The following is a 57,671-nucleotide window of genomic DNA, read 5'->3' on the forward strand; positions in this document are numbered from 1 at the left end:
TAGTCCGGATCCCGTTTCAGCGCGATGTCGGTCGTCAGCATCATCACGTCGTCTTTCTCCGACGGATCCTCGACGCCCGGTGCGGCGTCGTCCAGCTCGCCGTTCTGTGTGGTCCACTGCCAGGCACCGCCGGGTCCCTTTTCGGGCCACCAATTGTGGTCGAGGAGGGTGTCGATGTAGCCCATGTCCCACTGGGTCGGCGTAGTGTTCCATGGGCCCTCGATCCCGCTAGTGATCGTGTCGGCTCCCTTCCCGGAACCGTACTCGTTCTTCCAGCCCAGACCCTGCTCCTCGATCGGGGCGGCTTCGGGCTCGGGACCGAGGTTGTCACTGGAGTCGGCACCGTGGACTTTCCCAAACGTGTGTCCGCCGGCGATGAGCGCGACGGTTTCCTCGTCGTTCATCGCCATCCGGCCGAACGACTCTCGAACGTTCTCAGCCGACGCGACCGGATCCGGTTCACCATCCGGACCCTCCGGATTCACGTAGATAAGGCCCATCACGGTCGCGCCGAGCGGTTCCTCGAGTTCTCCGTCGTCGCTGAAGCGCTCGGATGCTTCCATCTCGTTCTCGGGACCCCAGTAGACGGATTTGTCGGGTGCCAAGGCGTCCTCACGCCCGCCGGCGAAGCCGAACGTCTCGAATCCCATCGACTCTAGGGCGCAGTTCCCGGCCAGGATCAGCAGGTCAGCCCACGAGAGTTTGCGGCCGTACTTCTGCTTGACCGGCCAGAGCAGCCGGCGCGCCTTGTCGAGGTTCGCATTGTCGGGCCAGCTGTTGAGGGGCGCAAAGCGTTGTCTACCGGCGGCCGCACCGCCGCGGCCATCGGTGGTGCGGTACGTGCCGGCGCTATGCCACGCCATCCGAATGAAAAGCGGTCCGTAGTGGCCGTAGTCGGCCGGCCACCAGTCTTGCGACGTCGTCATCACCTCTTCGATGTCCGCCTTCACGGCCCCGAGGTCGAGTGTCTTGAACTCCTCGGCGTAATCGAACTCCTCGCCCATTGGATCGATCTGACGAGCGTTCTGATCGAGAATCTCCAAGTTCAACTGATTCGGCCACCAGTCGTGGTCAGGCCCTTGCATCATCGGACGGATGTTGCTTTCACGTATTAAAATTATCCATCCAGTAAGTATATCTCCGTTCTAGTCCAATCCTTCTATCCAATTCACGAACTAATGTCAGTGATGGATTCGCATTGTGTATTCAGCACAACCGCTGTGGCCTGTTTCTAATCGATGATTTCGACAAGGACAGAATACCGGTTTCACTGATTGTAATTTCAGTTTACAGCTCACCGAGTATCGTTCTCGGCACTGCAAAGAAAGCTTCCGTTCTCTCTCACAGAGTGCGAATCGAGCGAAAACGACCGAGAACCCTGCTGAAGTGGGGTTCTCGACCACCGAGTCGAGCGGGAGCGGGACGACTCGACCCCGGCTGATTCACTCCTCTTCTTCGGGCGTGTCGGCCGCTTCGCCGTCGATCCGGCGGCTGACGTCGACCTGGTAGTTCTCGAGGATGTCCCGGCCGAGCAGGACGGGGTAGTCCATGTGGCTGCGGTCTTCGACGCTCGCCGTGACGGTGTGCTGGTTGCCGCCGACGCCGACGACGACGTCAACGACGGGACGGCTCTTGGCACTCTTGGAACTCCCGGATCGGATCCGCGTGATGGATTTGATCGGGCCGGCACCGATGTCCGCGGCGAGACCAGTGTCGATGCTCGTTCGAGTCGCACCGGTGTCGGACTTTGCCAGCACGGATTTCGAGCCACTGGTCCCTGAGAGAACCACTTCTTCCGTGTATCCGATCACGGCCGGTTCCGAGTCCTGTGACACCATCTCTGACGGTTGGGCCGTCGGTCGGGAATCGTCGAGGATGCTCGTGAGTTCCCCAACGCGTTCCTCGTCGACTTCACCGCCGGCGCGTTCGATCGCCATCTGAGCGATGTGCGGTGCCGGACTCACCTGCGTCGCCTGATAGAGTCCTTTGAACCCGGCCGTCGGGTTGACCTCGAGGACGAACCAGCCCTCGTCACCCTCGACGAGGTCGACGCCGGCGTAATCGAGTCCGACGACAGTTGCCGCGCGGCGGGCCATCTCGCCTGCTTCCTCTGGGAGGTCGTCGGTCACGTCCTCCACCGACCCGCCGAGGGCGACGTTGGTTCGCCAGTCGTTGTCCGGTGCGTAGCGGTACATCGCGCCCACGATATCGTCGCCGACGATGTAGACGCGCAAGTCGCGATTGGGGACTCCTTCCTGATCGACGAGTTCCTGCAAGAAGGCGTATCGGTTGCCGACCTTCGCATTGATCGGATCGTCGGGCCCGACCTTCCACGTGCCCCCTCCGTGTGTCCCGATCGCGGTCTTGTACACTGCTTCCTCTCCATAGCGCTCCCGCGCGGCGGTCAACTGCTCCGCGCTGAGCGCCAGCGTGACATCTGGCGTTCGGACGTCGTTCGACGCGAGCGCTGTGGCAGTCGAGAGCTTGTGCATCGCTGTCATCACCGCACTGGGCTCGTTGAGCGTCGGCACCAGACGTGAGAACGCGTTCGCGAGCCCGAGTTCCTCCGCGGGCTGTTCAGTGTTCGATAACAGCATCCGATTCGCGATCACGTCGACCGATGGCTCGAGGACCGGGCTTCCGTCCACGACGCTGATGGACGTGTTCTCGCTTCGGAGCCACTCGGTGTCGTGTCCGAGGTCCTCGACGGCGTTGAGAATCGCTTTCGTTTCCTTGCTCGTGTGAAGACTCAATACCCCGACAGTAACGGGATCGGCGACGGCCATACAAACTCAACGCCGAGCCGTCGGATAAGCATTGATAGTTTAGTCGATCCGTGCTGGCTCTCAGAGCGGAGTACGGTCACCGGGTCGACAGCTCAACCGATAACAGACCGAACTCGCCTCGAGTCGGTACTTTAGCTAATGACCGACCGAACTTGTCCGGGGTCGACGAGCCCACTCAGTACCGCGAGCACGGCCCAGGTGACCGCACCGACGGTGACCGCTCCGAACAACATGAGTAGGCTCGAGACCATCGGTGTGACGAGTAATACCGCCACCCCCATCACGCCCGTAATTCCGCAAATGAGTCCGGTCGTTCGGGCGAGTCGCGCGACGTTCAGCGAGAGTTCAGTGTGGACGACGTAGAGGTTCACCGCCACGTACACGGAGTGCGTTGCGACCGTCGCAATTGCGGCGCCGACGACCCCGATCGTCGGAATCAACAGGATGTTCAATCCGAAGTTTGACAGCGCCGTCACACCCTTCGCGATGGCGCGCGCTCGAGCGCGTCCCAGGTAATCCAGGCTATCGCTGGTCAAGTTCGTGATCGCTTGCAACACGACGAACCCGGTGAGGACCTGTAAAACGGGGACTGCCGCCGCGTAGTCGTTTCCAAAGATTATGGTCAGGAACGGCCGTGCAACGATCGCGAGACCGACCGCAGCCGGAATGTAGAGCAACAGAACGTTCGTCAGCGACGTCTCGTATATCCGTCTGGCCTCCGCGAGTTCGTCGGCGGCCTTCTGTTCGCCGAAGTTCGGCGAAATCGTGAACCCAAGCGACGCCGCGGGTGCGAGTACGAAGTCCGTAACTTGCTTTGCAAGGGTATAGAACGCGACTGCAGCGGGGTTGAGGAACAGTCCAACCAGGACGATGTCGATCTGCTTGTCGATGACGTTCGCGCTTTGGGTCGCCGTCAGGGGGACGCTGTACTCGAGCAGCCGCCGTGAGAGTCCCTCTTCGTACTCGTCGGCTGCCTCGTACTGCCTGTAGAACCCGTAGTAGAGGATACCGATCCCGATGACGGCGGACGCGGCGTAGCCGACGATGTACCCGAAGAACGCGCCGAGCGCGCCGAGACCGGCGAGAACGAAGGCGACCGAGAAGAGCAGCCGTCCTGCGCCGCTGACCGCCTGCACGATGGCGCTGTAGCCGAGATGGTTGAATCCCTGGAACGCAACCTGCGCGAACGTGCTCCCGGAGGTGACGACGAGATACAGCACGCCAGCAGCGAGAAACGGAGTGGCTCCGGGTTCGCCGAGCGCGTTCGCGATCCACTCGTGAAAGAGCAACAGGACGTACGCCGCGAACGTGATCAAGACGAGTTTGGCCGTGATCGCCGTCTTGAGGAGATACGGAATCTGTCCCGGATCTGTCTCCCGGTATTCCGAAAGATATCGGGCGACGGACCGCGAGAGACCGAGATCCGCGAATAGCTGGATGATAGTCAGTACACCGATCGCCCAGTACAAGGCGCCGTAGCCGTCCGGATCGAGCAGAAATCTCGCCAGTACGAACATTAGCAGCGCGCTCGAGATCATGAAAATCGCGCGCGCTACGAGCGTTGCCTTGAAGCCGTGAACGATGTGATCCTCTCTGTTCATTCCAGTGAACTCGTGCGATGGGGTACTCGTAACCGACCGACGCCGTGGCCGATGGCGACCAATGTACTCGTCGCCTCGAGGGTTCGACCAATTGTAATGCGGTGACAAAAGACGGATCGTCGCACTGCCTGACGGGTGACAGTGATCGTTTCGGCACAGCGGACCGTTTTGATAGCCGTCCGGGCTGTTCGATCCCCGATCAGCGGTATGGGGGTTCAAACGGGTACCAGTACAGCGGTATGTGGGACCAAACGGTGGGAAAGGGATCGGTACGCGTGATCGGAGGGCTCCTGACACACACCCACCGTGGATTCGAAACGGCTGGCCACGGGTGAGCGGAACGGGAACACGACTGGTCGCGAGTGAACGCGGTATCCGACGAACGCGATACCGAACGGACGAACGGAGGGAAGCGCCTCGGAATCACACCCCGTGGCATCCACTTTGACCACCTATAAACGGACCAGCGGGCGGTCGCTCGGTCAACGAGCCCGAGTTTGTGAGACCGCGTCATCGAACCGCATGTTGGATCGAAACGCCGGCAGAATACGGATTGCAGGTGACACGACCGTTCCGGATCGTGGATGGCGATACCGTTCGGCGGGTGGGAGATCGACTCGAGACGAGTTAGAGATACGAGGCGTCCCACCGAGTCGCTTTCCGGCGATTGCCGCAGTTGTTACACTCGATTCGCCCCATCGCGTCCATCGCGTTGTCGATCGAGTCGCAGTTCCCGCACAACCAGGCGTAGCGATCATGTCGGTCCGTCGATCGGTAGACCGTGTAAAACGGTGATTTCGTTCCACGAGCGGCCTCGCCGTAACTCACGTAAATCGTCTCGTCGTCGACCGTCATTTCGTCGATTGCGCCCCAGCTGCCGTCGTCCTCGTGGTCGCTTTCGACGTAGATGTTCTCGGTAAACGTCTCGTCGCCGATCTCGACCTCGCGCTGACCGGCCTGCTCGAAGCCGTGGTCCCGGTAGAACTGGTTGCCTCCCTCGTTGTCCGCAAGCACGAAACACTGGATCTCCGATGCTCCTTCCTCGAGTAACGCTTCACGGGTTCGAACGAGCAGTCTGACGCCGGTTCCGGCGTCGCGGTGATCCGGATGGATGTGTAGCCACAGGAGGTGGCCAGTGGTAGCTTGCTGGCCCACCAGTTCGCTCTGGGAGAAGCCGCCGATCTCGCCGTCCCGTTCGACGACCAGAAAGAGGACGCGATCGTCCGCGAGGTCGTCGGCGAACGAATCGCCGTACCACTGGTCGACCGCGTCGTCGATGGTGTCCTCGTCGAGGAATGCGGTGTAGGTCGAGTTGAGTGACTCGTGTGCGATCGATCGAATCGCGTCGGCGTCGGAGTCGGTTGCCTCGCGAATTTCCATGGGTGCCCGTACTCGGGCCAGATACAAAACGTATGCCCACAGTCACAGATTCTGCCTGACGTTGTTCGAGGGAATCTGGTTTTATCCGGAAAGAACGACACGGAACGCTGTCGAAGCGGATGAAGGGGGAAGATTCACGTTACTACCCCCGGAGAACGTCATATGAGCGACGACGCTGCGGCGACCGAACCTCCCGACGAACCACGGGGTACCGATCAGATGGAGGACGCGTTCACGTACAACGGCGGCCGGGTCGACCCAGGCGAATCGGCGAACATTCGCTACGGTATCAGCGAGACGTATCTCGGGGACCCGGTCAGGATTCCCGTTACGGTTATCAACGGCGAACAGCCCGGCCCGACGGTCTTTCTCTCGGCGGCGGCCCACGGCGACGAACTCAACGGAATCGAAGTCGTTCGCGAGGTGGCTCACGACTGGGATCATTCCGTTCTCCACGGAACGTTAGTCTGTCTACCCGTGATGAACGTTCCCGGGTTCATCGCCCAGGAACGGTATCTGCCAATCTACGACCGTGACCTGAACCGATCGTTTCCCGGTCGGGAAGGATCGACGAGCGCCAGACGGATGGCAAACCAGATATACACGAATTTCATCGAGCCGTGCGATATCGGAGTCGATTTCCATACGTCCACGCGCGGCCGGACGAACATGCTTCACGTCCGAGCGAACATGGAACGCCCGGACGTCGCCAGACTCGCCAATGCGTTCAGCTCGAACGTAATTATCGCGGGAGAGGGCCCATCGGGAACGCTTCGACGTGAGGCGACGGAGGCCGACATCCCGACGATTACCGTCGAGATGGGCGAAGCACATCGGTTCCAGCGGCGATTGATCGACCGCGCACTCACCGGCGTCGCCAGCGTCCTCGCCGAGTTCGGCCTCCACCGGGACTCGTCGGTTCACTGGCCTGGTTGGCGAACCGTCATCGACACCGACGACGAGAAAACCTGGCTTCGTGCGGACGCGGGCGGCATCGTCGACATGAAACGTGGCCGCGGCGCGCTCGTCGAAGAGGGCGAAGTTATCTGTGCCATTACCAATCCGTTCAAAGAAGAAGAGGACATCGTCACCGTCGAGGCTCCCTTCACCGGCCTCATCGTTGGCGTCCTCGAGAATCCGGTCGTCTACCCGGGGAACCCGCTCTGTCACCTCGTCGGCCTCTCGCCGGACACGCTCACCGCTCTCGAGCGCGAGCGCACGACGAAGACGTCCCGTTCCAATCTTCGGCGCCAAGAGGCTGAAGACTGAACAGACGGACCGTGGTACGGTCACACGTCCGACAGGACGTTCTGGAATCCTTCAGGCGGACGGTCTCGAATCGTCCGATGGGAAGGTTCCGGTTCGGGCCAGAAGATCTATGACAAAACGTACTCGTTTCTGTAGTTAGTTTCACCGACGCGACGCGGATACGGGGCGATAAAAGTAACTTCTATACCTCCACGGTCAAACGGTCCACATGAGCGTATGAGTCAGTCTTACAATCGCGGTCTCATCGAGGATTTCGGCCGCTGGAAGGAGTTCTCGGCCGGCATGTGGGCGTGGATTTTCCACAAGTTCACCGGGTGGGTGTTGATCGGCTACCTGTTTACCCATATCGCCGTGCTGAGTACGTCTCTCGGCGCAGCGGGGAGCGCATCGGCAATTCAAGCAGAAACGGACGTGTACACCACGACCCTCCAGGGCCTCGAGGGGCTGTTTCTCGTCCGTCTCCTCGAGGTCGGCCTGCTCGCGGTGGCCGTCTTCCACATTTTGAACGGTCTCCGCCTGCTGATGGTCGACCTCGGCGTCGGACTCGACGCACAGGACAAGAGCTTCTACGCCTCGCTGGTGTTGACGGGTGCGATTACCGTTGCGAGCGTGCCGACGTTCCTCTCGGGGGTGAGCCTCTGATGGCGGAACGGTATTCCTCGTTCACGCCAGGCGGTACCGGCTGGTTCCTCCAGCGGATCACCGCGGCATTTCTGGTCGTCGTCCTCGCCTTTCACTTCTTCTTGCTTCACTTCGTCAACCACGCGTACGAAGTAACCTTCATGGGGACGCAGGCCCGAATGGATAACGTCGGTTACTTCCTCACGATGGTGCTGTTCCTGATCACCGCCGCGTTCCACGGCGTCAACGGCGTCTACAACGCGCTGGTCAATCAGGGGCTCCAGGGGACTCAAAAGAAAGTTGTGCTGGCGGTGCTGGTCGTCGCGGCCCTCGCACTCGTCGCACAGGGAACCTACGTCGCACTCACGATGGCGGGGATGATCTAATATGAGTACGCAACAAGTCGAACCGGAAAGTCAGGAAGCACCGGAAGACCCGGCGATGAAAGGCGCTGAGTCGCCGGCCGCAGAAAAACAGAAAGAAGATGAGGCGATCGACCAGACGACGGCCGACGCCTCCGAACTCGAGGGGGAGACGGCACACATCAAGGTGTTCCGATACGATCCCGAAGTCGAAGCGAAACAGGAACCTCGCTTCGACGACTTCCACGTCCCCTTCGAGAAGGGGATGACCGTCCTCGACGCAGTCATGTACGCCCGCGACGAGTACGATTCGTCGCTGACGTTCCGTCACTCCTGTCGACAGGCAGTCTGTGGCTCCGACGCGTTCTTTGTTAACGGGACGCAGCGACTGGGCTGTAAGACCCAGATCGCCGACCTGGAGCAGCCGATTCGCATCGAGCCGCTCCCACATCAGGAGGTCGTCAAGGACCTGGTCGTCGACATGGACCACTTCTACGACCAGATGCACACCGTCGAACCGTATTTCCAGCAGGAAGACCTCCCAGAGGGCGAACTCGAGGAACAGCGACAGTCCCGCGAGAACCGCGAGAAGGTCAAGATGTCCACGCGCTGTATCTGGTGTGGCGCGTGTATGTCCTCGTGTAACATCGCTGCCGGGGACAACGAGTATCTGGGCCCCGCGGCGATTAACAAGGCCTACCGGTTCGCGATGGATGAACGCGAAGACGAGGAGATCAAAGAGCACCGACTCCGCATTCTCGAGCAGGAACACGGCGTCTGGCGGTGTCAGACCCAGTTCTCCTGTACCGAGGTATGTCCGAAAGACATTCCGCTCACCGAGCATATTCAGGAGCTCAAGCGGGAGGCAGTCAAGAAAAACCTGAAGTTCTGGTAATCATGTACGAACACGACGTTATCGTAGTCGGCGCAGGCGGCGCTGGCCTCCGGGCCGCGATCGCAGCACACGAAGCCGGAGCGGACGTGGCACTCGTCACGAAACTCCACCCGGTCCGCAGCCACACCGGCGCGGCAGAAGGCGGAATCAACGCCGCACTTCAGGAGGGCGACGACTGGGAACTCCACGCCTACGACACGATGAAAGGGTCGGACTACCTCGGCGACGCGCCGGCGGTCGAGACCCTCGCCAAGAACTCTCCCGAGGAGACCATCAACCTCGAGCACTGGGGGATGCCGTTCTCCCGCGAGGACGACGGTCGGGTCTCACAGCGTCCATTCGGCGGGCTTTCATACCCGCGGACCACCTACGCCGGTGCCGAAACGGGCCATCACCTGCTGCACGTCATGTACGAGCAGGTCGTCAAGCGCGGCATTCAGGTCTACGACGAGTGGTACGTCATGAACCTCGCGACGACCGACGAACCCGATCCGAACGACCGCACGTGTCACGGCGTCGTCGCCTACGACATCCAGTCCGGCAACATCGAGGGCTTCAAGGCGACCGGCGGGGTCGTCCTCGCGAGCGGCGGTCCCGGTCAGGCGTTCGATCACACCACCAATGCCGTCTCATGTACTGGCGACGGCCACGCGATGGCGTATCGTGTAGGCGTACCACTCGAGGACATGGAATTCATTCAGTTCCATCCCACATCGTTGCCGTCGACCGGCGTCCTCATCTCCGAGGGTGTCCGCGGGGAAGGCGGCATCCTCTACAACAACGAGGGCGAGCGGTTCATGTTCGAGCACGGCTACGCCAACAACTCCGGCGAACTCGCCTCTCGTGACGTCGTCGCCCGCGCCGAACTCACCGAAGTCAACGAAGGGCGCGGCGTCAACGACGAGTACGTCCATCTCGACATGCGCCACCTCGGCGAGGAGCGAATCATAGACCGTCTCGAAAACATTCTCCACCTCGCGGAGGACTTCGAGGGTGTCGACGGCCTCGTCGAGCCGATGCCAGTCAAACCCGGTCAGCACTACGCGATGGGCGGCATCGAGGTCGACGAGAACGGGCAGACTTGTGTCGGCGGACTCTACGCTGCCGGCGAGTGTGCCTGCGTCTCAGTCCACGGCGGGAACCGCCTCGGCGGGAACGCCTTGCCGGAACTCATCGTCTTCGGGAAGCGTGCGGGCCGTCACGCCGCCGGCGACGAACTGGGCGAGCCTACAATCAAAACCGGTTACGGTGACGACGTCGAGGACGAAACCGACACCGAACTGCCGGTCGCCCCCGGCGAAGCGGGACTGGACACGACCGGCGGTGTCGCCGCGGACGGCGGGGTTACCGCCGACGCAGAGAGTATCCTCGAACGCACCGTCGAATCGACTCGCGAGCGAGTCGAGTACCTGATGGACAAAGACGACGGCGTTCAGCACGCGGAGATCCGCGCGAAACTCCAGCGAGCGATGACCGACTACGTGAACGTCTTCCGCACCGGCGACGGAGTCAGGAAGGCGCTGCGGATCATCCGCGAGTGCCGCGAGGAGTACCAGGACGTGTACGTCGACGATCCGTCGCGAACGTTCAACACCGACCTCCAGCAGACGTTCGAGACGCGCAACCTGATCGACGTCGCCGAGACGATTGCGCTCGGCGCACTCGTTCGCAACGAATTCCGTGGGGCCCATTGGCGTCAAGAGAACCAGGTCCGCGACGACGAGAACTGGCTCAAACACACACTCATCTCGTGGGACGACGGCGCTCCCTCGATTTTCTACCGTCCGGTCATCCTCGAGGGCGAGAACAAGACCTACGAACCGAAAGAGCGTAGTTACTGACGGGTCGGCCGCGGCGTCGGCATTTTCGGATTCGTCTTCACCTACTTGCCACGCGTCGCTCACGCCCAATTAGTTTCCACGTCTCACTCACTGGTATATACGGACGAAACTGCATTGGACGGCGGTTCGACTTCATCATCGCTCTTCTACAGTAGTACAGCGAAAGTGCCTCGGGGCGTGCCCCGTGGTACTTCACATCGAACACGGCCACTACGACAATCGCCTATACCTGAAATCCCCGCTCGGATGATTCTCTTCCGCCGTCGACGTCCGTCTGGTGACCGACGACTCGAATCTCGACAATCGAGAAAGTCGATCTATTCACGATATTTCGACAATTGTTGAAGAAGACATTTATTATTGTCGAAACAGATGGGATCGAGTATGGTCTCGACAACGACGGGTCTTGACGTATCACTTCCAACGGAACTCGATTCCGCTCGAGCGAAACTGGTGTACCTGTATCTCGCGGCCAGTGATGGTGCGACCGCTGAAGACCTCTGTACCGACCTCGCTGTCACGAAAGGTGCGGTCCTCTCGATCACGGGCACGCTACGGGAACGGGGATACCTCGAGCGGACGGACGGACGATACGAACTCGTCTGATCACCGAACGCGCTCGAGACGGATTCCAAGGGGAACGCCCGTCTTGGATCGGTCTACGGCATCGCGAACGTGATCGGCGATGGACCGATTAGAAACGAGTCGCGACAGCCGGCGGACGGAGCGATGGACCCCCCGTTACTTCGGAAGCAGCATGATGACGGACGTGGTGTTGTGGTAGCCACTCATCTGGCCACGCTCCATGCAGAGTTCCCCGTAGGTCTCGAATCCGCTGAAGGGGACTCCCAGCTCGTCATCGATCGCACTGACGGCATCGTCGAACTCGTCGCCGAGGATGATCGAACGACACGCGCAGTCGTAGACGAACCCACCGGCCACGTCACCGGCGGCGTTTCGAATCGCGGCCCGTGCCGTGTCACGAGCAGACACGATCTGATCGTCTGGCGGACTGTGCATCACCCGCAACACGATTCCTTCGGGGACGCCGACGGGGAAGTCGAGCGGTCCCGCTTTCGAGAGTGTCAGGCCGGGCCAGCGTATCTTGTACCCGTCGTTGATCGCCCCGTACCCTTCTTCGATACCGAATTCGAACTCAGTCAATAGCCTGAGCAGTTCCTGACTGTCCTCTTCGACGGCTTCGAAGTCGATGGTTCGGCCCGTCTCGGCGAGGTACGATTCGACCGCTTCGCGCCAGGCTTCGAACGCGGGTTTTCCATCGATTTCGATGACTTGGCCACCATCGGATTTCGTGACCGTCATCGGTTCGGAAATCGGCGAGTGACCGTGATCGACGGTGATCGTCATCGGCTCTTTGGAGGCCATGAGTGCGATGACGACGGAATCGGTCGCAATCGTGTCGTCGTGAAAGACGTGCGTCGCGTTCATCGCCAGGTCGTCACCCGCCGACCCGCCAACGAAGCTGACATCGTGACCGAGGTTTCGCTGTGTAACGAGTGCGATTTGATCGCTGACGCCGGCCAACCCGTCGTGGAGGTTGATCGCCGATAGATGTGGATAGCCCTCGACCGACGACGGGAGATCCGTTACCGCCTGATTGATCGCATCTGCAGCCCCCTCGGAGACGTCGGTTCCGAGTCCCGTAAAAAATTTGATCGTGTCGCTGGCGACGAGCGAAACCGCGACGCTCCCTTCTAACACTGCCTGCTCGGTGAACTCTCCTGCGGACGACGCACCGATTAGCTCTGGGGTGTCTCCAATCACGTCGCGGATTCCGGCCAGAACGGCCTCGTATTCGTATTCTGGCGAACAAAAGACCTGACAGAAGTCGACACGATCCGTCCCCAACGCCTCGTGCGCCTTCGCTGCCGCTCGATAGCCCGCATCGAAACTATCGTCGTCGACCGCCATGCCGGTCTGAAACTGCGTCGGAAGTGCCCCGGCGTCGTCCGTGCTATCGAACGAGAACCCTTCGGATTTCGTCATCGACGGTGACGGCGTTTCGGGCGTTGGCTCGGGTTCCAGCTCCCGCGTCGAGGACTCCCACTCGGACCCGGTCGAAGCCGCGGACCCCCACATCGAGTCGGACCAGTTTGACGTCCCCGTCGATTCCGATGGCGTCGATTCCATCGACGTCGATTTCGATGAGGCCGGTTTCGATGGCCCTGAATCACCAGCCGCTGCGGTTGTGGCGTCCGGACGACCGGCGGGCGACCTGCGCTCTAGCCCCGGCGGGTCTTGGCGTGCTTTGTACATCTCGAGCGTGTCGTGCAACCAGTTCGCGTTTTGAGACAGTTGTCTGGCACTCTTCGAAACGTCCGTAAGCGCAGCCGTTTGTTCTTCGGCCGACGCGGTGACTTTTTCCGCCAGCTTGGAGGTCTGCTCGCTGATCGTCGTCGTCTCGTCGACGAGAGCGACCACCTCCTGCGTCGACTCTGCCTGCTGATTCGCTGCCGTGTAAATCTCTTGAACACCGTGATTCGTCTCCGCCGCGTACTCCGCGATTTCGGTGAGTGCGTCGAGCGCGGTTTCGATCGAATCGGTGTGTTCAGCAATTCGCTCTTCCGTCTCTCGAACGGTGTTCGTCGCCACTTCGGTCTGCTCGTGAATGTCGTCGATCCGCTTCTCGATGTCCTCGGCCGCCTCTTTGCTCTTTTCTGCGAGTTCCTTAACTTCCTTTGCCACAGCCGCGAACCCGCCTTCGTCTCGGGACTCATCGGTGCTGCGCGTCGCCTCGATGTTGGCGTTTAGCGCGAGCATATTCGTCTCGTGAGCGACCTCGCGTATGAATTCGACAAGTTCATCGATGGCCTCCATATCCGCTCGAAGCGATTCGATCGCTTCGACCGCTTCCGTCGACCCGTCTTCCATTTCGTTTAATCCGTCGATTGCGGTCTGTACAGCCCGCTGTCCTTCGCGTCCCGTCTCCGCAGTTCGTTCGGAGAGCGTCGTGACACCGTCGGAGAGACTGGCAATCTCTTCGATGCTCGATGAGAGGGTGCCCATTTCGTTCGTGACCGACTGGAGTTGTTCGGACTGTGCCGTTGCACCGCCGGAGATTTCCTGAATCACCCTGCCAATCTGGTTGCCCGCTTCGCTTACCTCTTCGGTCCCCGACAACACGTCGTCGCTCGACGAGACGACGAGCGAGATGAAGTCTTTGAGGTGGCGCATAGTCCCCTCGAGTTCGTCCATCATCTCGTTGAAATCGTCCGCAACGTCGAGTGACGACTCCTCGTCTGCTTCGATTCGATGGGCGAGCTGTCCGGCGGCAACGAGCTGCATCGCTTCCCGAAACCGTTCGGTCTGACTCTCGATCTGCTCGTTCTGTCGCTTCTCGCGCTGGAGTTTCGTCTCCAGGTCGTCCGCCTTCGTCTCCAGGTCATCCACCTTCGTCTCCAGGTCGTCTACCCCCTGGCGCTGCTTGCGTATTTCGTCGATCCGCTCTTTGATGACAATGTCCACCTCTCGGATGTCACCGTTTCCTACCCCAGAATCGGGCTTTCCGATCGCTGCCTCGATATTCGCCACCACTTCCTCGTGTCTCTGATCGACGCGAGCGCCCAGTACGTACCCCGTCCCGGTGACGAGAACCACACCGACAACCAATCCGGGGAAACCGGCCGCGTTGCCGGCTACGGCCATGAGTACTGTCGCTCCGAAGACGACGGCGCCGAACCGTATCGAATAGTTCGACCCGGCTTCTCGTAGACTGACGCCCATAATATTACGCATACGGATACAGTATAAGAAATTGGTGTATTGACCGATGACTTTTAGTGAAATATCATAATCACTCATATGTGTAACAAAATAAATAAAATATCGTGAATTTTTCACACCGAGATCGAACACGGCAGACGTCGCGTGACCGTCGATTGAATCGACGACGGTTGGTTACTCGGGAAGAGCGGTGCGATCCCCGAGAACGGCGTCGCAGACGTCCTTTCCGACAAACAAGACGATGGGGAGAAACCGAGAGTGAACTACCCCGCCCTACTCGTCGCCTTCGGCGACTCCTTGAGGGCAGGGCTTCCTGCTTCGACGACGCGACGTGCAGACACTTCAGAAGTATCCACAGCGGTCGCAGTCTCCACAGGCGTTGCTTCGGAGTGAACCACTCCTAGGTTCTCCAGACCACGCGACTGGATGTTCAACGCCGCGTTCCAATCCCTCTCCAACTCGAACCCACACGACGGGCAGGAATGTTCCCGAACCCACAACGGCTTCTCAGTCTCCACGCCACACGATGCACACTCTTTCGTCGTGCCACTCGGTTCGACTTCGATGACGTGACACTCGTTCTTCCGACCGTGATGTTTCAGAATCGTACTGAAGTTTCGCCAGCCAACCTCGGCCTTGTTCCGAGCGTTGCCACTGGCTTCGAGCATCGACTTCACGTTCAAATCCTCAACGAACACTGCCTCGTACTCGGTCGTGTAATAGTGCGCGAGTTTGTGTTTATAGTCTCGCTTCTTGTTCGACATGCGAGCATGGACCGTCGCGACTCGACGCCGTTGCGTCTCCCAGTTGTTCGACTCGTACTGTTTGCGAGAAAGCGAGCGTTGCTCGCGCTCGAGGCGTTTTCGCTCGTCGGAGAAGTCAAGACGTCCGACGGAGCGTCCGTCCGAATCCTGGACGAAGGTGAGAACGCCGAGGTCGATCCCAACTGTGTCTTCCGGCACAATGTCCGCTGGGTCTGGTTTCTCTGGCGTGTCGATGCTGATGCAGAACGAAGCGTACTACGCTCCTGTGGGTTCTTTCTTCACCGTTATTTCTTTGATAGCATCGTGGTCGGGAAGGTCACGGTGAAGGCGGAGTGGGATTTCGATGGTTTCACCACGAACTTTTGTGAGTCGGAGTCTCGCTCGGTCTCGCGGGCCACTCTTCGTGTCGAGTTCGAAGCCCGATTGCCGGTATGTGAAACTCCGATACTCACGCGGTGACTTCCAGTTCAGCGAGCCAACGTCGTATCCCTTGGCTTTGAGTGTGCCAAGGTTGGTGATGTTGGTACGGATGCGCTCGACAGCTTTCTGCAACACGGTGGAGTAGACCTGTTTGAGGTCTGTCCACTGTTGCTTGAGTTGTGGGAGTTCGTCGCGGACGTGCCAGACGCGCTGTCGAAGCGTCCCCTCGTCTTCTGGGATTTGATTGAATTCGTGGAGGGCGTGATTGTACACTTGTCGCACGGTGTCACGAGTCCAGTCCAAACTCTCCCGTTGGGTGGTGGTGGGAAAGAGTCGGTATCGGGGACTGTACTCCATGCGACTTATTCTCTGTTAGTAGTTGTGTTTAGTTAACTGTTCTGGCTAGAGTAAGTCGGCGCTCGTGCGGACGCTGTATTCCCGCCCTACTCGCTCGCGGCTAACGCCGTTCGCTCCTTGAGGACGGGGGCTCAGCGCCCTCTCTTTCAGCTAAAGTTCGATACGCTCGACGAGTTGCTCTCGATTCTCGTTCGTGTTGACTGCGACGATCCGGATCTGGTCTTCGAGGCCTGAGTCCTTCAGTTTCGCCTTCAACAGGTTATCGACCTGATATACACCTGCGGCGTTGGTCATTTCGATTTCGACCATGACGGGCGTGGTATCGCCCGGCTGGAGCGAGACTCGGCTGATTGCCTGGCTCGAGAGGGTGTTGATACCTCGCCCGCCCTGTTCGTATGGAATCCTGGAGCGGCCGTGTTCCATATCGAGGGCGTCAGCGACTCGGATCACGCCCGCTTCAGTGGTGAGGGGCGTTTCGGATCGGTGGTGACAGAGAATCGCGTGGAGGACCTCGCCTTTCATCCGCACGGAGTCGGGAACGTCGTAGTACTCGGGGAGAATCCGGTCGAGGATATCCGCCGCTAACGGGATCGAGTAGTAGGCGTGGCTGTCTCGGTGGACGATGTGGCCGACGTCGTGGAGGGTTGCCGCGAGCGCGATGATGACCGACTCGTCCGATTCGTCCAACCCCTGCTGGCGCGCGCCGTTGAAATCGACGTTGCCGCCCTTGAGCAAGTTATAGAGACACAACGCCCGATTGCGGACGATTTCGATGTGCTTCGTCCCGTGGTCGTTGTACCGCATCCGGTCGACCGCGTTGATGTTCTGTGCCTCGAGATAGGCCGTGATTTCCTCGTCGGTGTCGACGAACTCGAGGACGGCATTGAGCTTCTCATCCGGAAAGTTATGTTCGTCGTCGGGGGAATAGACGCGGCGGGGATCCTCCTTGGCGGCGGAATCGGTCATAGGAATACATCGGCTGCGGACTAAAAAAACGCTGCGACGGGTGTCCCCCTGACCGTCATCAGCCGTCAGGACAGGTCCGCGACCGCTGCTTCGACGTCGTCGTAGTCAGGTTCGACGCTCGGATCGTCGCTGACCCACGAGTAGGCAATCTCGCCGTCGCCGTCGATGACAAATACCGAACGCTTTGCCACGCCGTAGACGCCGAGATTGGCGAAGTCCATCGGAATACCGTACTCGTCGGTAATCTCCCTGTTGTAGTCGCTTATGAGTCCGAATTCGAGACCGTTCTGCTCGCGGAACTCGTTGAGGGCAAACGGCGAGTCGCGGCTGACGCCGTAGACGCTCGTCTCGAGGTCATTGAACGATGCGAGGCGGTCCTGGAACGCGCACATTTCGGTCGTACAGACGCTGGTGAACGCGCCGGGAAAAAACGCGAGGACGACCGGCGACTCCGTTTCGAGCCGGTCCGAAAGCGAGAATTCCTCGATGTCGCCGTTTGCGAGCGGTGCGGTAAAGTCGGGTGCGGCGTCTCCGGTTGAAGCCATCGTCACCCCGTTTGGTGTAAACAGGAAAGATAGTTTCGTTCCCGGAACGGAGTGTACTGCGTGCGGTCGTCGGTCGCCGGTACGGCCGGATAGCCGATTCGAATACGCTCGGCATCGGATCCAATTCGTCGAGTACCGAGTTCCCACGACAGTAGCGGGGTGAGCCAGCGGGTCGGCGAGCAGAGCGGCAACTCACCACGCCTGTTACGCTCGACGAATCTCGGTCTTACATGGACTATCGCGGCCGCGTACTTGCCTTTGTGGTCCAAAAAGGTTATAATTGCCAGCGGATAATCCACGTATAGAGATGGTAGTCGAAATCGCACCGCTGTTCATTCCCGGTGGCATGGGGCCTCCGGAGCTCGCAATCATTCTTATCATCGCGATTCTCCTCTTCGGGGCGAACAAGATCCCGAAGCTGGCGCGATCGACTGGTGAGGCCATGGGCGAGTTCCAGAAGGGGCGCGAGAAGGTCGAATCGGAACTCGAGGAGATGCGAGACGGTGGACAGACCGGCAACCAGCAGACAGGCAACCAGCAGACCGGCAACCAGCAGACCGGCAACCAGCAGAACGACGACTTCGTCGACACGGATCCCGTAACCTCCGACGAGACGACCAGAGAAACCAACAGAGAAACCAACGACTGGTGAGGCCAGAGGTGAGTTCCAGAAGGGGCGCGAGAAAATCGAACCGGAACTCGAGGTGGGCAAGACGGTGTACGGACCAGCAACTAGCGGAACGATAGTTTCCTCGACACGGACCCGGCTCCCCCGAGGAGGTCCCCAGCTGACGAAGATATTTTTATTCCAGGGCGTGTGGCCTAGCGGAGAGGGCAGGAGGTTCCTAACCTTCTGATCGTGGGTTCGAATCCCGCCACGCCCGTGCAGCGAGCCGCGTAGCGGCGAGCAAACCGGCCCAGCGTGAGTCGAATCAGAGAGTGAAGCGATGCGAAACGACCGTGGTTCAATCCGCCACGTCTGTTCTGCGATAAAGGCCTTGCGGAACGAAACGGGTACGGAGTCGACTCCGTACCCGTTTCGCCTTGAGGCGCGTGTGTCCTCTCTCCTCCGAGCGCGAGGCTAGACGATCGTCCCTAGTGCTCGTCCGGGGTCGATCGCCTTCTGGGTCTGGCGTGTAGCTGTCGTGTTCGCGAATAGACGTACCCTGTCCAGACAGAGAACCGGTAGCGGTTGGGGAGTCCACCCGAATCACGCGAACAAGCCGTCAGTGACTCGTCCGTCACCGCCGATCCGGATCGCCAAACCGGGTCAGCGGCTCGAGTTCTTCGGTGTCGACGTCCTCGAAGGCGGCGCGTGCGATGACCCGACGGTGGACTTCGTCGGCACCGTCGACGATGCGAAACTGCCGAACTGATTCGTAGAAGTCCGAGAGTGGCAGGTCTTTCCCAATACCGTTCGCACCGCACGATTGGACGGCCAGGTCGACGGCGTCCTGTGTGACGCTCGCTGTGAACACCTTGCACATGGAGACGGGAATGCGGGCCTCGTCTCCTGCGGCGATACGGTCTGCGGCGTCTCGAAGCGCGGTGCGGGCGACGTGAAGGTGTGTTTCTGCGTCGGCAATCCTGTGGCGCAGCGACTGTTTTTCGGCGAGCGCGGACCCGAACCCCTGTCGTTCGCTGAGGTAGGCCTTCGCGATGTCGAGCGAGCGCTGGGCCATGCCCGAGTAGCGCATACAGTGGGTCAGACGAGCGGGACCGAGGCGCTCCTGTGCGTGGACGAATCCCTGATTCAGTTCTCCGAGCAGGTGCTCTTCGGGGACGCGGACGTTTTCGTAGCGAATTTCGGCGTGTGACGCACCGCGATCGCCGCCGCCCATGTGAGGAACGTCCCGCACGATCTCGACGCCGTCGGCGTCCGACGGTACGAGAAAGAGCGAGCAGCCTTCGTACGGGTGGGCATCCTCGTCAGTCCGAGCGAGGACGATCAGAACGTCGGCCTCGACGCCCTGGGTCGTCCACCACTTGTGGCCGTCGACGAGCCACTCGTCCCCGTCCTTTCGTGCCGTCGTCTGAATCATCTTTGGATCCGACCCGGCACCCTGCATCGGCTCGGTCATCGAGAAGCCGGATTTGATGTCTCCCGCGACGAGCGGCTTGAGGTAGGTTTCCGTTTGTATCTCGTCGCCGGCGAGTTCGAGAAGGTGCATATTCCCTTCGTCCGGGGCGTCGACGCGCATCGCGACCTGCCCGAGCAAGCTTCGGCCTGCTTCTTCGAACGTCGGCAGGGAATCCCGAAAACTCAACCCCATTCCGCCGTATTCTCTAGATATCTGTGGAGCGTACACGTCGTATTCGCGAGCCGCCTCGCGGAGTTCCGCGACGGTGCCACTCGAGACGGCCATCCCCCCGGCTCGTTCACGTTCGACCGGCAGGACGACCTCCTCCATCAACGCGGCGGCGCGATCGGCGACCTCGCGAGCCCGTTCACTATCATTGTATCGCATACTCGGAGTAGCCCGATGGAATCCCTAAGAATAGGGAGAATCCCCACTCGATAGCAACTAGCCCAGCATTTTTTCTTTCACTGCGGTCCGAAGCCGAACCTGATCGATGCGTGTCTCGAGGTTTGGTAGTCAGCGACGATCACCCGGTCGGGACCGCGTTCGCCAGAGAACACGACGGAACGACGTCCTCGGATCGGGATTCGTTCGATCCCCCTATCGATCTGCCGTTTCGGCGTCGTCCACGTCGAGTTCGTCGCGTAGACCCTGCTTGTCGAACTTCCCGGTCGCAGTTTTGGGAATCCGATCGACGGTGCGGATCTCGTCGGGGAGCCACCAGTCCGGCTGGTCGAGCGTCTCCTCGAGGTGGGCCCGTAGCTGGTCCTCGTCGGAGTCGCTCTCTTCAGCGGTGACGACAGTCGCGAGTGGCCGTTCCTGCCACTTCTCGTGCGGAACGCCGATCACTGCCGCCTCGACGACGTCCGGGTTGGCCATCAGGGCATTCTCGAGTGCGATCGACGAGATCCACTCGCCGCCGCTCTTGATGACGTCTTTCGCCCGATCGACGATTTCGACGTACCCATCTTCATCGACAGTGACGATGTCGCCGGTCTTGAGCCAGTTCCCCTCGAAGTCGTCCTCGTTGGCCTGTGGTCGGTTGTAGTACTCCGTGATGACCGACGGCCCACGGACCCACAGCTCGCCGGCGGCTTCGCCGTCCCAGGCGACGTCTTCGCCATCGTCGTCGACGACGCGCATCTCGAGACCGGGGGAGAGCAGTCCCTGTTTGCGTCGCTTTTCGTACTTCTGACTGCGGTCTACGTCGTCCATCCGAGCCTTCGGCCGGGACACCGAGCCGATGCTCATCGTCTCGGTCATTCCCCACGCGTGTTCGACGGTGACGTCGAACTCGTCTTCGTAGCGGCGCATCATCTCCTCGGGCGCGGCACTGCCGCCGACGACGACCCGCTCCAGGCTCGAGAGGTCGCCGCCGTGTTCGTCGACGTGTTCGAGTAGGTCGATCCAGACGGTCGGGACGCCGGCGGTCATCGTCACTCCCTCTCGCTCGATCAGTTCGAGCAGGTCGGCTGCGCTGGGCGACGGACCGGGGTAGACCTGGGTTGCACCGGCCATCGTGGCAGCGTAGGGAAACTCCCAGGAGTTGACGTGGAACATCGGTACGACGGGCATGACGACGTCGCGTTCGCTGATGTCGAGTCCAGCGGGAGTCATCACCATCATCGCGTGGGCGTAGATCATCTTGTGGGTGTATTCGACGCCCTTCGGTCGGCCCGTGGTTCCCGACGTGTAGCACATCCCAGCTGGGAAGTCCTCCTCGAGGTCGGGCATCTCCTCGTCCGTGATCGGATCGGACTCCGCGATCAGGTCCTCGTAGGCGACGGCATCGATATCGGTCTCAGGGGCCGTCTCGTCCATGACGACGACCCGCTCGACGGGGAGGTCCGACCAGAGCCGTTCGATCGTCTCGAACGGCTCTCCAGGGTCGACGAAGAGGATATCGTCGCCCGCATCCTCGACGATGAAGACGATGTCATCGTCGCCCAATTGAACGTTGATCGTGTGTAACTGGGCTCCGGAAAGCGGCGCAGCGTAGTACGTCTCGAGGTGTCGATGGTGGTTCCAGCCGAACGTCCCGATCCGGTCCCCGGAACCGAAGTCACGGTCCGCGAGTGCAGCGAGGAGCGATCGGACTCGGGTTCCGAACTCGCCGTAGGAGGTGTCGACGATTCCGTCGCGGGTCCGAGAGAGTAACCGCGTCTCCGGAAAGAGATTCGTCGGTCGCCAGAAGAACGGCCGTATCGTCAGGTCAGTCATCAACGCTCACCACCAGTCGCACTACTCAAATTACGCCACCTCCCGGGACATGACGTCGAGTTCTCGAGTCGGTCGATGTGGCTCAGACGCCTCCCCTGGAACCGTCGAACGGAGTCAGTCGGACTACTCATCACACTGCAATCAGGGGAAAGATCAGATATAAGCGTGATGTATATATTCGGAGAGGAACCGTGCTGAGTTACGCTCCTTGGAACTGAATACGGTACCCTGGCTGCGGACCGAGGGGCCGAAAACATAACACAAAAACCATTGAATTACAGACGTGTGTGACACCGAGATAGTCGTCCCTAAGAGACGGAGCGCGTCTCGATTCCTCTCGTGATCGGTTTTCACTCGCGGCCGTTCGTTGCCGTCGAAGATGTCTCAGACTCGAGAATATCGCCATTCGCGCCGTGCGGACTCAGCCGTCTGTTCGTGCTACCCGAAATAGTAGCGGAATCGGTAGAGCCTCCGAATCATCTGGATTATCAGAAATGGTAATTGGCAGATGGTTTTTTACTATTGGGGAGGAGTGTATATAATGGCTGTTGACGAGACCAACCAGTCGGACGCCGAGGACTTTCTGAGGGTGATGAATCCGACCTATGTCGGAGGATGAACGATCCCACGAGTCGGGTCCAGTATCGAATTGGACCGTCCGGGTCGACGAATACACGTGGGAGGTGTTTATGTCCGAATACGGGTACGCCGACGAGATTTCCGTCCTCTATCCGGACGAGGCGGACGATCAGCTCGGACTCGATACGAACGAGAGGCGTTCGAGGGGGCCGAGCGGAGACGACTGGGACCGAGTCGACTTCGATCCGACGGCGTACCTCGGTCACCAGCCGGACGACGTAGCCAACACTCTGCTCCCGGTAGCCGGCGACGCTGCTGACGCGCTCTGGGACCGGTTCGCAGAGTACGTCGACCCGGAGACGACGTCAGTCGTCAAAGACATCTGGTCGTGGGAACACTACAAGTGGGAATACTATTACGAAGCCAACGGGAGTCGCCCTCGCGACTCCAACGGCGATATCGTCCATCACGACGAGAAAGACGCACTCGGTTTCGACCCCGACACGCTCGAGGGACGACTCGCAGCCGGCAACGACGCCGCACTGGAACTCGACGACGTCGTCGAGGAACGAACCGTCAATGTACGGGAAGAGATAGACGAAGACGAGTTCTTCTCGACTGCGGCGGGCAACATGACTGTCGCCAACCGGTACGACCTCGAGAAGACGGTCCCGATCGAGAAAAAGACTCACTTCCGCGAGGTCGAGCGCTACTGGGTGAACAAACCCTACGCTTACGTCGTCATTTTCCATTCGGAGAAGGAAAACGAGAAGAAGTACTGCATGGTCGAGCCGTACCAGAACGAGATCGAACTGGAGCTTCAAGAGTTCCTCTCGGTGCTTTATTGAAAACGACAGACGGCGTCGGGACTGTTCCGTAATAATTTGAGAGAACGAGGTCGAGAAGCCGATTATGGCAGTCGCACTCCTCGACCTCGTTGAGAAGGCACTACGTGTAGCAAAACAAGCTTTGGGAAATCACGCGGGGAAGCCCGAGTCAGGCGGGCTTCCCCGCGAAGCACACATCGTTGCTCATTGTATTCGGAAGGAAGAAGGCCACACGTTCACCGAACTCGTCGATCGGCTCGGGCTTATGCCAGATATCTGCGAGCGTCTTGGCATTCACCCAGATGCATTGCCTGACCCAACGACGTTCTACCACTCGCTTGACCGATACGCGATGTACGTCTGGCGGGCGTTGCTGCGCGCTTCCGCGCAGCAACTCCGCCACTCCGGCCACGTCGCTCTCGACAGTACGTTCTTCGAACGGAAGCAAGCCTCACAGTACTACCTACAGCGACAGGATCGAGCGGTGAAGACGATCAAAGCGACGACACTCACCGATACAGAGTCGCTGGCGGTGCTGGACGTGCATTGTTGTATCGAGCGTGAACATGACACGAAGGCTGGCCCGCGGGTCGTCCGCTGAAATGCGGACGACCTGCGGGCCGTCGTCGCCGATAACGGATTTCAGGACTGGCACACCGAATACGAGTTGTCTGGGTACGATCTCGAATACCTCGTTCATCACCGTGGATCGACGCCGATGGCTGCTGCGCATAACGCACTCAATCAGGAGAACGGGTACACGCAACGCTGGATGGCAGAAACGTCTTACTCGACCACGAAGCGAACACAAGCCTCCGCCTTGCGTTCGCGGTTCTGGTACCGACAGGTCCGTGAAATTGTCCTCATGTTCGCTCTTCACAACATCAAGAAGGTGGCTGAGAAGCTATGATCGTGCTGCCGTACCGCATTTTCAATAGAGCACCTCTCGGGAAAACTTCGGACGGCGATCAAGTACTCCGAGGACGACATCAAAGAGAAGGCGACCGAGAACGGCCGCCGGACGGTCATCGAAGACGAAACTCGAAGTACCGTCAATCCCGTCGACCTCGGTGAATTTTCGTACGAAACCGGTTCAGATATCATCGCGTACGAAGGCGCCGGCGTCGTTAGGGCAGACGAAACTGGAAGCGCCGTCGTCAAGCGACCGCAGGTGACGTGTCATCCGGAGAGCGAGACGGTGGTCATCTCGTTGACTGAGGTCAAAGCGTCTGACCAATCGGTTCAGTACACTGATAGTTTCGGGTTCACCATGACGGAGCGAGAACGAAAAACGCACTTCGAGGACGGAGTTTCCAACGTCTCGATACGAATGAACACCTCCTACGAGCGTGCGTGGAACGCGTCGCTCGAGCGATCCGGCTGGGAAATGACCGGGTCGGAAGGCGGTGACATACTCGCAACATGTGAAGATAGCGGTGGCAAGACGGTGGACAGTGTCGTGATCACGGTCGTCGAGACGGACGTCGAATACTGAGATCACGTTGATCATCGGTCACCCGGTCATCGGTCAGGCTGCCCCAGTGATAGCGTCCCCGGTCGCTAGTCCCACTCCCCCGGTATCAATGCGCGCAATCCCGCCCGAGCGGTCAGTGCTTCGACGCGTCCGGCTCTGTCGTCGCCGTCAGTATCGAGGGAGAGTCCATTCGAGAGGCGCTGCGGTTCGGCCATCGGCGTTCCGTCGGCGTGGGCGGTTCGGCGTTCAGTACCGATCCGTCGCCGTCGTCCGGGCTCCAGGGGACGTCGACGCCAGCGAGCCCTCGCCTGAGGAGATACTCTGCGGCCTCGACGAGCGTCCCACAAGACGGCGGGTGGCCGATCACACCGATCGGGCCGCGATCGGTGAAGAAGCGAATCACGTACTCCCCACCCGTCTCACCGTTGCCTTCCCTCGCTCCGTGACCCGCCGTTTCACCTTCCGTCGATTCGCGTTCCGTCACTCCGCATTCTGTCGATGCACCTTCCATTGCGTCGTCTCCAGGCCTGTCGTTTCGACCCTCGAAATCAGTCTCACCGTGGACTCCGCTCGGGCCTGCGTTTCCATCACCAGCGTCCAACTGACCGTCCGTCTCTAGCCGCTCGAGACGCAGATTCCAGGCGTCACGGGAGTAGGGTTCGATCGCCGAAGGCGAGTCGACGAGGTCGGTGACCCTGTGGGCGTGATACTCGACGTTGGTCGTCCCCGCCAACAGCAGATACCCCCGGCCGTTGGTGTGAACCGCCTCGGCCTGCTCTGCCGATAGATCGCGCGATCGATGTCCGTCCATGTCATCGTCTGTCGAAGCTCGTTCGCTCGAGACTCCCGAAGCGAATCACCGCACGCCTCGACGGCCACGAACAGCGGTGGGATCGCATCGACCGTCGGGACGTACTCGAGACGGGTCTCGTCGACGTTGCGATCCATCAGGCACGCGTCTGCGCGGATATCCTAGCCCAGCACTTCGAGGAAGGGTTCGACGAACAGGGTTCGCGTCTCACGTACGTCTGCCGGCGGCGAGGGTTTCGGAACGAAGGCTCCATCAGGACTCGAGATTCGAATTCGAACGCCAGTTGAATCGTCTGACGTCCGTTTTCGTAGCTTCCCGCTGATAGATACGCAGACGGGCCTTGCGAACCACGAACGACGACTGGAGGTTCGGCGGAATCGTCTCTGCCTTCCCGATGACGAGGTACCCCTCCGGACGAAGCGACCGGGCTATCGTCTCGAGCATCGACTCCTTATACGCGTTGTCGATATAGATAAACAGGTTGCGACAGACGACGAGGTCGAAGCCCGACTTCGGTTCGTCGTTGATCAGGTCGTGTCGTTGGAACCGGACGTTTTGTTTCACGTCATCGCCGATTCGGTACGTTCGGCCATCGACGTCGACGTATCGGGTGTAATCGTCGAGAAATGAGAGCTGATCGTCGAGATTGACGGTCCGAGACTCCTCGTAGACGCCCGTTCGAGCCGTCTCGAGTGCCGGTGAACTGATGTCGGTTCCGAGGATGGCCACCTTCGATTCGTCGATATCTGGATCGTCGCAGGCGAGCATCGACAGCGAGTAGGGTTCTCGGCCGTCAGCACACGCCGCGCTCCACACCCGAATAGTCCGATTGTTCGCTGAGAGCCTGCGGAGGACGACTCGGATTCCCGACCAGACGTCGGGGTTGCGAAAGAAGCCCGTGACGTTGATACTCAGTGCTTCGAGTAGCGCTTCCTGTTCGTCAGGATCGTTCCGCAGTGTTTCGAAATAGGTGTCGTACGTTTCGCTCTGGGTGCGGCGCATCCGGGAGGAGACGCGTCTGTCTAGGTAGCTGTCGTTGTAGTGGCTCGTCGCAAAGGACAATTCGTCCTCGACGAACGCGAGGAGATCACCGAACGCGTCGGTACTGTCGCTATCGTCACCGTTGCCACCATCGGTATCGTCTCGAGCGTGTCCGGCGTCGCCATCGGTGTCACCGATCACAGCTCTTTCACTCCGGTTTCACCGTTTGAGGTCTTCACGACGAGTTTTCCGGTGCCGGGAGTGAACTCGACGGTCCGGCCGTGATCACCGCCGACGTCCTCTGCTTTGAGCGGGACACCGAGTTTCTCGAGTTCCTCTTTCGCGGCGGCGATGTTTCGCTGTCCGACGCCGTCACCGAAGCTTTCGAACTCGAACATATCGCTCCCGCCAGTGATCTTCGCTTCGACAGTGGTGTAGTGAGCACCTTGCTCGACCATTCGTCGGAGGAGCGCTCGGATCGCCGTGTCGGCGTACTTTCCGGGTTTGCGATCGCTGTTGTCTGCGGCATCGCCGTCGGGCAACATGACGTGTGCTAACCCCCCGATCCCGGAGTTCGGATCGTACAGTGCGATGGCGAGACACGAGCCGAGTCCGTAGGACTTGAGCGTGTCGTCACCTTCGCTGACGACCAGTTCGGAGATACCGACCTGGACGGGCGTTGGTGCGCCTGGTTCAGTACCGTAGGTTTTCATGTAATATCGACTTCCTGGAACTCTGCCGTCGTCGGCGTTTCTTCGATCCGATCGACGTCGAGGTCGTTCAACGCGCGCTCGAGGTCCGATTCGTCGGGAATCGCGTACACCTCGCAATTGAACTCGCGGTCGTCGGCCACCACGACCGTATCGAAGATGAACGCGAAGTCCTGATTTTCGCCGAGTTGAATAATGACTGGATCGACGGCTGCGGCGCCGATGTCGTGGATGAATTTCGGCGTCGAATGGTCGATCGTCGTATCCAGGACGTTTGCCCACCCGTCGAGAAATCCACTGGCCATGATGTTGCCCAGTTCCGTAATCGCGCTCGTCCCCATCTCGCCGAAGCCGTCTTCTTCGACGTTCATCGGGACCATCGCGTCGACGATTTCGTGGGCCGACTCCTCGTCGAACAAGAAGAGGAGATAGCCGCTTGGCATTCCGTCGAACTCGAAGGCGACACCGACGAGTTTTTGATTGGCTACCTGCGCTGGGATCGCCTCGAGCGAGACGAAGTTCAGTCGCCGGATCTCGACGCTGGTATCGATTCCGGTCAACGTCGTCGCGGTCTTTGCTACCTCTTCGGCGCCGCGCTCGGCCATCCGATCGAAGCCGTCGAGTTTGTCGTACTCGATGCCGTCGCTGGTTCGCAGTCGCTCTAGAAGCGTCGACATCGACTTGCGTTTCGGGAAGAGATAGTGACTGAAGCCTACTTCGGTGCCGACGGTTTCGATCTGGCTCTGGAACAGCAAGGCGAGGTCGTCGTCGGCTGGCGCCTCGTCGATGTCACCGAAAAACGGCTCGGCGGATTCGCCCTCGACGAATTCGGGCGTCGACACGTCGATGACCGCCTCGAGCACGTCGGCCCAGCCGTCGATGAACCCACTGTTCATGATGTGACCGACTTCGGTCGCGGCACTTTTCGTCATCTCGTCGAACTCGTCGACGTCGCCGATGTCGGTATCGACGTCCGCGTCTGAACTGGCTCCGGCAAGCAGTGTCTCGACGACCCGGAGCGCGTTTTCGCGCTCGAAGACGAGGACAGAGTACCCCTCGATCGCGCCGGTCAGTTTGACTCGAACGCCGACTTTCTCGGTCGAATCCTCGAAGTCGTATCGGATCTCCTGGCCCCGCATGAAGTTGAGTTTCGTTACGCCAACCTGCGTTTCGACGCCTAGCATGTGGGTAAGTCGGCCCGCCGCGAGCCCGGCGCCCTCTCGAGCCATCCGGTAGAACGTGCCGAGTGCGTTGACGTCGAGTTTCATGCGGGTCGGACTTCGATGCCGTTGACCATTTCGACGAACTCTTCTAAGTCCGGGAAGGCGTAAATCTCGGCTTCGATCTGATAACTAGGCACGGACAGATCCGAGTCGAAGAACAGCGCAAGGTCATCGCCGCCCAGACTGGCCGTCCGGGTAACGATGGCCCCGTTCGGCGCGTAGACGAGCTGTGGTGCGGCGATATCGATCGCCCGCCCGAGGACGTCGGCCCAGCCGTCGATGAACCCACTAGCCATCATGTTCCCCATCTCCTCGACTGCGCTTCGGGCCATCTTGCCGGAGACGTCGCCCATGTCGTCGACGACATCGCGCAGCATGATCGCGGTGATCTTCTTCGCGCTCGCTTCGGGGAACAGGATGAGAATGTGCCCGTGGGGTGGATCGAGGAGTCGGACACGGACACCGACCCGCTTACCACCGTCGAGTTGGGACTCGATATCCTCGATGTCGATGAAGTTGGTCTTGGTCACCTCCATGTGGGAGTCCTCTCCGGTCAGTTTACTCATGTTGTCGGCGACGCCGTTCGTCCCGACCTTCGCCATCTCGTTTATAAAGCTCAACTTTCGAATGTCGACCATCATCGTCATAGGTTCCTCCGTCGGTATTGGTGTTCGCGTTCGTTCATAGTGTCGTCACATCCAGTATATTGACTACCTCCCCTCGTCCCCGAACTGTCGCTCCGCTGAGACCCGGAATGTCGCTCATGAACCCCTCGTAGGGTTTGACGACGACTTCCTGTTGACCGTGGATGTAATCGCAGTGCAGGGCCACTTCGCGGACTGCGCCGCGGATTCGGACGACCATTCCCTCGCCGTTCATACCCGGAACCGGTGTCTCGAGGACGTCGGCCAGCTGGATGACGGGGTAGTCGCCGTCCTCGCTCGGGAGGACAGATTCGTCGCCGACTGTCTCGAGTGACGCAGCGGACTCGATGTCGCGGATCACTTTCGTCGGAACGCCGAACTCCTCGCCGCCGCTTTCGACGAACAGTATCTCGTCGATCGCGACCGACACCGGGAGCTGCATCGTGACAGTCGTCCCTTCGCCCAACTCACTGTCGATCGAAATCGTCCCGTCGAGATCTTCTATCGTTCGTTTGACGACGTCCATCCCAACGCCGCGACCGCTCACGTCGGTCACTTCGGCGGCCGTCGAAAGACCGGAGTGGAAGATGAGCTCGTATACGTCCTCGTCGGACAACGCGCTCGCTTCGTCCTCCTCGATAATGTCGGCCGCCACGGCTTCAGACCGAAGCCTGTCGGGATCGAGTCCACACCCGTCGTCAGTGACGGTAATGGTCGCACGATCGCGTGACCGTTCGGCATGGACCCTGACGATCCCTTCCCGGGGCTTGTCCGCGTTCTCGCGGTCCTCGGGGCCCTCTATCCCGTGGTCGACAGCGTTACGAACCAGGTGGATGAGCGGATCCCCAATTCGATCGAGAATACTCCGGTCGAGTTCGACGTCCTCGCCGACCATTTCGAAGTCAACTTCCTTGTCCTGTTCGCGGGTGATGTCGCGGACGACACGCGGGAGACGGTTCGTCACCGTCCGCAACGGCACCAGTCGAATGTTCATGACCGTTTCCTGGAGATCCGTCGTCAGATCCGATAGGGAATCGAGTTCCGCTTCGAGCGCCGCGTCGTCGTCATCGGCCTCAGCCGCATGTCGAAGGCGGACGCGACTCGTCACCAGGCCCTCGACGAGTGTCTGCAGCGAGTCGATCTGGTCGACGTCGACCCGGACTGATTGAATCTCGCCGGTTTCCGCCTCGGCGTCGGGCTGGTCTGTCGGTTCCGGAACTGAGAGATCCGGAATCGGCAGTTCAGGCTCCTCGACGATTCGAATGACATCGTCTTCGGAATCGTCGTCTGTGTCGCCCGTATCGTCGCCGAACGAGTCTTCAGACGAGGGACTCGAGTCACCGCTGCCGATCGAATCCACCGTTGGCGAATCGAGTCCGCCCCTTCCGACGTCGAACTCTTCGGTTCCGGCGAAGACTTCGTCGTCGAGTTGTTCGTCGAAGGAATCGTCGAAACCGGTCTCGAAGGCCTCGTCCGCTGTCTCCGTCTCGGAAGTAGCCGTACTCACCGACGATTCGTCGAATCCATCATCCTCGAATCCATCGTCGTCGAATCCGGTAAAGTCGCCGTCTTCGTCGTCGAACACCTCTGGATCGTCTACCGAGGTCTCAGCTGCGCCCATAACGGCTGCCGTCGGATCGAACGCGTCTTCGATATCCGATCCGAACGATTCGCTCGTCGTCTCTTCGTCAGTTTCCGCCTGGTCCTCCGAATCGACCGTTTCGAGGTCGCTTTCGTCATCGGCTTCGAATGGGTCGGCAGCCTCGTCGGCTGCGCCGGATTCGACAGCGTCGTCGCTCGGTTCAGTTTCGGCAGCTTCCGACGGAGCGCCGTACTCGGTCGAATCGGCACCGAAGTCGGCGGCGGCATCGGTCTCGTCGAACCCGTCGTCAACTGGAATCCCACTGCCGACACCAGACTCGACGTCGAACTGTCCATCGTCGGTTTCAGCATCGTCCGCGATCGACTCACCGACCGTCTCGTCGGTCCCTGCGATCGTCTCTGTGTCCGTGTCATCCACAGACGCACCGTCAGCGTCGGTCTCATCTGTCACTCCGTCGTCGACGGCAGCCTCCTCGCCTGCAACACGCTCGATCGTCTCGTCTCCGTCCGGCGCTTCGGTCGCTTTCTCGGTCGGCACGACAGTGTCGGATTCTGACACGACTGGCTCGTCCGTTGAATCGGTCGACGGCGTCGAATCGATGGAATGGCCTGCCTTCGGTGTCTCGACGTCGTCAATATCGACCCCAGCCTCGACGCCGTTGGTATCCGAAGCCCGAGTTGCATCGAGGCCGCCTGCCGCCGGTTCGTACGTGGTTTCGGCATCGACTGGACTATCGTCATCGTCCCTCGGTGCAGCGGTATCGGTACCCCTGCCCTCGTCATCGCCCCTCGTGTCAGTCGGACCGTCATCGACATCGCCCGCTGACGGGTCCGTTTCGTCGAGGAACGAGTCGTCATCGATGTCGTCGCCGAGGAGTTCGTCCATATCGACCTCTTCTTCGTCAGAGAACTCCTCGAACTCGAGTTCCGCAAGTTCGTCCTGCAACTCGTCGAAGCCGACCATCTCGACTTCGTCTTTCAATTCGTTGAAGACCGCGCTTGCATCGTCGACTTGGTCGTCCGGTTGGGACGCTGTATCGTCGTCCGCTGTGGTCCCGTCTTCGGGAGTCGGGTCGGGGCTGGATGCAGTAGCCGGTTCTGACTCGGACGCCGTCTCTTCGTCTCCCTCGTCGATAGTACGTGCCGGCGGTTCACCCGACTCGGACTCGAGTGGGTCGACCTCGTCGTCTTCCAGCAGATTGTCGAACGAACCGGCATCGCCCATATCGTCGAACGCAGCCAGTTCCTCTTCGTCGATGTCTTTGACCATTTCGTCCAGGTCGTCGAATTCGGAAAACTCGTCGAGAAGGTCGTTGACTTCGAGGTTCTGGGCCTCTTCGGACGTAATATCCTCACCACGCTCTGTTTCGCCCACGTGCGGTTCCGCGGCCGGCGCATCGTCACCCTCGAACCGATCGGTGACGTCGATGATCTCGAACTCGTCGACCTGTTCGACCGGGTCGAGGCCATACGAGATAGCGGCTTTATCGACAGGCGTCCCGAAGACGGCGTCGAAGCGACCGTCGTAGTCGGCGGCCGCGATCCGATCCTGAGACGGATCAGTACCGATCAGATCGAACGCGTCGATCAGTGCGTCGACAACCAGTTTTCCGTTGTTGACGCCCGCTTCCTCAGCGATCGCCAACCGGGTGAGATAGACATCGTGTCCATCGTCAGCCGGCGGATCGAACCGCGAGCACACGTCGTCGATCTCGTCGGCCGACGGCGCGACGAGTCCGGTTCCCGCCTCAGTTGCATCGGTCTCGAGGTGATTCCGAAGGGCGGTTATGGTCGCCGACGGATCGGTCTCGATCGTGCCCGTACGGGCGACCTCGTCGATCATCGTCTCGAGTTCGTCGACGGCGTCGAAGACGACGTCCATCAACTCCGGTGTGACGTCGAGTTCGTCGGCGCGGATGGCGTCCAACAGATCCTCGATCGCATGGGCGAGATCGCTCGCTGACTCGAGGCCCATCGCACCGCAGTTCCCCTTGAGGGTGTGTGCGGTTCGGAAAATGTTCTCCATGGCCTCCTCGTCGTTCGGATCGCGCTCGAGCGTGAGTAAGTCGTTGTTCAGTTCCGTAATCCGTTCTTCGCTCTCCTGAACGAAATCTGTCAGATAATCAGTCATCGTTCTCACCATCCGTCGTGAACGCGTCGACGATTGCATCGACGATGCCGTTCGCGGGCGCGACTCGATCGACACAGCCCGTATCGATTGCTTGACAGGGGATGCCAAAAACCGGACTCGTCTCCTCGTCCTGTGCGATCGTCCGCCCGCCAGCGGCCTTGATCGCTTCGATGCCAGCTGCGCCATCGCGACCCATTCCGGTCAAGACGACGCCACAGAGCGCGTCCGAAACCCGGTCGGCAGCACTGGTCATCGTGACGTCGATTGCCGGCCTCACGCCGTGGATACGGGCGCCATCGTCGAGTCGGAGGCGTAACGCTCCTCCGACGTTGTTTGCTACTTCGAGATGGGAGTGGCCTGGCGCGACCGCCGCCTCGCCGGACTGGAGTCGCTGTCGGTCCATCGCTTCGCTAACATCGTATGCGCTTAACGAATCGAGACGCTCGGCCAACCGCACCGTAAACTCTGGGGGCATGTGCTGGACGACCAATACTTTGGCCTCGAGATCGGCTGGCAGCCGTTCGAACACCCGCTCGACGATCTTCGGGCCGCCGGTCGAGGCGCCGATGATAGCCGTCGGTGCGTCCGCGCGGTCACCACCGACGGTGATCGGGGCCGCGGGTTCGCCGAATGCGGATTCGATTTCGGGACGTGCGTCCGGATCGGTCGCTTTGCTGTCGCACGTGAAATGGGCGTCCGCCCCACCACTGGCGACGGCATTTCCAATCTCCGGTTGGGTGCCAGCCCCTGTCCCGGCAGTGGTCGTTCGTCCGGTACTACTCGTCGTATCCGTTTTCGTCGCGGCGGCACGAGCGAGCGCCATCGAGGAGATTTGTGCCTCTGCGAGTTCGTCGACGGTTTCGACGACTTCGTTGGTGAGATGCGCGATGTTTCGCGAGTCGGAGCCGTCCGGCTTGTGAATGAAATCTACGGCCCCTCGTTCCAGGGCGTCGAGCGTCGCCTCAGCGCCGCGTTCGGTGTGGGCGCTGAGCATGAGAAGGACGGTCGGGTTCGTCGCCATGATCCGTTCGACGGCGTCGATTCCATCCATCTCCGGCATTACGACGTCCATCGTCACGACGTCCGGGTCGAACGTGGCGGTGAGTTCGACCCCTTCGGATCCGTTCGCAGCAGTTTTGACTTCGTACCCGGCTTCGGTGAGCGCGTTGCCGATGACTGTCCGCATAAACCTCGAGTCGTCGACAACGAGTACTCGCGTCATGCCGCAACGACGTCTGAAAGGGCCTTTCTGACGCTGGGTTCCTCGAACGGCTTCGTGACGTAACCGTCCGCACCAGCCTTCACGGCAAGTTTCATTTTCTCACGCTGTCCGACACTCGTACACATGATGACGCGGGAGTCCGGGTCGATCTTTTTTATCGCCGCGGTCGCCTTGATGCCGTTGCACTTCGGCATCACGATGTCCATCATGACGATATCAGGATCGTATTCTTTGTACAATTTAACGGCTTCTGCTCCGTTAGACGCCTCTCCGAGGATGCGGTAATCCTGCTCCAAGATCTGACGAAGTAGGTTCCGCATAAAATGAGAGTCGTCTACGATGAGCACCCCTGTCGACATTCAGTAGTACACCAAACTCTGATAGAGATACAACTACCATAAATGCTGTCTCTCGATTATCAGACATGATAGCCGTCGAATATGCCCCGGAAAACCGCTCACAACGTACGTTCGTGATCTGGCCGATCGGACGACACTCAGGCCTGACCCGACGCCAGCAACAGTCGGTCGACGTCGATCAGCGCAGTCGCCTCCACGATGACTTCCCGTGGCGAATCGTCCACCGTTTTGTCGTTCTCTTCTTCCGATTCAATTTCGAACGTTTCGCTTATCGGTTCGTCGAACCTGCCGGCTGTCTCTCGGACCGACGTCAACGCCGTCGAGACACCGATTTCGGTCCCGACATCGGCGTCCGACTCGATACGCTCTTCGTCCGGTCCGTCGGCCACTGTGTCACTACCGTCGACCCGCTGCCCTCGTTCTTGTGTTACGAGCGCGACGACGAGCGGGTGGTCGAGGGCGTCACCAGAAAACTCGCTGTTCTCGATCCCGTCGCCGTCGATCACGTCGCTCTCGGGAACCGTTTCGACACCAACGACTTCGTCGATCCGGATCGCGGCCGACTGCTGGTCGCTCGGCCGGTCGAGGACGAGCAATCGTTCCTTGTCCGACCTGGGTTCGTTCACCGGAAAGTGAACGCGCGCGTCAACTACCGCAGTTATTTCCCCTCGAAGGTCCATCAGCCCCTCGATCGCGGGAGGCGACCGCGGGATTCGAGTCAACGATGCTGGCGGTTCCGTAATGGTCCTGACTGCGTCGACTGGAATTGCAAGTCGGTGATCGCCGATGCGGACGAAGACGAATCGAACGAGATCCTCACGCTCACGTTCCCTACCATCCCCGTCGCGGGTCCGATCGGCGCCGTCGATATCGAGGAACTTTTCAGAGAGATCCGGTACCATGATCCTAGTCGTGTATCAGGACCCATCAATAAAACGTTGACTCCCGCTAGAACGTCCGCACCTCTCGCACGCTGTCCGCGGTCACAACCGCTCGATCGGGATCGGAGCCTCCCGCTGCGTTCGGTCTCTTCGTGGGGAGCCGAAGCGGATTGAGGTTCAAGAGGGCAGATACGAAGCGTACAGAGGTCCGGTGGTTCGATACGAAGCGATACAGGTCCCAGATCGGGCTGGGTCGGCGCGACACTAGCCGTCGAACGGGCGTTGAACGAAAATCGCATAGCCGCGGTACTCGAGGTGATTCCGAGGCGATGGTCGTTCCCGTCCGCGCCTTGCTGGTGTTACGGTACAGGAGACCTGTCCTCCGTGTCGCCAGTCATCGCAGCGAATGGAATCGGCTTCGGACGACCCCGGTATCGACGACGAACGCGCCACCGTTCTCACCTTCGACCTCGAGAAGAGTCGATATTGCGTCGAGGCCGCGTCGATCGTCTTCGTCTTGGCATCGCGGACGATGCGTCGTTCTTGGGTGCGAGGGTCCCGGTGAGCGCCGGGACGCTCACCGTCGCCAGTGGACGTGTCAGGGTCGTCGGATTTCGGGTCGTCGCTTCGCGGACGTCGGATCGGCTCGCCGATCCGAAACTGCTCGTTCTCGACACCTCGATCGACGAGGACTGGTATTACGGCTGGCTCGACGAGCGCACGATGGACGACTGACAACCTGTCAGTGTCGAGGCGCGCGCAAAAAGCTCCGCTCGTCAGGGCGGGAAGGATATCAACGCAGTCCCGGTGGCGGCCCGCCGTCGGAATCGTCGTCGATATCGACGTCGACGCCATACTCTTCGCGCTCTCGTTGCAGTTGTTTGACCTGCCGATAATAGTACGCGATCCCGACGCCCCCGAGTAAGAGCGCGCCGCCGATGAACCCGAGAAACAGTGGGATATCACGGGCCAGGTAGTACCGCAACGAGATCGTACTGTCTGCCTCCATGTCGTCCCAGGTGAGTCGCTCCTGGTCGTCGACGACCTCGCGTTCGTAGCCGCTCGGTGAGACGTCCCCGAACAGGAAGTTCGTCGTTCGGTGCCCGTCAGGGAGCGTCACCTGGTACGATCCCGCGACGTATGTTGGGAATCTGAACGTTTTTCGGCTGGCTGCACCGGAAAAGGCGAGCGTGCCGTTTTCGTCGGGCACCGTTACAGTGGTGGCCGAGCGCCCCTGCTCGACCTCGAGTTCCGAGCCCGTTAGCTCGGTACCGTTCGGGTACCAGTAACGGACGCTGTGGATCTGCAGTGGTTCGTCTCGATAGATCGTCGATTTCGAGAGTGACAGTTCTTTCGTCCCGTTGAGGTCGTAGACCGCTCGGTACTCGCCACCGCGAATCAGATTCCCATCGTCGATATCGATACTCACATCCGCGTCGGTCTCACGGAGGTCGCTGTAGTCCTGTTCCCGGTCGAGTTGCTCGTCCGAAACGCCGCCGAGGATCGACGAACACCCCGCTCCCATCGTGAGCAAGGCAACCGCGATCACGGCCCAAACGAGTCGTCGATTCATACTATGGCACGACACACCGGAGTTCGGCGGGGAGATACTCGCCGACGCTCGCCAGCAGGCCGGGCGGGTCGGTGTCCTCTGTACAGATCACACTCTGCTCGAGCAGCCCGAGTCGCTCGACGGTGACGTAGTCCTGTGCGTGGCCTGCACGGTTGAGCGTGGCTCGCACTTCCGCACGGGTGGCGCTGTTGACGTTGAGTCGACCGGCCCCGCGGGTCCACTCGTAGAGTCGGTCCCGTTCGGCGTCCGCGAGCCGCGATGGGGCATCGTTCCCGCCGGCGTTCGTGTCGACCTCGCCACCGTATACGAACTGCAACGGCACGTGTTGGACGAGCCCGTACCGCTCGCGGATCTGCGTCGCCGACCCGGGTCCGAGTCCGAGTTCGTCGGTCGGAATTCGAATCGCCTGCCCGGCATCGAGAACGAACCCCGCATCGTCCCACGATTCGAGGGTTCCGACGTAGCTCTCTCCGACCTCGAGACCGGGAACGATTTCGCCGAATTCCTCCCGAAGGACGTTGCGAGCGACAGTGGCATCGTCGCCCTCGATCGTCACGGATGGAAAGTCGTCGTGACGCACGCCGAGTTCGAACTCGACGTCGAGGTCGCCGATCTGGTTGTCGACCAGTGAGCGGAGGGAATCGAGCGCCCGCTCGCGAGCATCTCCCTCCACGTATAGTTTGGTTGCGAGTACGACCATCAGGCGTCGGCGTCGATGTTGAGTTCGTCCTCGAGGGCGTCGAGGCGGTCGTCCATCGAAGTGACCAGCCGGTTGTTGTCCATAGATTCGAGCGGCGATCCGCATTCGGGACATTCGAACCCGAAATCCATCGCCTCGCCGAACTCGAACCGGATCGAACAGATTTCACAGAGGTAGAACTCGTGATTTCGCTCGTACTCCCGTCGGTCCTCGAGCGCCTCGTGGAGGCGGTACATCTCCTCTTCTAAGTTCTCCGGAATGTTGTCGTACTCGAACGTCCACAGGTAGGTCAACCACCCCGAATCCTCGTCGCGCAGCCGCCGATAGCTGGCGAGATCGTTCTCGTAGAGTATAAACAGCGCCCGCCGTACGTCGTTCAACTCGAGGTCGAGTTCTTCCGCGAGCTCCTCGTCGGTTACCTCCCCGTCCGGGGGTGCCGCCGCGACGGGCATCCCCTTGGGACCGACCAGCTCGTGCAAATATTTCTGGATCACCGGGTCCTCGAGCAGGTCCTCAAAAGCCATTACCTATCTATAACGCCATCCGGCCATTAAATCTTGTCAACTGTCCGCGGTAGCGCGGGACTCGGCAGCGACCTCGGTCACTACCGTCACCGTCCTCAGAACCAGAATGGGTCTGTACCGAGCAAGACAGTGACTCGTGACGATCCGATGGAACGGTGGTTCCAACTGTAAATACGAACACCGCTTTCGATTCGAGTGGCGGGCTGTTCAGCGACGAAGTACCGGATCCGACTGCCGTCGAGCACGGCACTCCGGAACGTCCATATTGAACATCGTGGCCAATCCAAAATTTTTAATAATTATATACATAGTTTACGGACGGTGCTTGTGAATGACAAACCCTAACACACTACCATCATCAATGGAATCGAAGGCGGACTCAATCGCGGGCCACTCGGCGGCCGACGACAGCGGGGGCAACGGCCCCGCACGACGGAAGGTCCTGAAGCTCGCCGGAACGACCGTGGCAGCGACGACCGGTATCGCGGCGTTCTCCGGGAACGCGGCGGCGCTCAGCTGCGGCGACTACCTCGACGCTTGGACCGGCTACCCCCACCTGTACTACGGACGCCTCAACAGCGTTCGGGGCGGGATGACCTACCGTCTCGTGAATTCGGACTACCCGGACAAAGTGATGAGCGTCGAAGGGGCGTCCACCGACAACGGGGCCGACGTCCACCTCTGGGACTGGGTCGGCGGCGACAACCAGAAGTGGCAGATCGAGTGGGTCGGTGATGGCTGGCGGTTGACCGCCCAGCACAGCGGAAAAGTGTTGGATGTGGAAGCCGCCTCCCAGAACGACGGCGCGAACGTCCACCAGTGGGAGTGGTTGGACAACGACAACCAGAAGTTCGACATCGTCCTCACGGACGGCAACGGTGACCTCAGACTCGAAGCCCAACACAGCGGCAAGGTGGTCGATGCCGACAACTACGAAGGCGATAACGGCACCAAAATCTTCCAGTGGGACTGGTGGGGCGGCGAGAACCAGCAGTGGACTCCCGAGTTCGTCGACAACGACGGGACGTTGGTCATCTTCACGCACGGGTGGCTCGAGGAAATCGGCGGCACTGCCCAGGACCAGGCCTACACGGCAGAGGACGCCCTCAGGAACGAGGGCGTGAACGTCCCCGTCATCGGCAACAAGTACGATTCCAAGACATTGAACTGGTGGGGTGCCAAGGACGAGGCCAAGAACGCCGGGAACTACTTCGGCGACTGGCTCTCGGGGTTCATCGACCGGAACCCGAACGTGACGATTCGTGTCATGGGCCACTCCCTGGGTGCGATGATGACGCTAACGGCGCTGAATCGGCTGGCCGATCACGGGAAGCGAATCGCCACCCTCGACCTGGTGGGCGGCGCGGTCGACCACGACTCCATCGAGGACACCTGGGCCGATGGCGTCCAGAACGCTGCGGGCGAAGTACACAACTACCACAGCTACAACGACGGCGTCCTCGACGTCATCTACGAGGTCGGCGAGTGGGACGATGCACTGGGGTACTCCGGTGCCGAGGGCTGGACGCCCGGCAACTACTACGATCACGACGTCTCCGACGACGTCGGCTCGCACTGTGAGTACTTCAAGCGCGACGGCTGCATGCACCACGTCGTCGCCAACTGGTGAGTCGGCAGGGGTATTCGACCGCCCGCGCGTCGCCCCGCCGGTTCTCGGCAATAGTCGTATGCTGCCCGGGTCGATACTCAGACAGTAGCGTGAGTGCGTATTGGTGCCGCAAAAATACCGTCGGGCCCCGTTTCTTCGTCAGGATAGCTTCTCGAGTCCCTCTCGCGGCACACGCTGTCGTTGGTTACTGACTCGCGGTCTCGTAGCGAGCGCTCCGCTTCGAACGATGCTTCCCAGCAGTCGCTACAATCGAAGCGAACGGTCGGTCGTAACGACAATCTCTTGCTTGGCTGACGTACGTCGAGCGCAACGAACAGTTCTACGAGGTCGACCAGGCGATGATCGCGGAGGGAACCGTCTCCGGCCCCGAGTACGAACTCTCTCGTGACCGCGAGATGGACACCCATATTTCGTCGACCGACCTCCCGCGTCACGACCAGTACCGAATCAACGAAGCAGTCGATTTCGACGTCGAGAATCTCGGGAAATATCGTTTTCGGTACCGTTTGTCGCCGGCTATCTCGATTCCGACGACCAGGTCGATCGGTCCTCGCCGCGGGCGTCGACGAGTCTGCTCTCGAGGCCCATGAGGATGTCGCCAAACTTGAACATGTCGGTGAGGGGACAGAGAGCGCACAGCGGTTCCGTTACACGGCTGCACTCGTCGCCGAGGGCGCCGACACGTTCGCCGATCACGTTCTCGAACGGCGCGGGGCAGAGTCGTTCGATCCGAGCGATGACGTGCGAATGCGTCTCGAGGAAGCGAGGGAGAACGAGGGCCACTTGAGCATCTGTGATCACGACGTAAACGACGAGGATGTAGACGAGGAAACGGTCGAGCAACGGCGGGAGACGGCCGACGAACTCGAGGCCACGCTCGACTCCCTCGAGGCGGAGGCCGAACACGACGAAGGCACTCCCGAACCGGCGGGGGTACGTCCGGACGGCTCTTCGCGAGCAAACGAGCCGGAACGCCCCTCTCCGCGGCCGATCGACGGCCTGACTCGCTACGCCGCGTCAGATCCGGAGTCTTCGTCGATCGATTCGACCCGCTTGCCGGTCTCCATCGGGATCACGCGTCGATCGGCGTCAGCCCAGTCGCGGTCGAGTTCTCGTCCCTCGAACAACCGGTCGAGAAAGACGGCGAGTCCCGCGACTTCGGAGTGCGGTTGGTTCGTGACGCCGACGTTCCAGTCAGCTTCCTCGTAGACGTCGAACGAGACCTTCTCGGAGCCGACGACCAGCAACAGCGCGTCGCCGTCGGACGTGTGGGCCGTCCGAATGTCGGCTTCGACGTCCTGAATGCGTTCGCCGTACATCGTGAGGTGGACGATCCGCCCCTCCCAGTTGCGGATGACGCCGTGGGGTGAGTCGGTACATTCGGCCGCGAACGGGCCGCCGAACCGGTCGGTGATGTCCGTCACCGTCTCGAGGGACTGACCGGCGTTGTCGGGAAAGAGGACGCGGTCGGCACCGAGCGCCCGGGCGGTCAGGCCGACGTGTGTGGTCATCCGTTCGTCCCGACCGGGTCGGTGGCCGAGCCGGAGGACGGCCACCTCGCTATCGTCGTGCATGCTCGAATCCACTCTCGCGCGGGGTTAGGGGGTTTCGTTTTCCGCTCATTTCACCGCGAACGCGAGTTTCGTCTTCCGACCGATTCCCCGCGAAGGCATCCCGTCGGTAGGAGTCTCAGCGAAACGAGACAGACCGCCACGGCGAGCACGGGCACGGTCAGCGTCCATACTGCGGGCCGTTTCCGGCGGTGCTGGTGCGATCGGATCGGCCGACCGTTATTCGCCGGTCGGGGAATTCGACGGTCGCGGAACACCGACGACGGGGAAATAGTTCTTGCAGCGGATGGCCGATGGTCCACGCCAGACCGGTTGAAATGCACCGACGAGGCAGGGCAGTCCGTCTCCTCGTGAGCTGAAACGACCAAGTCGCAGACGCATTGAGGCATCGATTACGAAGGTGGCCGACGAAACACACCGAACGATAATAGCTCGAGCGGAGTGAGACACCGTATGGAGAAGACGAACGAATCGACCGTTGAATGGACGGAGTACGACCGCGAGGAGACGTCATTCCGTAGAAAGGAACTCTCGAGCGCTGTCGACGCCACCGACCTCGGGTGCAGCCTCTACGAACTCCCGCCGGGGATGCGGTCGTGGCCCTATCACTATCACACGGCGAACGAGGAGGCGATCTACGTGCTCTCGGGCGACGGGCAACTCGAAACCGAGGACGGTCTCGTGACGTTGACGACGGGCGACTACGTAACCTTGCCGGCCGACGAGAGCGGCGGCCACCGGATCGTCAACGACGCCGACGAGATGCTTCGGTATCTGGCGCTGTCGACGATGAACGAACCAGACGTCACTGTGTACCCCGAGATGGACAAATTCGGCGTCTTCGTCGGCTCGCCACCGGGCGGCCGCGACGAACGGACCTTCCACGGCTATTACAACATCGACGACGAGACGGCGTACTGGGACGAGTAGTCGAGAAGTGAGGACAGAACGCGCTCGAGCGTGCATCCCGGAGCGCGCCTCCGACAGGCTTTTTCGAGCCCCTGCGAAAGACTCACACAATGTCTGATTTCAGGAGGCGGGTGACGGTTCGATGACGGGAGTTCGCGAGTGGCTCGAGACAGCACGCGAAGAGCGGTGGGGGATACTGACCGATCTGGCGTTCGCGGTCGTCTGGGTGACGACGGTCGATCTCGTCTTCCGCGTCCTCGACGGCCCGACCTGGGCGTATTACATGTTCATGCTCGCGGGAATCGCCGCCTATTTCGGACTCATCTGGAGCTTCAAACTCGCGACCGCCCAGCAGGAACAGTGAACCGCCTCGGAGCCACGCAATTCGAGATGCGGAGCGTCTCGTCATCACGCGAGACCGTCGGTCTCGCGGGCTTCGCGGAACGTCGCTCCGCTTCGTCCCGAAAATATCTGATTTTCGAACGTCCCCGAGACACTCGGCCTGCTCTGCATGTAGACCAGCACCGCCCGTCGACCGGGCTGGCGCTCGACGGGTGACCGTCGCAAAAAATTCGAACCGCTGCCAGCGATCCGCTAGTCGTTCTCGACGTCGACTACGAGAACTGGCACGTGCGTCGATCGGAGCGTCCGTTCGGTGACGCTTCCGAGCAACGCTCGTCTGATCCCCGAGCGGCCGTGCGACCCCATTACGACGAGGTCGATATCGTTGTCCTCGATGTAGTTCGCGATCAGCGAGTGGGGTTTGCCCGCCGAAACGTGCTCGACGGTCTCGAGGTCACGTTCTCGGGCGCGGTCGGTGACGTAACCGGTCGCCCGATCGGCGTGTTCGCGGACCTCCTCCATTTCACCGTATTGCCCCTGTTCGATGCGGTCGAGTTGTTCGCCGCCGAGGGTGAGACTCATCGAGTCCGTGTCGACCACGTACAGGGCGTGAACGGTCGCCCCGTACTGATCGGCGAGATCGAGCGCGTGGTCGACGGCCGCCTCGGCCGTTTCGCTGCCGTCCGTGGGAACGAGTATCTGTGTGTACATTGTCAGTCATCCGAGGGGGTCTGGCCCCCGTCGGTAACGACGTCTTCGGCGGTCTGCTGGCGAGTCATCGGTTCGGGACTGTGACACTGACGGACGATCCGTTTCGTCTCCATGTCCGGCTCGGCGGTCACCATCGAGACGACGATAGTGACGGCGAAGACGATCGGGACGGCGATCAGCGCGGAACCGATTGCGGGCATCCACTGTGCGAGCGCCGACACGTACGGCTCGCCGTTACCGATGTACGTCGGGAGGACTTCGTTAATCATCGAGATGCCCCAGATTCCGAGTCCAGTGAGCATCCCGGCCAGCGCCCCGAGACGGTTCGTGTTCTCCCACCACATGCCGAGGAAGAACATCGGAAACAGCACGGAGCCGGCGAGCGAGAACGCGTACGCGACCAGTGCGGCGATGGGTGCTGCGGGGTTCAGCGCGGCGACCGTCGTCAGCACGCCGAGCGCGACAATGCTCAGACGACCGACCAGCACCTGCTGGCGCTGGGTCGCGTCGGGGTTGACGATGTTCGTGTAGATGTCGTGCGAGATGGCCGACGAGCCCGCGATGAACAGGCCGGCGACCGTCGCGATCGCCGCGGCGATACCGCCGGCCGCGACGAGGCCGACGAACCACTGTGGAAGCTCCGCCAACTGCGCCGCGAGGACGACGATGACGTCACCGGCTGCGCTGCTCATCCCGGGGTCGCCGTAGACCGCACCGACGTTCTCCGAGAAGAGGTCGGTGCCGAACGCGGCGAACGCGGGGGCGCTCCAGTATAGCAGGCAGATGAAGAACAGCCCCCAGACCGTCGACCATCGGGCGGTTCGTTCGCTCTCGACCGTGTAGAATCGAACCAGCACGTGCGGGAGCCCGCACGTCCCGACGATCAGCGAGAAACACGTCGCGATCCACAGGTAGTAGCTCCCGCTGACGAACGGCTCGCTGAACTCGCTCCCGAGTTCGCTGATCAGCATTCCGTACTCAACTTGGGGAAGCAGCGTCGAGTACCCTTGCGTGAAGCCGACGACGTAGAGGCCGAGGACGAACGCGGAGATGAGGATGACGTACTGCACGGCCATGTTCTTGGTCGCGCCCAGCATGCCCGAGATGGTGAGATAGCCGACTGTGATGGCCATCATGAACACGACCATCGACTGGTAGCCGGTCAGCCCCGGCAGGCCGATGTCGCCGAAGATGTACAGCCCGACCAGCCCCATGCCGCGGGCCTGGCCGATGGCGTAGACGAACCCGATGAGGAACGTCGTCACGGCCGCGATCGCGCGTGCAGCGTCCGAATTGAAGCGGTCGCCGACGAAGTCCGGCGCGGTGTACTTGCCGAACCGGCGCAACTGCGCGGCCATGAAGATTAACAGGATGAAATACCCGGTCGTCCAGCCGACGACGAACGCCAGGCCGTAGAAGCCCGACAGCGCGATCAGCGCCGCCATCCCGAGGTAGGACGCGGCCGACATCCAGTTGGAACCGATCGCCATCCCGTTTTCGATGTTCCCGATCGATCGGCCGGCGACCCACATATTCTCGGTATCGGCCACGCGGAAGACGACGCCGATGGCGAGGAATAGCAACAGCATCCCAAGAACCAGGATGGCCGGCCCCAATTTGAACGAGACGTTCAGCCCCTCTGGAAGGAGCCCGCTCTGCAGGACGACGCTTGCAACCCCCGTCATTCGTTCTCACCCCCGTCGGTCACTGCGGGTTCTCCGCCGTGACCGGTTTCCTCGGTCGCCGTCTGCTCGATACCGTACTTCCGGTCCAGTGCGTCCCGCTTGCGCGCGTACCAGAACGAGAGGATCAGCGCGCCGGTCGGAGCGCCGATGGCGACGAGCAAGTAGTGCAGCGGAAAGCCGATCACCGGGATCTGACTCGTCATGACGCCAGGCGCTAGCCGCGTCAGCGTCACTGGCCCGAAAACGATGACGAACCAGATCGCAAAGCCCGTCCAGACCACGCGCAGGTGATCACGCATGAACAGCGTACTCGGCTTCAAGAGGTTTACTTCCGCGTTGAGATAGTCCGTGTTTTGGTGGGCCTGACCGGGTTGCCCGGCGACACCACCGTCGGTTGCGGTCCGTTTCTCGGTCGAATTTTGGTTGTTATTATCTGGCATGTTGACGTGAATTGTGTTGTTTGGTTCGTGTCTTCTCGAAAATCTGATCGTGGTCAGTCGCTCGACACCTGATCAGCGATATCGTCGACGACCTCCGGATTGCGCAGCGTCGACGTGTTGCCGAGGTCGTTCCCGCTTGCGATGTCCTCGAGCAGACGGCGCATGATCTTGCCCGAGCGCGTCTTGGGGAGCTCGGGCGTGAAGATCACGTCTTCCGGCTTCGCGATCGGTCCGATGGAGTCGAGGACACCGTCGACGACGCGCTCCTGGAGATCGTCGGTGGGTTCGTAGCCATCTTCGGGGATGGCGTAGACGTAGACGGCTTCGCCTTTGACCTCGTGTTCGCCGCCGACGACGGCGGCTTCGGCGACTCCTTCGACCCCGACGACGGCTGATTCGATCTCCATCGTCCCGAGGCGGTGGCCGGAGACATTGATCACGTCGTCGACCCGCCCGAGAATTGTAATGTACCCATCGTCGTCGATCTTCGCGCCGTCCTCGGGGAAGTAGACCCACTTGTCGGCCTCTTCATCGGAGTACTCCTGCCAGTACTCGTTTATGAACCGCTCGTCGTTGTTGTACAGCGTTCGGAGCATGCCGGGCCACGGATTGTTGACCGTGACGTAGCCGGCCTGGCCGGCCTCGACTTCTTCGCCCTGCGCGTCGACGACACGGGCGTCTATACCCGGTAACGGCGGACCGGCCGAACCCGGCTTCATGATGTTGACTCCCGGCAGCGTCGTGATCATCATGCCGCCGGTTTCCGTCTGCCACCAGGTGTCGACGATCGGACACGCTTCGTCGCCGATGTTGGTGTAATACCACTTCCACGCGCGTGGGTTGATCGGCTCACCGACCGTCCCGAGCAAGCGGAGACTCGAGAGGTCGTGCTGGTCGGGGTACTCCGAGCCCCACTTCATGAACGCGCGGATGGCCGTCGGCGCGGTGTAGAAGATGTCGACTTCGTTTCTCTCGACGATTTCCCACAGCCGGTCCTTGTCAGGGTAGTCGGGCGTCCCCTCGTACATCACTGTCGTCGTTCCGAGCGCCATCGGCCCGTAGACGATGTACGAGTGGCCCGTAATCCAGCCGATGTCGGCCGAACACCAGTACGTGTCGTCGGCCTCGATATCCAGGACGGCGTGGCTCGTCCAGGCAGTGTACGCCAGGTAGCCGCCGGTCGTGTGTTTGACTCCCTTCGGCTGGCCGGTCGTTCCCGACGTGTACATCAGGAACAGCATATCCTCGGCGTCCCGCGAGACCGGCTCGACCGACGAGCCCTCGTGGTCGGCCACCAGTTCGTCGTAATCGTGCTGGTTGTCCCCGAGGTCGTGCTTCAGGTCGTCGCCCAGCCGGTCGACGACCACGACGTCCGACACCTCGTGGTCGACGCCCTCGAGTCCCTCGTTCGTTTTGGAGATGTGGTCGAGCGCGTCGCCGCGGCGATAGTACCCGTCGCAGGTGACCAGATACTCGCTGTCGGCCGAGTTCATCCGCGTTGCGAGCGCGTCGGCCGAAAAGCCAGCGAAGACGACGCTGTGCGGTGCGCCGATGCGGGCGCAGGCGAGCATCGCGATCGGCAGTTCTGGAATCATCGGCATGTACAGCGTGACGACGTCGTCTTCGTCGACCCCCAGATTCCGGAGCGTCGCGGCGAAGTCCCCGACCTCGTCCAACAACTCCGCGTAACTGTACGTTCGCGTTTCGCCGAGTTCACCTTCCCATTCGATCGCCGTACTGTCACCGGCTCCGTCCTCTACGTGCCGGTCGAGACAGTTGTACGACGCGTTGAGCCTCCCACCGGTGAACCACTCGTAGAACGGAGCGTTTCCGTCCTCGAGGACGGTATCGTACTCGTCGTCCCACGAGAGGAGGTCGGCAGCATGCTCCCAACACTCCGGCCAGTTCTCCTCGAACTCGTCGTAGATCCCCGGATCCGTGACGTTTGCCTGCTCGACGAACGACTCGGGAGGCTCGAAGGCCTCCTGTTCTTCGAGTCGCGCCTCGAGACTGGCGTCGTCCTGTGACATGGTACGTACCACCAGTCAACAAGGATCATAGTAAAGCCAACCTCTAGCTGTGCAAAATCGATCCGATTCACGCGGCTTTTCATAACAGATAATGAATATATTCAACCCTGATATACATATTTTCCTGTTAATATATATTAAAAACAATCACTTTCACCGAAGATTTCGTCGCGATAGATCCAGCTCTTCTCGCACGGAGAAGAGAATTAGGAGGGACATCTAGAGACCTAGTATTGGTTCGGTCCGGAACCGTTCTTTCACGGTCGCCGCTCGATCATCTCTGCTCGGAACCCGATAGCTGTAAGTACCGTGTCACTGTGAGTGATCCGGTTCATCGAAGAACGTCCGAAGCAATTCGTGTTGCCCCTTTCGCAAGTGGTTGTGCAACGTCGGCGATGAAACCCCCATCGCGTCGGCGACTTCCTCGGCTGTACTCTCTCGTGGCCAGTCGTAGTAGCCGCCGAAATAGGCTGCCCGGAGCGCCGCCTCCTGGCGGTCGGTCAACCGATCCTCGAGGCCTTCGCGGAATTCGCGTGCGGTCTGGACGGCCCGTTCGACGTCGCGTTTGCCGACCAATTTCGAGTCGGGGAACGCAGCGCGGAGACCGTCGACGAGGGTCCGGAGGTCAGCGTCGGCCGCACAGTCACCTATGATGGTCGCCACCCCGTCTTCGAAAACTGCCTCGTGGATCGTGACGCCGTACTCGCTGAGCGTGACGACCGGACAGGATCCCTCGATGACGAACTCGACGCGACAGCCGTCCTCGTTGGTCTCGACGAGTCGCCGGTCCACGATTCCCGGTTCGTCTTCGGCCAGTTCGAAGACGTCCTCCGGCGACGCCCCCTCGAGACGCACGTAGTAGAGCTGGGTCGATTCCCCGAGCGGGACCAGCGAGTCGAGTTCGAACCGGCAGTCGAGCCGCCGCGATGCCACGACGAAGAAGGAGCGATCGTCGCGACAGGTAATCTCGAGTTCGGTCACTCGATCCGATAGCAAGAGGTTCCGCCGGCGAACTGCCGCGATGGCGTAGCCAATCTGGTTGCCGATCGTCTCGAGCCACTCGCGCTCGTCGTCTTCGAACGCCCCACGGCGGTCGGTCGCGACCGAGAGCGTCCCGTAGACGGTATCGCCGGAGGCAAGGGACACTCGCGCGAGGGCCCCCTCGAACTCGTCGCCGTCGATCGTCGCCGTGACGTCCCCCGTGACGGTGACCCCCTGGCCTCGCCGTTCGCCGACGTCCGACATCGGGTGGTCCTTGATCGGGTTTCCTGCGCGAGGCTCACCGTCACCGCTCGGGGTTCGCTCGAGCGGATCGGCGTCGACGGACGGGGCACCCTCACCCCACTCGTCGGGAACCACTTGCTCGACAGCGTTCGGCTCGATCCCGCTGGATGCCCGCCACTCCCGGCCCTGATCCACCACTGTCGCCCGGTCGATCCAGGCGAAGTTGTATGTCCGTCCGTCGACGAGCGCTGTACACGTCTTCGTCTCGATTTCTTCGTGATCGTTCGATTCGAGCAAGGCGCGAGTGACGTTTCGGTGGCACCGGGCGACCGCGTACCGGTCCGCGAGTTCGTCACGACGCTCGCGCGCGGCCTCGAGTTCTTCGTGAGCGGCCGTGACGTCGCGCACGAAGACGGCGAAGCCGCGGTGACGGCCTCGGTCGTCCCGAAGCAGCGAAATGACTTCGGTCGCACGAAACAGCGAGCCGTCCTTGTGGACGCGCCAACCGTTGGTTTCGGTGCCGGACTCTTCGAGGGCCGCCGAGAGGGCCCGTTCTGGCTCACCCTCGGTCACCTCGTCCTCGGGATAAAACGCAGAGACGTGCGTGCCGACGATTTCCCCGGCACGATAGCCGAACATCGCGGCCGCGCTGCGGTTCCAGCGCTCGACGTAGCCGTCTGGATCGAGACGTACGAGCGCGTACCGGTCGCTGGCAGCGAGCAACAGACGGACGACGCTATCGTCGCTCACCGCGGGACCGGACCACGGCTCCCCGGAGCGGGGTCTAGAGGGGCGTTCCACGGCGCCGAAGGCGTCGACGATCTCGGTATCCGTCGGGTCCGCCAGATAGGCCTCGAGGGCTTCGAAGCTCCGCCAGCCACCCGATGCCTTGACGACACGGGGGTTGACGTCGTGTTCGACCAGCGCCCTGTGAGCGAAATACTGCCGGAGATCGCTGGTGGAAACGTCGGTGAGACTCGGATCGTCGAACAGGTCGCTCGCCCGATCGGCGACGTCCGAGACGAGCATCTGGAGCCGACGAGGCGTAACGGTGAAAATCGGGTCGTCGGGCGAGAGGTCGTTGCTACGGGCGTACCGCCGGAGTTCTCGTTCGACGTGGGTCGGCAAATACGCAGTCCGGTCTCGTCCGCCGTCACCGTCCGGAACCCGGACCAGATATCGGGGCGGGTCGATGCGAACCTGCTCTACGTCGTCGACCGTGAGTCGCGTTAGTTCGGGTGGTCGGAGCCCTACATTCGCACAGAGTCGAAGCACCAGCGCCTCGCGGTAGGTCTCGGCGGCGTCGAGGAACGATTGGTATTCCCGTTGCGTCAGCACTGACGCGTCAGCCCCCTCGAGGCTCATGGTTCGCTCATTCTGAAGAGGCGAACATAACTGTATCGACTCAAGGCCGGTTCTATCACAATTCGACGGTTTGAACGCTGACCGGACGCGAAAGGTTCGCTTCGCAATAATTGATTGGGCGAAATCAGCTTCTCCGGCCGCCGCCGTCGGCTTCGATTTCGGCCTGAATTTCGCCGACGATTTCGGGATTACGGAGCGCACTCGTATCGCCGAGTTCCTCCCCGTTGGCGACGTCCTCGAGCAGACGGCGCATGATCTTGCCCGAGCGCGTCTTGGGGAGTTCCGGCGTGAAGACCACTGCTTCGGGTCTCGCGATCGATCCGATCGCCGACTCGATATTTTCGAAAATAGCTCGTCGAACGGCCGCATTTGCGTCGCGGTTGCGCTCCGTACTCACGTACGCGTAAACTTCGGTGTCACCGGTCTCGTTCGAACGGCCGACGACCGCTGCCTCGGCGATGCCATCGACGTCGGCGATCGCACTCTCGATTTCCATCGTTCCCAGGCGATGGCCGGAGACGGTAATCACGTCATCGACCCGCCCGAGGACGGTGATGTAGCCGTCCTCGTCGATCCTGGCCGTATCGCCGCTGAAATAGCGCCACTCTCCGGTGTCGGGGTCGGAGAACCGCCGCCAGTACTCCGCGACGAACTGCTCGTCGGTATCGTACAGCGTTCTGGCCATCCCCGGCCACGGACGGGTAATGGTGAGATAACCCGCCTCCCCTGGCGCGACCTCGTCGCCGGCCTGGTCGACTATCTGGACGTCGATTCCTGGCAAGGCCGGACCGGCGGATCCGGGCTTCATGTCGTCGATCCCTGGCAACGTCGAGATTGCCACCGCCCCGGTCTCGGTTTGCCACCAGGTATCGACCACGGGACAGTCGCCGCCGCCGACGGTGTCGCGGTACCAGTTCCAAGGACGGGGGCTGATCGGCTCACCGACCGTCCCGAGCAAGCGGAGACTCGAGAGATCGTGCTGGTCGGGGTACTCCGAGCCCCACTTCATGAACGCGCGGATGGCCGTCGGCGCGGTGTAGAAGATATCGACGGCGTTCCGGTCGACGATCTCCCAGAGCCGATCTCGGTCCGGATAGTCGGGCGTTCCCTCGTACATCACAGTCGTCGTTCCGAGAGTGAGCGGGCCGTACACGATGTACGAGTGGCCGGTGATCCAGCCGATGTCGGCAGCACACCAGTACGTGTCGGCAGGTTTCACGTCGAGTACGGCGTGACTCGTCCACGCGACGTGGGCGAGATAGCCGCCGGTCGCATGGACGACGCCCTTCGGCTCGCCTGTCGTCCCCGATGTGTACATTAGAAACAGCATGTCCTCCGCCTCGCGGGAGACCGGCTCGACGGTTTCGCTCGCGAACTCGTCGCGAAGCTCGTGGTAGTCCCACTCGTCCTCACCGAGGACGTGGGGCAGGTCGTCGCCGAGCCGATCGACAACGACCGTCTGGACGTTCTGCTCGAGGCCGATTCGGGCGTTGTCGGCCTTGCTCTTCTGGTTGAAGGCGTCACCACGGCGGTAATAGCCGTCGCAGGTGACGAGGTACTCGCTGTCAGCGGCTTCCATTCGGGTCGCGAGTGCGTCGGCGGAGAGCCCGGCGAAGACGACGCTGTGCGGTGCGCCGATGCGGGCGCAGGCGAGCATCGCGATCGGTAGTTCCGGGATCATCGGCAGGTAGACCGTGACGACGTCGTCTTCCTCGACGCCGAGTTCCCGCAGGGCTGCCGCGAATTCGTTCACCTCGACGTACAGATCCCGATAGGTGTAGGTCCGGCGCTCGCCTTGCTTTCCCTCCCAGCGGATGGCGGCGTGGTTCTTCCGGCCCGCCTCGAGGTGGCGGTCCAGACAGTTGTACGCCGCGTTCAGCCGGCCATCGGGGAACCACCGGTAAAAGGGCGGGTCCTCGTCCTCGAGGACGGTTTCGTACTCGTCGTCCCACGAGAGGAGGTCGGCCGCTCGTTCCCAGCACGCCGGCCTGTTCTCTTCGAACGCCTCGTAAATGCCCGGATCCGATACGTTCGCCTGCTCGACGAACGATTGTGGTGGGCTGTGGGTGGTGCCCGTCGATCGTGTGGTATCTTGGTCCCACCCGTTCCGATCGTCCATATCTCGTGCGAACCGTAGTTGGTCAAAGGAATAAGCGTTCCTCCAAATCGCCATGCCGTGTGCAATTCGTGATCACCATGCACGCACAATAGGCAAGCCGTCCCCGTCCAACGCGAGTGATTCCGCCAGTCGCCCACACCGTTAGAGTTCGGTTTGCGTCGAATCGATATCGGTCAGCTCCGCCGGGTCGACGTCGTTGCCCGGTTCGCGAACCACGTAGACGTCGTAGCGCTGGTCGTTCGCGACGGGGCTCCCGACGCTCGACTGGGGTGCGATGACCGACCCGGCGTTTTCGGAGCCGATGAAGACGACCGACGCGTCGATTTCGCCGGCGATCCGCCGAATCTCGCGAACGACGTTCGTCGTCGAGGTCGCAGTTGGCTCCTCCGAACTCACTCGCTCGATACGAACGGTCGCCGCCGGTTCGACGTCGCTGGCGCGACGCTGCATTCCCTCGGCGATCGCTTCCGAATCGAACGGTTCGCCCTCGGTGATCCAGCCTCGGTCCCGCGCGTACCCGGCGTCGTCCGGAATGACAGTTGCCACGACGACTTCCTCGTCGAGTAAGTCGCCGAACGTCGACGCCCGTTCCAGTGCTTGCGTCGCCAACTCCGAGCCGTCGAAGGGTACGAGGAGTGACATACGTCTAGCTCACACGACAGCGAAGGTAAATGTTCTCCCTCCATCACTGCCCGCCGTCCGTGCCGGCATTTTCCGTCGGTATCGCTCGTCCTGTCGCCCGTCTTCAGTCCGCTCCGGAGGACGACTCGCTCGCGTTCCCAACGACCAGAACCGTGCGATCTGCCACCCTGACGACCCGGTCCACCGTGCTACCGAGCAGGGCGCCTTTGAACGACGATCGGCCACGAGCGCCGACGACGATCACGTCGATATCCATCTCGGCGGCGTATTCGAGGATTTCCTCGTGGGGGACACCGGTTCGAATCGTCGTTTCGACGGCCACATCGGCATCCGCTGCCGCTGCCTCGAGATCCTCGAGCCAGTCCGCTGCCCGTTTCCGACGGTGTTGCTCGACCTCATCAGGATCGACGATTCCGGTGTCGTAGGCGGTCCGATCGTCGACGACGGTGATCCCGTACAGGGCTGCGTCGAATTGCCTCGCGAGTTCGACACCGTGGGTCACCGCCGTCTTCGCGGTTTCGCTCCCGTCGGTCGCGACCAGAATGGAATCGTACATGCTCGCCGGTATGGGACGCCGCGAGAAAGAACTGTGCCCCGCGTGCCCCGCTGGCGAGCGAACGGACCCGATTGCGCCCTCGAGTAGGACGCTCCCAGTGGAACGAAAGCGCCTCAGCGGGGGTCGTTGATCGTGGCCACGTTGTCCGTTGCGGTCAGAACGTCCGCGCGTTCGCGGGCGCGTAACGATACACAGAACGAACAAACACAGAACGAACAAACACAGAACGAACAAACGGAACGAACAAACGGACGAAATAACGAAATCGCGTCCGTTCGGACGGTCACCTGTCGTGGCCGCTTCCGTCGTGGTCCTCGATCGCAATGCCACGGGCTGCAGTTGCCTTCACCGAGGCGACGATCGACCGACCGGACTCGAGTCCCAGTGCCTCGACGCTCCGGCGAGTGACCAGCGCCACGAGTTCCGGGACCGCTTCGTCGTCGAGATTCGATCCGTTTCCGAGCGCGACCCCCACTCGAGCGACGGCGTCACCAGCCTCGAGCCAGGTAACGGTTCCGGGGAAGCGGTTTCGGACGCTGGTCCCCCCGGCCGGTGGCGCGTCACTGGGGGAGTGAAGACTGACGGCGTCGGATCGGATCGTCACCGCGGCGGTCCGGGTGTCGGCGGGAACGACAGCGAGGATCGCCCCGGCGGCGGTCTCGACGGTCGCGAGTTCACCGTCTCGGTCGACGATCGGTCCCGAAAGGACCGTTTCGTCGACCCGGGCGACGCCCTCGTAGGCCGCGACCAGTCGGTCGAACCGCTCGAGGAGACTCCAAGCGGCCCCCGTCAGGGAACTGCCGCCCCCATCCGCCCCGCCGCGGGTGCGCTCGACCAGGGGCCCGATCGCCTCCTCGAGCGCCACCACGCGCTGCTGGAGGCGCGGATACGAGCGCTCGAGCGCCTCGGCCGCACCGGACAGCGAGCCACAATCGTCGATCGCACGAAGCATTTCGACGTCGCTGCGATCGACGATCACGTCGTCGATTCGAAGGTAGGGGTCGAACTCTTTTTCCATGGTCGTCTGGGGTCACGCGGTGAGTCCGGTCGCGGACGTGACCGATCGTATCCGGGTTCGTGTTCGGCCGGGAAGTTCGTTTGCATCGCGGCCGTCATCTCGACGGTGACAATCGGTCGCATCGTGGCCACCCCCGTGTCGAGGGCCATCGATCGCATCGCGTTTTTGAGCACCTCGACGGCGGTCTGTCGACCGGTCGAGGATCAGCCTGAGTCGTCTGTCTCCGTCGCGTTCAAAACGGTCGGTAACTCGACCACCTCCGTGGCCCACTAGCTCTCGGCATTCGGAGGCTCTTCGGTCGGGGAAATCTGAACCAGCAGGAGCGTCACCCGATCCAAAGCTATTTGTGAGGGCTCTCCATCGATATTCCCATGACGATACAACGACGACAATTCGTTGCGGCTGTGGGAACGGGTGCGGTCGCGGGTCTCGCCGGCTGTTCGTCACTGATGGGGACCAACGACGAAAAAGAGGGGGCATCAGTCGCCGGTGAAACGCTCACGCTGACGACCACGACGAGTACGTACGATACGGGACTGCTGGGCGAACTCAACGTGCCGTTCCAGGACATGTACGGCGTGACCGTCGATTCGGTCGCACAGGGCACGGGGGCAGCCCTCGAGACCGCACGGAACGGCGACTCAGACGTGGTGATGGTTCACGCGCGGTCGCTGGAGGACGAATTCATGCGCCAGGGATACGGCGTGAACCGTCGTGACCTCATGTTCAACGACTTCGTCATCGTCGGCCCGGAGAACGATCCGGCCGGTATCGAGGGCATGAGTTCGGCGGCCGACGCGTTCGCGACGATCGCGGACTCGGAAGCAACCTTCATCTCTCGAGGGGATAACTCGGGGACGCACACCAAGGAACTCATCATCTGGGAGCAAGCGGGCGTCGAACCGGGCGGCGACTGGTATCAGGAAACCGGACAGGGAATGGGAGAGGTTCTGAACATCGCCAATCAACAGAGCGGGTACACCCTCTCGGACCGGGGCACGTACCTCTCCCAGCGTTCGGAGATCGATCTCGCAATCATCGTCCAGGGACCGATCGAGGGCGGGCCGGAACTCCTCGCCAATCCGTACGGGATCCTCGCCGTCAATCCGGCGGTCCACGATAACGTCAACTACGACCTGGCGATGGCCTACATCGGGTACATCACGAGTCCACAGGCCCAGGACTTGATCGAGAACTACGAAGCGAACGGGGAGCAGTTGTTCTTCCCCCGCGCCCTCTCCGAGGAACCGGACTTCCAGCAGTACGTTCCGGAAGGCTGGAGTGGGAATACGACCGATAGCTAACTGTGCCACTCGGTACGTTTACGCCCGTCGTGACGTCGTTTTTCGTCGACTTCCCCTTCGATACGGTGTACGTTCGGAGCATTATCACGGTCTCGCTGTACGTCAGCGTAATCGCCGTCCTATTGAGCGCTAGCGTGAGCCTCCCAGTCGCCCTCCTCCTGGGATTTACCAGCTTCCCCGGAAAGCGGTTTCTCACCTCCGTTGTCAACACTGGAATGGGCTTTCCGAGCGTCGTCGTCGGGTTACTGGTCCTGTTCGTCGTCTCGAACCAGGGCCCGCTCGGCGAGTTCGAACTCGTGTTCACGAAGCAAGCGATGATCATGTCGCAGTTCGTCCTCGCGACGCCGCCGATAACGGCCATCAGCCTCGCGGCCATTTCGGGCGTCGATCGGAACGTCCGTGACGCCGCTCATGCGCTCGGCGGGACCCGCATCGACGTCGCACTTGTGACGATCAAGGAGGCACGGTACGGAATTGCGACGGCGGTCCTCGCTGGATTCGGGCGCGCGATCAGCGAAGTCGGGTCCGTTCTCATCGTCGGCGGAAACATCGCGGGCGCGGGTGGCGTTTCGAAAACCCGTACGCTGACGACCGCCATCTCGCTCGAGGCCAGGCAGGGTCGATACGAGACGGCGATGGTCCTCGGTGGGATACTGGTCGTCCTCGTCTTGCTCGTCAACGCCGTCGTCGTTCGACTCGGCGACAAGGGGGTGAAGCGGTGATGGCCCTGGACGTTCTCAGAGCGACTGATGTATCGCTCTCGTACGATCACGAACAGGTATTGCGAGGCCTCTCGCTCTCGGTCGAACCCGGCGAGGTGGTCGCCGTCATCGGTCCGTCGGGCGTCGGGAAGACGACGTTACTCCGCATCCTCGCGCTGTCGATCAGACCGGACGAGGGAGCCGTCGAACTCGAGCGGACGAACGCGTGGTCCGTCGACGATGCCGAGCGCCTGTCGATGCGCCGGCGCATCGGAATGGTGTTTCAGAACGCGAACCTGTTCGACGCATCTGTCGCACGGAACGTAGAGTACGGACTCCGAGTGCGGCGGTCCTGGTCCGAGCGTTTTCGCGACGAACTCCGGTCCGTCGTCCGCTCGAACGGCACGGTCGACGCCGTTCGCGAGTCACTCGAGGTGGTCGGACTGGCTGATAAATTCGACCAGAGCACGTCGTCGCTGTCAGGCGGAGAAGCCCAGCGCGTGTCGTTCGCTCGAGCACTGGCCTACGAACCGGACGTGCTGCTTCTCGATGAGCCCACGTCCGATCTCGACCCGCGGAACACGGCGGTTATCGAGGACGCGATAGCCGAGGCACGGACGCAGGGAATCGGGATCGTGGTCGCGACCCACGATATGCACCAGGCCGAGCGCGTCGCGGATCGCGTTGCGGTGTTGCTCGACCACCGTATCACCGAAATCGGTCCGACGGAGCGGATCTTCCAGCACCCGTCCGACGACCGCACTCGAAAGTTCATTTCGGGCGAATTAGTCTACTGAAGTATCGAGATGCGTCGGGCGGCTTCCGGTCTATCACCCCGGCCTCGAAGGGGCGAGCGGTCGTCGCCCTCGGAGACATGCTCCCGAGCCGATCAACTGTCGTCTCGTATCGGTCGAAAACGATCGTTTCGACCGTTTCGCTACGGAAATAGCTCGCTTCCCGATCGAAACGGCCAGCGGGTGCGGTTCACGACCGGGTCACCCTCGCACCAGGGTGTGACGACTTTTTTGCCACCCCGGCCGGTAGTACCTGCTATGCGTGACGAAGACGAAATTCGAGAGCAGTACGAGTTCATAAAAGAAAATCTCGAAAGTGACGAGATGCGCCACGACGGCGTCGAACGGATGTTCACGTATTATAAACGCGCTCTGGGCTGGGTGCTCGAAGAAGAGCACATTTGATCGGACCGGTAACGACCCCCTCGGACCGGTAGACCCGGGTGTAGGACGCAGGACTCGTGTCGCCGCTATGCTATCGATTGTCGTTACCTTTAAGTCCTCACAGCAGAATCTACCACGTGACGCTTCGCTTGG

At 61.1% G+C, this 57,671-nt stretch carries 49 protein-coding genes, 1 tRNA gene and 4 pseudogenes (1 of these 54 running past the window's edge); 20 read left to right on the top strand and 34 right to left on the bottom strand.

Translation table 11 applies throughout. From position 1 onward, the window contains the following. The 4 genes from katG to NJU76_RS13385 all read right to left on the bottom strand — a co-directional run. A protein-coding gene (gene katG / locus NJU76_RS13370; RefSeq protein ID WP_254529475.1) for a catalase/peroxidase HPI crosses the window boundary here: on the bottom strand, positions 1-1,085 show its 5' portion. Its footprint begins 1,054 nt before the window's first position; 1,085 of the gene's 2,139 nt are visible here — the first part of the coding sequence; the start codon lies at positions 1,083-1,085; the stop codon falls past the left edge of the window. A gap of 357 nt (positions 1,086-1,442) precedes the next feature. Next, a complete protein-coding gene (locus NJU76_RS13375; RefSeq protein WP_254529477.1) occupies positions 1,443-2,786 on the bottom strand; it encodes a RimK family alpha-L-glutamate ligase in 1,344 nt (447 codons plus the stop codon). Positions 2,787-2,917: 131 nt separating this feature from the next. After that, entirely contained in the window at positions 2,918-4,387 is a 1,470-nt protein-coding gene (locus tag NJU76_RS13380) for a flippase (RefSeq protein ID WP_254529485.1), read from the bottom strand. A 627-nt stretch (positions 4,388-5,014) separates the two neighbouring features. Next, positions 5,015-5,767, bottom strand: a complete 753-nt coding sequence (locus tag NJU76_RS13385) for a GNAT family N-acetyltransferase (protein ID WP_254529487.1) — start codon at positions 5,765-5,767, stop codon at positions 5,015-5,017. A gap of 162 nt (positions 5,768-5,929) precedes the next feature. Here NJU76_RS13385 and NJU76_RS13390 point away from each other — a divergent pair, with 162 nt between their 5' ends. The 6 genes from NJU76_RS13390 to NJU76_RS13415 all read left to right on the top strand — a co-directional run bounded on the left by NJU76_RS13390 (position 5,930) and on the right by NJU76_RS13415 (position 11,361). Further along, positions 5,930-7,036, top strand: a complete 1,107-nt coding sequence (locus NJU76_RS13390) for a succinylglutamate desuccinylase/aspartoacylase family protein (RefSeq protein ID WP_254529489.1) — start codon at positions 5,930-5,932, stop codon at positions 7,034-7,036. 216 nt (positions 7,037-7,252) lie between these two features. Then, positions 7,253-7,678: a succinate dehydrogenase, cytochrome b556 subunit gene (sdhC, locus tag NJU76_RS13395; RefSeq protein ID WP_254529491.1), complete on the top strand. Its 426-nt coding sequence runs from the start codon at positions 7,253-7,255 to the stop codon at positions 7,676-7,678. Further along, positions 7,678-8,043, top strand: a complete 366-nt coding sequence (locus NJU76_RS13400; protein WP_254529493.1) for a succinate dehydrogenase/fumarate reductase transmembrane subunit — start codon at positions 7,678-7,680, stop codon at positions 8,041-8,043. Before sdhC ends, NJU76_RS13400 begins: the two co-directional genes overlap by 1 nt. 1 nt (position 8,044) lies before the next feature. Then, a complete protein-coding gene (locus NJU76_RS13405; protein ID WP_254529495.1) occupies positions 8,045-8,914 on the top strand; it encodes a succinate dehydrogenase/fumarate reductase iron-sulfur subunit in 870 nt (289 codons plus the stop codon). A 2-nt stretch (positions 8,915-8,916) separates the two neighbouring features. Beyond that, positions 8,917-10,755, top strand: a complete 1,839-nt coding sequence (locus NJU76_RS13410; RefSeq protein WP_254529497.1) for an FAD-binding protein — start codon at positions 8,917-8,919, stop codon at positions 10,753-10,755. A gap of 384 nt (positions 10,756-11,139) precedes the next feature. Then, positions 11,140-11,361 (top strand): MarR family transcriptional regulator, encoded by a 222-nt coding sequence (locus tag NJU76_RS13415; protein ID WP_254529499.1) that lies wholly within the window; start codon positions 11,140-11,142, stop codon positions 11,359-11,361. A 135-nt stretch (positions 11,362-11,496) separates the two neighbouring features. Here NJU76_RS13415 and NJU76_RS13420 read toward each other — a convergent pair whose 3' ends face one another. The 4 genes and pseudogenes from NJU76_RS13420 to NJU76_RS13435 all read right to left on the bottom strand — a co-directional run bounded on the left by NJU76_RS13420 (position 11,497) and on the right by NJU76_RS13435 (position 17,551). Then, on the bottom strand, positions 11,497-14,499 hold the full coding sequence (locus NJU76_RS13420; RefSeq protein ID WP_254529501.1) for an FIST N-terminal domain-containing protein: 3,003 nt from the start codon (positions 14,497-14,499) through the stop codon (positions 11,497-11,499). Between the two features lie 263 nt (positions 14,500-14,762). Beyond that, positions 14,763-16,040 (bottom strand): annotated as a pseudogene (locus NJU76_RS13425) (RNA-guided endonuclease InsQ/TnpB family protein). Positions 16,041-16,190: 150 nt separating this feature from the next. Beyond that, entirely contained in the window at positions 16,191-17,006 is an 816-nt protein-coding gene (locus NJU76_RS13430; RefSeq protein WP_254529516.1) for an HD domain-containing protein, read from the bottom strand. 65 nt (positions 17,007-17,071) lie between these two features. Then, a complete protein-coding gene (locus NJU76_RS13435; RefSeq protein ID WP_254529518.1) occupies positions 17,072-17,551 on the bottom strand; it encodes a redoxin domain-containing protein in 480 nt (159 codons plus the stop codon). A gap of 307 nt (positions 17,552-17,858) precedes the next feature. On the opposite strand from NJU76_RS13435, the gene tatA reads away from it, so the two are divergent. Both tatA and NJU76_RS13445 read left to right on the top strand, forming a co-directional pair. Continuing rightward, the gene (gene tatA / locus NJU76_RS13440; RefSeq protein WP_254529520.1) at positions 17,859-18,203 is read left to right on the top strand and encodes a twin-arginine translocase TatA/TatE family subunit; all 345 of its coding nucleotides are present in this window, start codon (positions 17,859-17,861) and stop codon (positions 18,201-18,203) included. Between the two features lie 159 nt (positions 18,204-18,362). Continuing rightward, positions 18,363-18,435, top strand: a tRNA-Arg gene (locus NJU76_RS13445). A gap of 357 nt (positions 18,436-18,792) precedes the next feature. Here NJU76_RS13445 and NJU76_RS13450 read toward each other — a convergent pair. Together NJU76_RS13450 and NJU76_RS13455 are read right to left on the bottom strand one after the other, a co-directional pair. Next, a complete protein-coding gene (locus NJU76_RS13450) occupies positions 18,793-20,019 on the bottom strand; it encodes an acyl-CoA dehydrogenase family protein (RefSeq protein WP_254529522.1) in 1,227 nt (408 codons plus the stop codon). A gap of 213 nt (positions 20,020-20,232) precedes the next feature. Beyond that, a complete protein-coding gene (locus NJU76_RS13455) occupies positions 20,233-21,852 on the bottom strand; it encodes a long-chain fatty acid--CoA ligase (RefSeq protein WP_254529524.1) in 1,620 nt (539 codons plus the stop codon). 541 nt (positions 21,853-22,393) lie between these two features. On the opposite strand from NJU76_RS13455, the pseudogene NJU76_RS13460 reads away from it, so the two are divergent. The 3 pseudogenes from NJU76_RS13460 to NJU76_RS27055 form a co-directional block, all read left to right on the top strand. Continuing rightward, positions 22,394-23,267 (top strand): annotated as a pseudogene (locus NJU76_RS13460) (secretion system protein E); the annotation flags it as partial. A 76-nt stretch (positions 23,268-23,343) separates the two neighbouring features. Beyond that, positions 23,344-24,168: pseudogene (locus NJU76_RS13465) on the top strand (transposase). A 27-nt stretch (positions 24,169-24,195) separates the two neighbouring features. Then, positions 24,196-24,753 (top strand): annotated as a pseudogene (locus NJU76_RS27055) (DUF7289 family protein); the annotation flags it as partial. A 112-nt stretch (positions 24,754-24,865) separates the two neighbouring features. On the opposite strand, the gene NJU76_RS13475 reads toward NJU76_RS27055, so the two are convergent. From NJU76_RS13475 to NJU76_RS13515, 9 genes are all read right to left on the bottom strand, one after another. Then, entirely contained in the window at positions 24,866-25,543 is a 678-nt protein-coding gene (locus NJU76_RS13475) for a hypothetical protein (RefSeq protein ID WP_340681219.1), read from the bottom strand. A 252-nt stretch (positions 25,544-25,795) separates the two neighbouring features. Then, on the bottom strand, positions 25,796-26,725 hold the full coding sequence (locus NJU76_RS13480) for a CheR family methyltransferase (RefSeq protein ID WP_256566025.1): 930 nt from the start codon (positions 26,723-26,725) through the stop codon (positions 25,796-25,798). Then, entirely contained in the window at positions 26,722-27,237 is a 516-nt protein-coding gene (locus NJU76_RS13485) for a chemotaxis protein CheD (protein ID WP_254529528.1), read from the bottom strand. The genes NJU76_RS13480 and NJU76_RS13485 overlap by 4 nt, the downstream gene beginning before the upstream one ends. After that, positions 27,234-28,502 carry a chemotaxis protein CheC gene (locus NJU76_RS13490; RefSeq protein WP_254529530.1) on the bottom strand — a complete coding sequence of 423 codons (1,269 nt, stop codon included), beginning with the start codon at positions 28,500-28,502 and terminating at the stop codon, positions 27,234-27,236. The genes NJU76_RS13485 and NJU76_RS13490 overlap by 4 nt, the downstream gene beginning before the upstream one ends. Next, positions 28,499-29,104: a chemotaxis protein CheC gene (locus tag NJU76_RS13495; protein ID WP_254529532.1), complete on the bottom strand. Its 606-nt coding sequence runs from the start codon at positions 29,102-29,104 to the stop codon at positions 28,499-28,501. Before NJU76_RS13495 ends, NJU76_RS13490 begins: the two co-directional genes overlap by 4 nt. Positions 29,105-29,138: 34 nt before the next feature. Beyond that, positions 29,139-32,834, bottom strand: a complete 3,696-nt coding sequence (locus NJU76_RS13500; RefSeq protein ID WP_254529534.1) for an Hpt domain-containing protein — start codon at positions 32,832-32,834, stop codon at positions 29,139-29,141. Next, on the bottom strand, positions 32,827-34,056 hold the full coding sequence (cheB, locus tag NJU76_RS13505; protein WP_254529536.1) for a chemotaxis-specific protein-glutamate methyltransferase CheB: 1,230 nt from the start codon (positions 34,054-34,056) through the stop codon (positions 32,827-32,829). Before cheB ends, NJU76_RS13500 begins: the two co-directional genes overlap by 8 nt. Then, positions 34,053-34,415, bottom strand: coding sequence for a chemotaxis protein CheY (cheY, locus tag NJU76_RS13510; protein ID WP_254529539.1), 363 nt, complete (start codon positions 34,413-34,415; stop codon positions 34,053-34,055). The genes cheB and cheY overlap by 4 nt, the downstream gene beginning before the upstream one ends. Before the next feature lie 137 nt (positions 34,416-34,552). Next, entirely contained in the window at positions 34,553-35,317 is a 765-nt protein-coding gene (locus NJU76_RS13515) for a chemotaxis protein CheW (protein ID WP_254529541.1), read from the bottom strand. 385 nt (positions 35,318-35,702) lie between these two features. Here NJU76_RS13515 and NJU76_RS13520 point away from each other — a divergent pair, with 385 nt between their 5' ends. Further along, the gene (locus NJU76_RS13520; protein ID WP_254529543.1) at positions 35,703-35,861 is read left to right on the top strand and encodes a hypothetical protein; all 159 of its coding nucleotides are present in this window, start codon (positions 35,703-35,705) and stop codon (positions 35,859-35,861) included. Beyond that, a complete protein-coding gene (locus tag NJU76_RS13525; RefSeq protein WP_254529545.1) occupies positions 35,858-36,031 on the top strand; it encodes a hypothetical protein in 174 nt (57 codons plus the stop codon). Before NJU76_RS13520 ends, NJU76_RS13525 begins: the two co-directional genes overlap by 4 nt. Positions 36,032-36,089: 58 nt before the next feature. Here the strand turns inward: NJU76_RS13525 and NJU76_RS13530 are convergent, their stop codons facing one another. Genes NJU76_RS13530 through tfe form a run of 3 tightly spaced genes read right to left on the bottom strand, consistent with a single transcriptional unit; the run spans position 36,090 to position 38,093 of the window. Next, on the bottom strand, positions 36,090-36,869 hold the full coding sequence (locus NJU76_RS13530) for a DUF5803 family protein (RefSeq protein ID WP_254529547.1): 780 nt from the start codon (positions 36,867-36,869) through the stop codon (positions 36,090-36,092). Position 36,870: 1 nt separating this feature from the next. Next, the gene (locus tag NJU76_RS13535; protein ID WP_254529549.1) at positions 36,871-37,569 is read right to left on the bottom strand and encodes a DUF2110 family protein; all 699 of its coding nucleotides are present in this window, start codon (positions 37,567-37,569) and stop codon (positions 36,871-36,873) included. Beyond that, positions 37,569-38,093: a transcription factor E gene (gene tfe, locus NJU76_RS13540; protein WP_254523249.1), complete on the bottom strand. Its 525-nt coding sequence runs from the start codon at positions 38,091-38,093 to the stop codon at positions 37,569-37,571. The genes NJU76_RS13535 and tfe overlap by 1 nt, the downstream gene beginning before the upstream one ends. A 331-nt stretch (positions 38,094-38,424) precedes the next feature. Between tfe and NJU76_RS13545 the strand changes: the two genes are divergently transcribed. Continuing rightward, positions 38,425-39,723, top strand: a complete 1,299-nt coding sequence (locus NJU76_RS13545) for an RICIN domain-containing protein (protein ID WP_254529551.1) — start codon at positions 38,425-38,427, stop codon at positions 39,721-39,723. A 516-nt stretch (positions 39,724-40,239) separates the two neighbouring features. Here NJU76_RS13545 and NJU76_RS13550 read toward each other — a convergent pair. Both NJU76_RS13550 and NJU76_RS13555 read right to left on the bottom strand, forming a co-directional pair. After that, complete coding sequence (locus tag NJU76_RS13550) at positions 40,240-40,629, bottom strand: hypothetical protein (RefSeq protein ID WP_254529553.1); 390 nt, start codon at positions 40,627-40,629, stop codon at positions 40,240-40,242. Positions 40,630-40,730: 101 nt separating this feature from the next. Continuing rightward, positions 40,731-41,297 carry a tRNA (cytidine(56)-2'-O)-methyltransferase gene (locus tag NJU76_RS13555; RefSeq protein WP_254529555.1) on the bottom strand — a complete coding sequence of 189 codons (567 nt, stop codon included), beginning with the start codon at positions 41,295-41,297 and terminating at the stop codon, positions 40,731-40,733. Between the two features lie 450 nt (positions 41,298-41,747). On the opposite strand from NJU76_RS13555, the gene NJU76_RS13560 reads away from it, so the two are divergent. Together NJU76_RS13560 and NJU76_RS13565 are read left to right on the top strand one after the other, a co-directional pair. Then, positions 41,748-42,224 carry a cupin domain-containing protein gene (locus NJU76_RS13560; RefSeq protein WP_254529557.1) on the top strand — a complete coding sequence of 159 codons (477 nt, stop codon included), beginning with the start codon at positions 41,748-41,750 and terminating at the stop codon, positions 42,222-42,224. Between the two features lie 121 nt (positions 42,225-42,345). After that, entirely contained in the window at positions 42,346-42,567 is a 222-nt protein-coding gene (locus NJU76_RS13565; protein ID WP_254529559.1) for a DUF8119 family protein, read from the top strand. A 44-nt stretch (positions 42,568-42,611) separates the two neighbouring features. Here NJU76_RS13565 and NJU76_RS13570 read toward each other — a convergent pair whose 3' ends face one another. The 10 genes from NJU76_RS13570 to NJU76_RS13615 form a co-directional block, all read right to left on the bottom strand. Further along, entirely contained in the window at positions 42,612-42,770 is a 159-nt protein-coding gene (locus NJU76_RS13570) for a hypothetical protein (RefSeq protein ID WP_254529561.1), read from the bottom strand. Positions 42,771-42,797: 27 nt separating this feature from the next. Further along, a complete protein-coding gene (locus NJU76_RS13575; protein ID WP_254529563.1) occupies positions 42,798-43,256 on the bottom strand; it encodes a universal stress protein in 459 nt (152 codons plus the stop codon). Positions 43,257-43,258: 2 nt separating this feature from the next. Beyond that, positions 43,259-44,941 carry a sodium:solute symporter family transporter gene (locus NJU76_RS13580; protein WP_254529565.1) on the bottom strand — a complete coding sequence of 561 codons (1,683 nt, stop codon included), beginning with the start codon at positions 44,939-44,941 and terminating at the stop codon, positions 43,259-43,261. Next, complete coding sequence (locus NJU76_RS13585; protein ID WP_254529567.1) at positions 44,938-45,381, bottom strand: DUF4212 domain-containing protein; 444 nt, start codon at positions 45,379-45,381, stop codon at positions 44,938-44,940. The genes NJU76_RS13580 and NJU76_RS13585 overlap by 4 nt, the downstream gene beginning before the upstream one ends. Before the next feature lie 53 nt (positions 45,382-45,434). Then, positions 45,435-47,411 carry an acetate--CoA ligase gene (gene acs, locus NJU76_RS13590; protein WP_254529569.1) on the bottom strand — a complete coding sequence of 659 codons (1,977 nt, stop codon included), beginning with the start codon at positions 47,409-47,411 and terminating at the stop codon, positions 45,435-45,437. Between the two features lie 312 nt (positions 47,412-47,723). Further along, complete coding sequence (locus tag NJU76_RS13595) at positions 47,724-50,000, bottom strand: bacterio-opsin activator domain-containing protein (protein WP_254529570.1); 2,277 nt, start codon at positions 49,998-50,000, stop codon at positions 47,724-47,726. 124 nt (positions 50,001-50,124) lie between these two features. Continuing rightward, positions 50,125-52,119 carry an acetate--CoA ligase gene (acs, locus tag NJU76_RS13600; protein WP_254529572.1) on the bottom strand — a complete coding sequence of 665 codons (1,995 nt, stop codon included), beginning with the start codon at positions 52,117-52,119 and terminating at the stop codon, positions 50,125-50,127. Between the two features lie 141 nt (positions 52,120-52,260). After that, positions 52,261-52,761 (bottom strand): universal stress protein, encoded by a 501-nt coding sequence (locus NJU76_RS13605; RefSeq protein ID WP_254529574.1) that lies wholly within the window; start codon positions 52,759-52,761, stop codon positions 52,261-52,263. Positions 52,762-52,864: 103 nt separating this feature from the next. After that, entirely contained in the window at positions 52,865-53,317 is a 453-nt protein-coding gene (locus NJU76_RS13610; protein ID WP_254529576.1) for a universal stress protein, read from the bottom strand. Positions 53,318-53,600: 283 nt separating this feature from the next. Beyond that, positions 53,601-54,335: a TOBE domain-containing protein gene (locus NJU76_RS13615; protein ID WP_254529579.1), complete on the bottom strand. Its 735-nt coding sequence runs from the start codon at positions 54,333-54,335 to the stop codon at positions 53,601-53,603. A gap of 371 nt (positions 54,336-54,706) precedes the next feature. Between NJU76_RS13615 and NJU76_RS13620 the strand changes: the two genes are divergently transcribed. The 4 genes from NJU76_RS13620 (at position 54,707) to NJU76_RS13635 (ending at position 57,539) form a co-directional block, all read left to right on the top strand. Further along, entirely contained in the window at positions 54,707-55,639 is a 933-nt protein-coding gene (locus NJU76_RS13620; protein ID WP_254529581.1) for an ABC transporter substrate-binding protein, read from the top strand. Positions 55,640-55,641: 2 nt separating this feature from the next. Next, positions 55,642-56,361 carry an ABC transporter permease gene (locus NJU76_RS13625; RefSeq protein ID WP_254529583.1) on the top strand — a complete coding sequence of 240 codons (720 nt, stop codon included), beginning with the start codon at positions 55,642-55,644 and terminating at the stop codon, positions 56,359-56,361. After that, positions 56,361-57,137, top strand: coding sequence for an ABC transporter ATP-binding protein (locus NJU76_RS13630; protein ID WP_254529585.1), 777 nt, complete (start codon positions 56,361-56,363; stop codon positions 57,135-57,137). Before NJU76_RS13625 ends, NJU76_RS13630 begins: the two co-directional genes overlap by 1 nt. A 255-nt stretch (positions 57,138-57,392) precedes the next feature. Then, positions 57,393-57,539: a hypothetical protein gene (locus NJU76_RS13635; RefSeq protein WP_254529587.1), complete on the top strand. Its 147-nt coding sequence runs from the start codon at positions 57,393-57,395 to the stop codon at positions 57,537-57,539. Positions 57,540-57,671 lie beyond the last annotated feature (132 nt).

This window comes from Natrinema gelatinilyticum (genome assembly GCF_024266705.1).
GTDB classification, from domain to species: domain Archaea; phylum Halobacteriota; class Halobacteria; order Halobacteriales; family Natrialbaceae; genus Natrinema; species Natrinema gelatinilyticum.

Excerpts from the sequence above, each read along its gene's own strand:
- NJU76_RS13375 (WP_254529477.1), bottom strand. The coding sequence starts at position 2,786 with ATGGCCGTCGCCGATCCCGTTACTGTCGGGGTATTGAGTCTTCACACG.
- NJU76_RS13380 (WP_254529485.1), bottom strand. The coding sequence starts at position 4,387 with ATGAACAGAGAGGATCACATCGTTCACGGCTTCAAGGCAACGCTCGTA.
- NJU76_RS13385 (WP_254529487.1), bottom strand. The coding sequence starts at position 5,767 with ATGGAAATTCGCGAGGCAACCGACTCCGACGCCGACGCGATTCGATCG.
- NJU76_RS13390 (WP_254529489.1), top strand. The coding sequence starts at position 5,930 with ATGAGCGACGACGCTGCGGCGACCGAACCTCCCGACGAACCACGGGGT.
- sdhC (WP_254529491.1), top strand. The coding sequence starts at position 7,253 with ATGAGTCAGTCTTACAATCGCGGTCTCATCGAGGATTTCGGCCGCTGG.
- NJU76_RS13400 (WP_254529493.1), top strand. The coding sequence starts at position 7,678 with ATGGCGGAACGGTATTCCTCGTTCACGCCAGGCGGTACCGGCTGGTTC.
- NJU76_RS13405 (WP_254529495.1), top strand. The coding sequence starts at position 8,045 with ATGAGTACGCAACAAGTCGAACCGGAAAGTCAGGAAGCACCGGAAGAC.
- NJU76_RS13410 (WP_254529497.1), top strand. The coding sequence starts at position 8,917 with ATGTACGAACACGACGTTATCGTAGTCGGCGCAGGCGGCGCTGGCCTC.
- NJU76_RS13415 (WP_254529499.1), top strand. The coding sequence starts at position 11,140 with ATGGTCTCGACAACGACGGGTCTTGACGTATCACTTCCAACGGAACTC.
- NJU76_RS13420 (WP_254529501.1), bottom strand. The coding sequence starts at position 14,499 with ATGGGCGTCAGTCTACGAGAAGCCGGGTCGAACTATTCGATACGGTTC.
- NJU76_RS13430 (WP_254529516.1), bottom strand. The coding sequence starts at position 17,006 with ATGACCGATTCCGCCGCCAAGGAGGATCCCCGCCGCGTCTATTCCCCC.
- NJU76_RS13435 (WP_254529518.1), bottom strand. The coding sequence starts at position 17,551 with ATGGCTTCAACCGGAGACGCCGCACCCGACTTTACCGCACCGCTCGCA.
- tatA (WP_254529520.1), top strand. The coding sequence starts at position 17,859 with ATGGTAGTCGAAATCGCACCGCTGTTCATTCCCGGTGGCATGGGGCCT.
- NJU76_RS13450 (WP_254529522.1), bottom strand. The coding sequence starts at position 20,019 with ATGCGATACAATGATAGTGAACGGGCTCGCGAGGTCGCCGATCGCGCC.
- NJU76_RS13455 (WP_254529524.1), bottom strand. The coding sequence starts at position 21,852 with ATGACTGACCTGACGATACGGCCGTTCTTCTGGCGACCGACGAATCTC.
- NJU76_RS13475 (WP_340681219.1), bottom strand. The coding sequence starts at position 25,543 with ATGGACGGACATCGATCGCGCGATCTATCGGCAGAGCAGGCCGAGGCG.
- NJU76_RS13485 (WP_254529528.1), bottom strand. The coding sequence starts at position 27,237 with ATGAAAACCTACGGTACTGAACCAGGCGCACCAACGCCCGTCCAGGTC.
- NJU76_RS13490 (WP_254529530.1), bottom strand. The coding sequence starts at position 28,502 with ATGAAACTCGACGTCAACGCACTCGGCACGTTCTACCGGATGGCTCGA.
- NJU76_RS13495 (WP_254529532.1), bottom strand. The coding sequence starts at position 29,104 with ATGACGATGATGGTCGACATTCGAAAGTTGAGCTTTATAAACGAGATG.
- NJU76_RS13500 (WP_254529534.1), bottom strand. The coding sequence starts at position 32,834 with ATGACTGATTATCTGACAGATTTCGTTCAGGAGAGCGAAGAACGGATT.
- cheB (WP_254529536.1), bottom strand. The coding sequence starts at position 34,056 with ATGACGCGAGTACTCGTTGTCGACGACTCGAGGTTTATGCGGACAGTC.
- cheY (WP_254529539.1), bottom strand. The coding sequence starts at position 34,415 with ATGTCGACAGGGGTGCTCATCGTAGACGACTCTCATTTTATGCGGAAC.
- NJU76_RS13515 (WP_254529541.1), bottom strand. The coding sequence starts at position 35,317 with ATGGTACCGGATCTCTCTGAAAAGTTCCTCGATATCGACGGCGCCGAT.
- NJU76_RS13520 (WP_254529543.1), top strand. The coding sequence starts at position 35,703 with ATGGAATCGGCTTCGGACGACCCCGGTATCGACGACGAACGCGCCACC.
- NJU76_RS13530 (WP_254529547.1), bottom strand. The coding sequence starts at position 36,869 with ATGAATCGACGACTCGTTTGGGCCGTGATCGCGGTTGCCTTGCTCACG.
- NJU76_RS13535 (WP_254529549.1), bottom strand. The coding sequence starts at position 37,569 with ATGGTCGTACTCGCAACCAAACTATACGTGGAGGGAGATGCTCGCGAG.
- tfe (WP_254523249.1), bottom strand. The coding sequence starts at position 38,093 with ATGGCTTTTGAGGACCTGCTCGAGGACCCGGTGATCCAGAAATATTTG.
- NJU76_RS13545 (WP_254529551.1), top strand. The coding sequence starts at position 38,425 with ATGACAAACCCTAACACACTACCATCATCAATGGAATCGAAGGCGGAC.
- NJU76_RS13555 (WP_254529555.1), bottom strand. The coding sequence starts at position 41,297 with ATGCACGACGATAGCGAGGTGGCCGTCCTCCGGCTCGGCCACCGACCC.
- NJU76_RS13560 (WP_254529557.1), top strand. The coding sequence starts at position 41,748 with ATGGAGAAGACGAACGAATCGACCGTTGAATGGACGGAGTACGACCGC.
- NJU76_RS13565 (WP_254529559.1), top strand. The coding sequence starts at position 42,346 with ATGACGGGAGTTCGCGAGTGGCTCGAGACAGCACGCGAAGAGCGGTGG.
- NJU76_RS13575 (WP_254529563.1), bottom strand. The coding sequence starts at position 43,256 with ATGTACACACAGATACTCGTTCCCACGGACGGCAGCGAAACGGCCGAG.
- NJU76_RS13580 (WP_254529565.1), bottom strand. The coding sequence starts at position 44,941 with ATGACGGGGGTTGCAAGCGTCGTCCTGCAGAGCGGGCTCCTTCCAGAG.
- NJU76_RS13585 (WP_254529567.1), bottom strand. The coding sequence starts at position 45,381 with ATGCCAGATAATAACAACCAAAATTCGACCGAGAAACGGACCGCAACC.
- acs (WP_254529569.1), bottom strand. The coding sequence starts at position 47,411 with ATGTCACAGGACGACGCCAGTCTCGAGGCGCGACTCGAAGAACAGGAG.
- NJU76_RS13595 (WP_254529570.1), bottom strand. The coding sequence starts at position 50,000 with ATGAGCCTCGAGGGGGCTGACGCGTCAGTGCTGACGCAACGGGAATAC.
- acs (WP_254529572.1), bottom strand. The coding sequence starts at position 52,119 with ATGGACGATCGGAACGGGTGGGACCAAGATACCACACGATCGACGGGC.
- NJU76_RS13605 (WP_254529574.1), bottom strand. The coding sequence starts at position 52,761 with ATGTCACTCCTCGTACCCTTCGACGGCTCGGAGTTGGCGACGCAAGCA.
- NJU76_RS13610 (WP_254529576.1), bottom strand. The coding sequence starts at position 53,317 with ATGTACGATTCCATTCTGGTCGCGACCGACGGGAGCGAAACCGCGAAG.
- NJU76_RS13615 (WP_254529579.1), bottom strand. The coding sequence starts at position 54,335 with ATGGAAAAAGAGTTCGACCCCTACCTTCGAATCGACGACGTGATCGTC.
- NJU76_RS13620 (WP_254529581.1), top strand. The coding sequence starts at position 54,707 with ATGACGATACAACGACGACAATTCGTTGCGGCTGTGGGAACGGGTGCG.
- NJU76_RS13630 (WP_254529585.1), top strand. The coding sequence starts at position 56,361 with ATGGCCCTGGACGTTCTCAGAGCGACTGATGTATCGCTCTCGTACGAT.
- NJU76_RS13635 (WP_254529587.1), top strand. The coding sequence starts at position 57,393 with ATGCGTGACGAAGACGAAATTCGAGAGCAGTACGAGTTCATAAAAGAA.